Below are 54,460 nucleotides of genomic sequence, written 5' to 3' on the forward strand. Positions count from 1 at the left end.
CCGGCACCGTTAAGGAAACCCTATTCATAACAATGATTTCAACAAATCATAACGCATCAACCGGCATTCGCATACCGCTTGTCGGGCTGATCACGCGATATTGTCTCCATGCCCCGGCACCCTGACGCCACAATCGCGCAATGACGATGCCGCGCATTGGCCAATCATCCTGACATGATCCTGTCAGCAGCCCCCTGCTACCTTGCCCGCATCACAACCGTTATTCATCTGGCAAGGTCCCCTCCCCATGACACTCATGACACTCACGACACCCATGACTTACGTTGAAAACCTCTGGCTCTTTTTCGTTCTGCTGTCGGGCATCATTATCGTGCCTGGCATGGACATGTTTTTTGTCATTGCCAATGCCCTGACCGGTGGGCGGCGTGCTGGGCTTTCGGCGACCGCCGGCATCATGCTGGGCGGTGTTTATCACACCCTGCTTGGCGCGATTGGCATTAGCGCCCTTCTGGCAATTGCGCCTTGGCTTTTGAATGTCATGCTGTTTGCCGGTGCGGCCTACATGATCTGGATTGGTGTGACCCTGATCAAAAGTGCGATCACGGTCGGGGCCATCCGGGCAGCCAGACCGTCTTCACTCTGGATCGCCTTTCGCCAGGGCATGATTACCTGCATGCTCAATCCCAAGGCCTATTTGTTTATTTTCGCCGTCTACCCGCAATTCATCCGTCCGCAATATGGACCACTTTGGTCACAGGCGCTGGTGATGGGGATCATGACAGCGGCGGTCCAGCTTGCGGTCTATGGCGCACTCGCACTTGCGGCGGGAACAAGCCGCACCCTGATCACCGGCAACCCGACCGCAACCATCTTTATCGGTCGCGCCGCCGGGGCATTATTTATCGGCGTCGCCCTTCTGACCGCCTGGCAAGGGGCAATGACCCTGAACTGAACTGAACTGAACTGAACTAGGCTGGGCTGGGCTGGGCTGGGCTGGGCTGAACTCAACCGGACTGGACTGAACCAAGCCGTGCCGGTCCGGACATCCCAAGCTTGCAGGCTGAACTGAAAGGCATCGGGGCCCATCCGAGTCCGTGTCCGAGTGCGGGTCAGGCTGGGATCGGGCTGAAGAGAGCAGAAGCACGCTTAAATGGGCAGAAATGGATATAAATACCCCAAACTGGCCGTCCCCCTGACGCCGCACTCCAAATCGCCGTCCCTTCCCTGCCCTGCCCCGACCGATCCAGCCGTAATCTGTCGTAAGTCATCCCGATCAGAGATAAGACAGGATGATGTCAAATGACATACAGACCGGACGACGCGATCCGGTCCGGATCACGCGGATGGCTAGAACGTAAAACACCCGCGAACCGGATTGGCCCGCGGGTGTTTTGACTATTCAGCCAGATTTAATAATCAAGCCGATTATTCGGAAATTTTAAAGACCGGAAGCACCGAACCTTCGTATTTGGTTTCGATGAACTGACGGATCGCATCATCGTGATAGGATTCAACCAGGGTTTTGACCCACGGTGCGTCCTTGTCCTGGGTGCGGGTGACGATCACGTTGGCATACGGGCTGTCATTGCCTTCGATCGCGATCGAATCCTTGATCGGGTTCAGACCGGCTTCAAGCGCGTAGTTGGTGTTGATCGCCGAGGCATCAAGATCCGCCAGCGAACGCGGCAGCTGTGCAGCGTCGAGTTCGACAAAGCGAATGTTTTTCGGGTTTTCAATCACGTCAAGCGGGCTGACAACCAGACCGACAGACGGATCAACCTTGATCAGGCCCTGTGCCTGAAGCACCAGAAGCGCACGACCGCCATTGGTCGGGTCGTTCGGGATACCGATTTCGGCACCGTCTTCAAGCTCGTCCAGGCTTTTGATCTTGTCGGAATAAATGCCCATCGGGGTCAGGATGTTGTAACCGACAACGGCCAGGTCATAGCCACGATCCTTGATCTGGTTGTCCAGATACGGCTTGTGCTGGAAGCTGTTGGCCTGAAGGTCACCATCATCAAGCGCCTGGTTCGGAATGACATAATCCGAGAAGCTGACGATTTCGATATCAAGGCCTTTGGTCGCCGCAACCTTGACGACTTCTTCCATGACTTCTTCATGCGCACCCGGGGTAACGCCGATTTTGATTTTTTCGTTGGCAAGTGCCTGACCGGTCAGGGCCGATGCCAGAACGGCCGCAGCCGTCAGTTTAAGCAGAAACCGCATTGTAAAAACTCCTTGTTTTCGCTGTTTTTTGCGGGAATTTCAAAATATGAGGGTTGCTCATATATTCCGTTTGTCGGCTTTGCGCGCCATCCAGTCGCCGGAGCTTTGGACCGCCTGCACAACCACAATCAGGGTAATCACCACAGCCGCCATCACATCGGGGCGGAACCGCTGATAGCCGTACCGAATGCCAAGATCACCAAGACCACCGGCACCAACTGCCCCGACCATCGCCGAATAGCCGATCAGGGTGACGGCAGTCAGGGTCAGACCATGAATAATGCCGGGCAAGGCTTCGGGCAGAAGCACCTTGGTCACGACCTGAACCGGGCGGGCGCCCATGGCCTGGGCAGCTTCGATCAGGCCGCTATCGACTTCGCGAATGGCGCCTTCTATGATGCGCGCGATGAACGGGATCGCCGCCACGGTCAGCGGGACAATCGCCGCAGATGTGCCGATCGAGGTGCCGACGACAAACCGGGTGAACGGAATGATCGCAACGGCCAGAATGATGAAGGGCACGGAACGGGTCGCATTGACGATCGGGCCAAAGATGCGCTGGAACCAAAGGGCTTCAAACAGCTCCCCCCGGCCGGACGTCGCCAGAAGCACGCCAAGCGGCAACCCCATCGAGGTGCCAAGCGCCAAGGCAGCCGCCACCATATAAAGGGTTTCGCCGGTTGCCTGAAGCAAGATCGGTGCGAGTGTTGAAAACATGATTAACCCTCCTGCCCGCTGGATTGGTCCCGGGATTGCGCACTATCCTGACCGGCGCGAAATTCGACGAATTCATCGGCCAGAAGCGATTTGGTGGTGTCATGGACCGGGTTGGCAAAGATGCCGTCAACCTGTCCTTCTTCGACAATCACCCCGCCATCCATCACCGCCACACGATCACAGAGCGCCTTGACCACCGCCATTTCATGGGTGATCACCACCATGGTCAGACCAAGGCGCTTGTTGATGTCTTTAAGCAGATTAAGGATCTGACGGGTGGTTTCCGGATCCAGGGCCGAGGTGACCTCGTCACACAGCAAAACCTTCGGGCTTGATGACAGCGCACGTGCAATGCCGACGCGCTGTTTCTGGCCACCGGACAGTTCGGCTGGATAACGGTCACGCTTTTCCTCAAGCCCGACCAGCGGCAACAACGGATCGACGGCGGCGGCAATCTCGGTCTTGCTGGCACCGGCCAGTTCAAGCGGCAATGCGATATTGTCATAGACCGTGCGCGACGACAGAAGATTGAAGTGCTGAAACACCATGCCCAGCTGACGCCGAAACAGCGGCAGGTCACGGTTGGAAAGCTTGGTAACGTCGGTGCCATCCACAATCACCGAACCCGAAGTCGGCGTTTCAAGCAGGTTGATGCAACGGATCAGGGTGGATTTCCCGGCACCGGAACGGCCAATGACACCAACAATCTCGCCGGCTGCGATATCAAGATCGATACCGCGCAGCGCCGTATGTTCGTCACTGCCACGTCGTGCAGGATAAGTCTTCTGGACGTTCGAGAGCCTGATCATGGACCTCAACCTTTCCGTAGATACAAAAAAACCGCCGCGGCTTCACCGAGGCGGTCGTACATACGGAGCATATACGCCCTCTCGCTTTAGCCGCATTTTTATCGCGCCCGCAAGCTGAGGAGCAAATCGGCGCGTTCGATATAACCTGTGTACCCCACTGAACGCAGTTCATCAATGGCAATGATCATGCATTTTACGCATGGCTTTTATGATCGGCAAATATACAACACTAAAATTTTGTTTAAACTCCCCACCGCCACAGCGTCACAAATGCCCGCTCTCTCCGTCTAGTTTTGGTCAACATCAATGCGGGATTGGACAGATGGCCTATGCCGACCGGATCAGCGACCTTGCCAGAACACTTGCCCAATACCCGACCGTGGTAACGGTAACGGGCAACAAGGTTGATGTACGCACCAAGGCACAGCTTTCAACACTCTCCTCGGAAACAGCGTCGCTGCAAAAACTTGCCGCCGAAGGAGACGCTGCTCTTGCCAGTGGAAAATGCCCGGATGCCGCCAACCTGTCATCGCGCCTGCAATCCGGCGCCGGTCAAATCACCGCCACCCTGTCTGCCTTTGGCGCACAGGATGCAGAACGCCTGAAATCCATGAGCATCTTCAGCAAACAGAAATTCGATGCCAGCGCCACATCACGCTATCAGGCGGAGAAACGCTTTGCCGATGAAGTCAACAGCCTGTTGACCCAGGAAGCACAGGCGGTCGCGAAATTGGAAAGTGGCACCAAGCCAGCTCCCTCACCGCAGCCCGATCCAAAACCCCAGCCGCAACCAACCCCACAACCGACACCAAAGCCGGAACCGACGCCCACACCTTCACCAATACCGTCATTACAGGACGTCATCGCATCCCTGCCCGGTTATTTGCAGATTACCATTCCAGATTCCGTTGCTGGTTACGATGCCGTCAGCCTGGCAGATGCCTGCAAAACGGCCGGTGATGCCGCAATCAAGCTTGGCGCGAAAACGCCCGCCGGAATCATTGATTACGCAACAGCGCAATTCACAGGTGGCCCGGATGTCTTTGGTCAATCCTGGGCCACCGCGATCCTGAAAGATACCGCACTTGGCACCATTGATGACCGGATTGCGGTTTTGAACAACGCGCTTTTGGCGCGGCAACTGATTGCCGACGCGATGAATGAAAGCCCATCCCACGAACCTGTCAGCCGCTGAGGATGCCATGGCAAATTACACCGTCCAGCTTACCGCCCCTGCCGGCGTTTATCCGTTTAACACGGTACGTGTCTCGCTGACCTGCGCGGGTCAACCCCAACAAATTCAGAATATGATCCTGACGCCGAATGTTGCAGTTTCACATGTATTCGATATTGCAAACGGCACATGGGACCTCGAAATTTCAGGCGCGGGTTTCGTGCCCGTCAACGAACCGAATATTGTGGTAAATGGTAATGCCCTTAATCCCAAGAATCTTGATGTAGTCTGGTATACGCTTCACACAGACCGCAATCGCGACGGTATTCTGGATGATGCTGGCCTTCTTAATCAGGTCACACCAGCGGCGATCACCTATGGCACCGCCGGTATCGGTGCAATCATTCCGGTCAACTGCAATCGTGACGGTAACAATACTGCCCGCGGATATGCAGACAACCAAGACCAGCGGGTTAACGGGAACAATGATCTTGTCACCGGCACATCCCGCCTTGAAATCCGACGCAATGCCCTTGGCCCGAATGCTGTTGCCCCCGTCGTTCCGGTGGGCTGGAGTTTATTACTCACTGTGATCGGCACCCTTGGTGAAAACCCGGCCAGGCAACATTTGCGTATTTTCAACGGCATTCTCAATAACAGCACCGAAATCATCGGCCCCGAAACGACCGATAATGTACCAATCGCAACTGCCTCGATTGGCGCGAGCAAGCTTTACGCGCTCGAAGCCGTCCGGTTTGCCGGAAACGGATTTACATCCGGACAAATTCGCATTGCCCTGCATGTAATCCAGCCGGAAGTCACGGGTATTGGCAATCCAACCTATCTGTATGCAGATCGCGTTGTCGTTGCACGCTGGATCGGCAATCATCACTTGCAAGAAGTAACCCGAATGTATGTCGCCAATGCCAACAATGCCCAGTTTCGCCTCGACCTCGGTGCGGCAGCGGCTGCAGACAATCCGGTTATTCCGGTTACAGTTGGCGCCCCGATCACCGCAACTCCGACGGCAGTACCTTATCTGAACGGAAACGTCTGGGCCCCCTATCTTGGCGGCGTGTTACCTGCCGGTGATGACCGTTGGATGCGCGACACCATTGTGTCAGGGCATTGCGCATGGCCGGGCAACGGAGCCGGTGTTGAAAACAAAGATGTCTTCATGAAAACCCACCGCTGGCGGCATTTGCAGAACTGGGTTTACGAGACCCTGATCAGCGCCAATGTCGGGGTTTCCTATCCCGCAGCCGGAAGTGCTGATGGCATTACATCAGCCAATTCAGGCGGGAATATTGCCGTAACCCCACCTGTTCAGAAAACGGTAAATGGTGCCGTCACGCCGTATCGATACGGCCGGATTTACTATGGGCATAACCGGTATCACACAGTTGATGCCAGCAGTCGCAACTTCATGGCTGCCCAGAACATGCAAGCACCGATCATTCTGGATACGGACTGGCTTGAAGTCGGGCATGTTGATGAAATGTTGACCTTCATCCCGGACAACAACCCGGCCAGTGCATTCAAGAAATGGAAACTTCTGGTGGCAAGCCCGGCGGAAGCCTATCGCCTGATGACCAATGCCCAGAGAGCACATGGTGGCGCACGCGTTCTTAACCGTGCGGTCTGGAACATCGGCACCAACAGCTTTGACTATGCAAGTTTGCAAATCCGCGAGACACAATGGGATAATGTGAATGCACGATATCATCGTGTCGGTGTGGATGTCGGGGCAACAATTAATGACTTCCTCGGAAACGGGCAGGCCCCACTTCTAAATCCGCGAAATGTGCGTGCGCGATTGCGTTACACATATCAGCAACTGCGAAACTGGAATGTAAACGGCGTCGAAGTCATCATCAATCGCAATGTTAACCTGTTGAAACAGGCGTTTGATCTTGACGATACCGACATTATCAAGGTGCCGGTCATATTCTTCCCCGAAAGTTACAATGACGGTGATTTCACCTTTGCCGACAAAGTGTCCGGCTGGACAATCGGGCGAGACAACGGGTTTAACGTCTATCCCGGAAAGCAGGGCGGTTTTCAGTGCGGGGCACTGACCGGCGATATGCCAAACATGTTCGTTGGCAATGACCGACTGATGATCCCCAAACCGTTTGGCCCGTGGATTGAGGACAATACAAATCCACATCACGGTTATGATCTCTTTGAGCGCGACCTTGACGGAAAAGTCAGGGCAATTGTTGGCGGTCCAACATGTGAATTCATTGATGACTGGGATGATTACCATGTTGCGCTTGGTGAGATTCACTGTGGCACCAATGAACTTCGTGATCGATACGATGGCCAGACGGCGTTTGGCAATGCCCGCTATGCAAACTGGTGGACGGCTGTAGATGCCTGATATCATGCCCCATGAAACAGGAGCATTCCGATGACCGCACAAAGCGACTATCAACAGGCCCTGAAGGATATCTCAGACCTGGCAACACAGGAGGCCACCCGCGTAACCGGCCGCCCGTCACCCCAGTCTGTCGAACAGGTTTTCCGTCAATACAGCGGCACCATCGCCACCCCGATGATTGACGATCTCAAAGCCGGGGTCTGGAAGAAATGGGAAAGCTGGCAGCTTGGCGGGGCAATATCGTATCTGGGAAGTTATGGTACATCGGCCGCCGTCGCGCCGCTGCGCGAGATCGAACAAAACTATCCGGTCACGGATATTCAAATACAGGCCAAAGAACTGGCCGACCTTTTGGCAACGCTTGACGTTGCTGTCTCAGAGGCAAGACAAATCCCACAAGTGCAAGATGCAATAAAAAGCGGCGATGCCGATCAAATGGCGCGGAGCATGTTGCTTGGACTTGCGCAGATCGATCCGGACTGGCCGGTGCGCGCATCGGAAATCCAGACAAAGCTTTTTGATTTGTCTGCTGACAGTTTCCCGGCAATCAATGAAATGGCAGGCGGGAAACTCAGTCAGGATGAGGTGACAAAGGCGCTGGTAGAAATCCTGTTTGAAGATTTCACATCAGGGTCGGGGACACCATAAGCACCGGAGAATAATCAGCTTTCAGCCTTCTTCTCCCACGCACCTTGCGGGGACTGTTGCCAGTAGGAAAGCTTGTGCCCGGCGTCTTTCCAGTCTTTCCAGCGGGTGCGGGCCTCGGCCACCGCGTCGTGGTCACGGTCATCAAACAGCATGATGACGCGTTCATAATCGGCAACCTTGTCGCTCATCGCCCGGTCGGTCAGAAACAGGAACTGGGCGCCATTGGGGTTTTCATCATCCGTCGTCAGCCAGACCGGCTGCATTTCCGGATCGCCATCGGATTTGGACCCGTGCGGGAGCCAGCTTGCCGGATCATAGGTCCACAGTAGCGTGTTGATCGCGTCAATGCGCTGTTCATTGCCCGTCATCACCACAGCACGTTTTTCCCGCTCCAATGTTTTGGACAGCAGGGTCGGCAAGGCACGTTCCAGCGGCAAGCTCGTGAGATGATAGAACCAGATATCAGCCATAGCCAATTCAGTAGCGCGAAAGCAAAAACGGGGCAAGATGATCATCACCCTGCCCCGCATAAATCGCATCACGAAACGTGATCAGTTTTCGTAGTTATCGGCCACAAAGCGATCAAGCAGGCGCACGCCAAAGCCGGTACCGCCTTTGGGTACGACTTCCTTGTCAGCGGTCGACCATGCCATTGCCGCGATATCAAGATGCGCCCACGGGCGGTCCTTGGTGATAAAGCGTTTGAGGAACTGGGCCGCGGTGATCGACCCGGCCGGGCGACCGCCAACGTTTTTCATATCGGCAATGTCGGATTTAAGCTGCTTGTCATAGGCCGGTGACAGCGGCAGACGCCACACACCTTCATCAACGGCAAGACCGGCCGTTGTGATCTGGGCGGCCAGATCGTCATTATTGGAAAACAGACCGGCATTTTCATGACCAAGGGCAATGATCACTGCCCCGGTCAGGGTCGCCAGATCAACGATCAGACGCGGATCATATTTTTCCTGAACATAGGTCAGCGCATCACACAGAACCAGACGGCCTTCGGCATCGGTATTGATGACTTCAATGGTCTGACCCGACATCGAGGTCACAACATCACCCGGACGCTGCGCGGTCGAAGACGGCATATTTTCAACCAGACCCAGAACCGCAACCACGTTGCATTTCGCCTTGCGGCCAGCCAGGGCCTTCATCAGACCGGAAACGACACCGGCACCGCCCATGTCCCATTTCATGTCTTCCATGCCAGCCGCCGGTTTAAGCGAAATACCGCCGGTATCAAAGGTCACTCCCTTGCCGACAAAGGCAATCGGTGCGTCTTTTTTCTTGCCACCGTTCCAGCGCATGACCACCATCGCCGGTTTTTTGGCCGATCCCATGGCAACGCCCAGAAGCGCGCCCATGCCGAGCTTTTTCATTTCCTTTTCATCAAGGACGTCAATTTCGACACCGAGCTTTTCCAGTGCGGAGACTTCCTTGGCAAAGGTTTCCGGATAAAGAACGTTGGCCGGCTCAGACACAAGATCACGGGTGAAGAACACGCCTTCGACGACTTTTTTGGCGCTGTCGAACTGTTTCTTGGCGTCCTTGTGGTCGCGGGTGGCGATATCGAACGCCTTAAGAACCGGCTTGTCTTCCTTGGTTTCGGTGGTGCGGTATTTATCGAAGCGATAATCACGCAGCATGGCACCGGTTGCAAAATCACAAGCCAGGTTTTCCATATCGAACAGAACGGTAAGTTCCTTTTCCCCGGTCGCCAGGGCGCGCGCCGTCACCGACCCGCCAAGCTTCTGGGCGGCGATCACGTCAAATTCGGCTTCCTTGCCAATCCCGAAAATGATCACGCGCGACAGATCGACATTTGCCGGTGCAAGGATCTGGAGGCTTTGCCCCGACTTGCCCTTGAAGGTCGACGACTTGATCGCCTTGGTGATCGATCCACCGGTTGCTTCATCAAGCGCAACCGCACTTGGCATCAGATCAGCCCCCTCAGTCGCAAAGGCAATAACGGCACCGCTGGACGGAATGGCGAGATCGGAAAACGTGATCTTCATGGTGAACAGGACTCCTGTCATGTTTCGGGGCGCGCGGCCCTTTCAAAAGCAGCCGCGTTGAAATTCTGCCCCTAATCTAGCGTGAATAACGCGCTTGAAAAGCCTTATCATCGAAAAACACAGGGTTTTCACGTAAGAGCAACCTGTTGCCCCCGTGATTTGGCATGCGTCAAAATTGCGCAACGTCAAAGACAGCATTTCAAACACCGCTATGATCGCCCCATTACATCCAGGAGGCCGATCATGCCCGCCAAGCCCGCCCCGATTTCGATCACCGAACCGGCCGCCCGTTCCCACCCGTTCTGGAGCGGGGCGTTTCGCCCGCTTTTTCTGTTGGCCGGGATCCTTGCGCTTGTTGCCGTCGTCTGGTGGGTGGCGGGCTATGTCCACGGAATTACGGTGCCAAGCCTTGGCACGCCATCCTTCTGGCACGCCCATGAAATGATATTCGGATTTGGCGGGGCGGCGATTGGCGGATTTTTATTGACCGCGATTGCCAACTGGACGGGACGACCACCCGTTGCCGGGTCGATGTTAATGGCCCTTACATCAACATGGATTTTGGGGCGTTTGGTCATTGGCTTTGCCGAAAACCTGCCGCCGCTTGCCGTGATTTTCGGGGCATTGGCCTATTTTGTGTTTCTGATTGCGTTGGGCGCGCGTGAGCTGATTGCGGCGCGTGCCCTTAAAAACATGCGGGTTTTGGCGGTGATTGGCATCATCGCGCTGTTTGACGGGCTTTTTGTTGCATCCTGCCTTGATGTCATCGCCCTTGATCCGGTGATGCTTTATCAAACGGCGATCCTGACGATCATTTTGCTGATTGCGCTGATTGGCGGGCGGGTGATCCCGGCCTTTACGCGCAACTGGATGCAGCGCGAACAGATTTCGGCGCCCCTGCCCGTCCTGTTTGGCCGGTTTGACATGGTGTGTCTGGCAAGTATCGCACTTGCCATCATCACCGTGATCATCGCGCACGATGCGGCCCTGCCCGGTTATGTGTTGTTGATGGCAGGCGTGCTTCATGGCGTGCGCCTGATGCGCTGGCGTGGGGTTCACACTTGGCGCGAACCGATTGTTGCCATGCTGCATCTTGGCTATTTCTGGGTGCCGGTCGGATTGGGACTTTTGGGGGCATCGATGATCTGGCCCGATGCCATCGGATCGCGTGATGCGTTGCACAGACTTACCGGCGGGGCGATGGCCTGCATGATCATTGCGATTGCCGGGCGGGCCGCCCTTGGCCATACGGGCCGCGAATTGCGTGCAAGCCTGATGCTTAATGCCGCCTTTGGCCTGATCTGGTTTTCAACCGTGTTTCGGATAGTGGCCGGGCAAAGCAATGCGCATTATGTCACCATTCTTGCCATTGCGACCTTGATGTGGGTTGGCGGGTGGCTGGCTTTCCTGATCGGCTATGGTCCGGTTCTGCTGGGACCGTCGCAAAAGAAAACAGGCGGCATTCCGGTGCGCTAAACAATCGCACCCTAAAAATCAAACAGCGAAAGCGACGGGTTGGATTTGATATATTCCACATCGCCGTTATCGATATCCCCCGTGCTGTGCCAGCCATGCATTTCGTAAAAGCCGTGCGCACGGTTTTTCGGGTCCGCCCCGGTGGTCAGTGAAATGTCGTTGCATCCCTTTGCAAACAGCCATTCCTCGGCCGTGCGCAGCAAAGCCGCACCAACGCCGCGCCCTTCGAAATCAGGATCAACAAACAGCGCCCAAAGCGTCGCCTCCGCCGGGATGGCGATGGCAAAACCGGCTGCTGATCCATCCAGATCGGCAATCCAGATGCCATAGCCATCAGCTAGCCATTTGCCAAAAGCCGCCTTGGTGACGCCGCGTTCGGCAAGCTCGGTCGCGGAAAGATGGTTTTCGCGCACACGGCTTCGAATGGCAAAAATGGCGCCGACATCGCCCAAACGTGCTTTTCGAATTTTGATGCCAGCCATGCAGCGCTTCCAGATGCGTTAAAACCGCGCGCACTTTAGCCAAGCCGACGAATTACGCTACTAAAAACGTCATGATTGTCAGGCGCCGGTGCCAAGGTAATCTTCGTCACTGACCGGCTCCAGCCAGTCAATCGGCGATCCGTTCAGTTTTTCCTGAATGGCGATATGGGTCATGGCCGTTTCGGGTCCGGCACCATGCCAGTGCTTTTCGCCGGGCTCGAACCAGACGATATCACCGGGACGAATTTCCTCGACCGGGCCGCCTTCGCGCTGTGCCCGGCCAACCCCGGCCGTAACAATGATGGTCTGGCCGAGCGGATGGGTATGCCATGTGGTGCGTGCACCGGGCTCAAACGTCACATTGGCCGCCGCCACCCGCGCCGGATCGGCAGCACTTATGATCGGTTCGATCCGCACCCGGCCGGTGAAATATTCCGGCGATCCGGTGGTCGAGGCCTGTGACCCTGCGCGCTTGATATCCATGACGTTCCTGCCTTTTTGCCTATCACGTTTTTGAAAGAAGTTTCACCGGCAATCGCTTTGGCCCCCAGGTTCCCGGGTTGGCCTGAAATACCCCGCCGCAATGGGTGCCGCAAGTCTTGCAGGCCCCGTGAGCATCAAGGTTCCAGTCTGATAACTGATACCAGTCCCGCCCGATCAGGATATCGCCACAGCCATGGCAGAAGGTGCTGCTATGGGATTTGTCATGAACGTTGCCGACATAGGCATAGCGAATGCCGTTTTGCATGGCGATCTTGCGTGCGCGCACCAGTGTTTCGGGCGGGGTGCGGGGCGTGTCCATCATTTTCCAGTCCGGGTGAAAGGCCGAAAAATGCATCGGCACATCCGGGCCGAGTTCAGACTGAACCCAGCCGGTCATTTCATCGAACTCCGCATCCCCGTCATTCTCGCCGGGAATGACCAGATTGGTCAGTTCAAACCACACCCCGGTTTCCTGTTTGAGGTATTTAAGCGTTTCAAGAACATCATCCAGATGGGCGGAACAAAGCTGATGATAAAAGCGGTCGGTAAAGCCCTTAAGGTCGACATTGGCCGCATCCATATGGCGGAAAAATTCCTCGCGCGCCTGATCGCCGATATAGCCCGCCGTCACCGCCACCGTGCGCAATCCCATTTCCCGGCAGGCCTGGGCGACATCCACCGCATATTCAAGGAAAATCACCGGGTCGTTATAGGTAAAGGCAACCGATGAACAACCATATGCCTTGGCGGTTTGGGCAATCATTTCCGGGGTCGCCAACGATGAAAGCTTGTCCATCTGGCGGGCTTTGGAAATCTCGTAATTCTGACAGAACTTGCAGGTCAGATTACAGCCCGCCGTACCGAATGACAGGATCGGGGTGCCAGGCAAAAAGTGATTGAGCGGCTTTTTCTCGATCGGATCAATGCAAAAGCCCGACGACCGGCCCCAGGTGGTCAGAACCATCTGATCGCCTTCGCGTGCCCGGACAAAACAAAGCCCCCGCTGCCCGTCATTGAGCTTGCAAAAGCGCGGGCAGACATCGCACTGAATACGTCCATCATCCAGATGGTGCCAGTAGCGGGCGGGAACGGCATCGACCTGCGGGGTGGTCATGTTCATGGCGCGGGCTTTCTTTTGGCAAAGCTTCCTCTTTGAAAATCTAGTCCTGATCGCTATCTTTTTCAAAGGAACTCATGCGATTGGAACATGAATGAGCATTATTCGCCCCCCTGCCGTTGCCGGAACTTTTTATCCTGCGGATGCCGATATCCTGCGCAGCGAGATTGACGGGTTGATTGATGCGGCCCTGCATGCCGATGCCGCGCAGAATACGGCCATTCCCAAGGCGATCATTGTTCCGCATGCCGGTTTGATGTTTTCAGGTGCGATTGCGGCCCTTGGCTTTGCCACGGTGCGCGCCCTTAAGGGGCAGATAAAGCGCATTCTGATCATTGGCCCGGCGCATCGCATGGCGTTTCAGGGCATTGCACTGGCCAAGGCCGATGGTTTTGCCACCCCGCTTGGCACGATGCGGTGTGATCTTTTGGCCCTGCAAACCGCGCTGTCGCTGCCACAGGTTCAGATGCTTGATGATGCGCACAAGCTTGAGCACGGGCTTGAGATCGAATTGCCGTTTATCCAGCGCCTGTTTGGCGAAAATACCGATATCGGGATTGTGCCGCTTCTGGTTAGCCGGTGCAGCCCGCGCCAGGTCAATGAAGTGATTGAAAAGCTGTGGGGTGGACCGGAAACCCTGATTGTCATTTCATCGGACCTGTCACATTTCCATGATTATGACACCGCCCGGCGCATGGATGGCAATACGCGCAAAATGATCGAGAATTTCGATGCGGAAAATATCGGAAGCGATGATGCCTGTGGCGCGCTTCCGGTGGCGGGGATGTTGCTGTCGGCAAGGATGCGCAAAATGCGGATCGAAACATTGGGCATGCGCAATTCCGGTGATGTCACGGGGGATAAATCACGCGTGGTCGGCTATGGCGCCTGGGCACTTTATGAAGAAAGCAGCCAGCCGATGACCACACCAGACAACACCGAAGACAATTTCGCCAAGGCGACAGAGGATCTGATCAAGGCCCATGGCCCGGCCATGCTTGATCTGTGCCGCAAATCGATCCTGCACGGGCTTGAAACCGGCGCACCATTGCATGTGTCACCAGTCGAAATCTCCCCGGCCCTTGCCGTACCGGGGGCGTGTTTTGTGACGCTGAAGAAATCCGGGCAATTGCGTGGCTGCATCGGGTCGATCATTGCGCATACCGGCCTTGCCACCGATCTGTGTGAAAACGCGTTCAAGGCAGCGTTTCGTGATCCGCGCTTTGCCGGTGTGACACAGGACGAGATCAATGATGATCTTGAGCTTTCGATCTCGGTCCTGTCGCCGCCCCACCCGTTTCCGTTCAAAAGCCAGGAAGATCTGATTGCCAGACTGACCCCATTTGAAGACGGCATCATCCTGTCGGATGGCAATCGGCGGGGCCTGTTCCTGCCACAGGTTTGGGATCAGTTGCCCGATCCCGGGGACTTTGTCGCCCATCTTAAACGCAAGGCCGGATTGCCGATGGATTACTGGTCAGACACCATGCAAGCCCAGCGGTTTATCACGCGCGGTATCGCAGGCCGTGATGTGACGCCACGCGGTTTCTGGTGCGATGCCTGATATGTCGAGCAACCAGGCACGCGATCAAAGATATGACGACTTTCTGGAACTTGCGGCGAAATGGGAAGGCTTCTGGGGCCTTTATCATCATGGCTGGTTGCTTCATACCAGCAACGGGCAAACATTCTGCCCGGTCTTTGCCAGTCGCGAGGATGCGCAAAGCTGGGGGGCCAGCATCCAGACAAATCATGTTCCCGTGCCCATCACCCTGATTGATGCCATTGAACATATCGTACCCGATTGGCGGGAAAACGGGGTGATGGCCGGTGTTTCGCCCACACCCGCCCTTGCGCCGGTTTTGGTCGCGCCGGGTGATCTGAGCACGGATTTGCTCGGCGCGCTCAAGACAGCGATGGCCAAACAGTTTGGCCGGACATAGGTTAAATTGCCAGCCATACCAAACACGGGCTGGACCTTGGGCGTAAAATTCCCTATCCCCATCAATCATCATTTTCACGCCAACGAACGAGACAGCAATGACCATTGCCCTGCCTGCCAGCGCAGATGCGCTTGAAAACGGATTGATCGAGATCGCGCGCAAAGCCGGTGCGGCGATGATGGAAATCTATAAAACCGATTTCGAAGTCCGTTCCAAGGATGATGCATCCCCTGTCACCGAAGCCGACGAAGCCGCCGAGGCCGTGATCCTGCCGGGTCTGCGCGCCCTTACCCCGGATGTCAAAATCGTGTCCGAAGAATCTGCGGCCAAGGGCGATGTTCCCGATGTGAATGGCGAGACCGATTTTTTCTGGCTGGTTGATCCGCTTGATGGCACCAAGGAATTCATCAAACGCAATGGCGAGTTTACCGTCAATGTCGCGCTGATCGCCAAGGGCCAGCCGGTTCTGGGCGTGGTCTATGCCCCGGCGATTGAAAAGCTGTATTACGGTGGCCCGGATGGCGCCAAACTAATCCAAGGTGATGCCGCTCCGGTCACGACCGACATCACCGTGCGCGACATGCCCGAGGACGGCGTGGTTGTCGTCGGTTCGCGTTCACATGGCGATCCCGAAGCCATGAAGGCATTTTTGGGCGATCTTCCGGTCAAGGAACTGCGCCCGGCGGGCAGTTCGCTTAAACTTTGTCTGGTTGCGGCGGGCGAAGCCGATCTTTATCCGCGCCTGGGCCCGACCATGGAATGGGATATCGGTGCCGGTCATGCGGTTTTGGCGGCGGCCGGCGGGGTTGTTGAAAATATGGATGGTTCCCGATTCCTTTACGGAAAAGGTGAATTTCGCAACCCGTTCTTCATCGCCCGCAGCCCGTCAGTACCGGTAAAATACCAGGACTGATTTACTGCGCAGCACAGATATTTGCGAATTCATTCGCATGATCAGCGGCTTGTCATTTGTGCATTGCACCCGTGACAGGCCGCTTTGATTTTGAACAGCTCAAAACCACCCCTGTCCCGCAGTTTTGTTGACTTTTGCGCCATTTCGCAGTATACAGAATTTATCGCCACACAGAGTGTAGGTGACGTAAATAGCCGCCGGAATCACGGCGACGCGGTCCAGTTTCACCACCGCGGGGCGAAATTGGGCTAGAGCGTAAATTGGAGCCGCCATTTCATGGCGGCTCTGCGCTGTTTGGGGCCAAGTTTGGGGCCAAATTCATCCTTGATATGCAGTTCTTTTTTGGCTGTCATCGCACGGTAACGGGGCGTTCTTCCTTGTCATTGGCCATGATCGTAGCTAGGTATCTGAGTAGATTGTCTTTTCACGGATACTTGCATGTCACCCGCACTGACCATTCGACCCTATTCCGAAGGTGCCCTTAGCCAGGCTGCTGCGAAACTGCGCGCGGGCGAACTGGTGGCCTTTCCGACCGAGACGGTCTATGGGCTGGGTGCCGATGCCACCAATGCCGATGCGGTTGCCGGTATCTATGCCGCCAAGCAACGGCCAAGCTTCAATCCCCTGATCAGTCATTTCCCCGACCGGGATGCCGCCGCCAAACATGCCGTCTTTGATGCGCGTGCCGACAAGCTGGCCGAAACATTCTGGCCCGGCGCGCTGACACTTGTTTTGCCGCGCCAGGCCGATAGTGATGTGTGCGAGCTGGTAACGGCGGGCCTGCCCAGCATTGCGGTGCGCGTTCCCGCCCACCCGATGGCACGCCAGTTGTTGCGCGCGGTCGGCCGCCCGATTGCCGCCCCGTCTGCCAACCGGTCCGGGCGCATCAGCCCGACCACGGCCGGCCATGTGGCCCATTCGCTGGGGAACGCGATTGGTATGATCCTTGATGGCGGGCCATGCGGGGTCGGACTTGAAAGCACGGTCATTGATCTGACCACAGACCGGGTGGTGATGTTGCGTCCCGGCGGGATTACCAGGGAACAGGTTGCGGAAATTCTTGGCTGTGACGTGGTGATGGCCGAAACCGATGATACAGCGCCCAAAAGCCCCGGCATGCTGACCAGCCATTATGCGCCGGGCCTGCCGGTGCGTCTGGATGCCACCACCGCCAATCCCGCCAAATATGGCAATGAAATCCTGCTGGCATATGGTGATTGCAACACCAAGGGGTTTGATGCGGTTTTGTGGCTTTCGAAAAGCGGCGATGACCGCGAAGCTGCGGCCAATCTGTTTGCCAAACTGCATGAAGCCGATCAGCCGCGTTTTGACGGCATTGCGATTGCGCCGATCCCCGAAACCGGGCTTGGACTTGCGATCAATGACCGGATGAAACGGGCAGCGGCCCCGCGCACACCCCATCCATCCCCCTGACCGGAAAGCTGAAAGCTGCCATGTCCCATCTGCCAGACGGCGTGATTGATGAATTGCAAACCCTGCTGGGTCCCAAGGGGATCAGCACGGACGCCGACATTCTGGCATCCCACAATGCCGAGGCCCGGGGCAAATTTGAAGGCAAGGCCGAAATCATCCTGTTTCCGGCCAGCACCGAAGAAGTTGCAAAGGCCGTTGCGATCTGTGCGGCACATGATATCGCAATTGTGCCGCAGGGTGGCAATACCGGACGCTGTGGCGGGGCAGTTGCCGGCCCGCGACAGGTTTTGCTTAATCTCAAACGCATGAACCGCATCATTGAAATTGATGATCGCGATTTCACCGCAACGGTCGAGGCCGGTGCGATCCTGCAAACCATTCAGGACGCCTGTGCCAAACATGATCTTCTTTTCCCGCTGTCACTTGGGGCGGAGGGCACCTGCCAGATTGGCGGCAACCTTGCGACCAATGCCGGTGGCTTGAATGTCATCCGTTATGGCAATGCGCGCGAATTGTGTCTTGGCCTTGAGGTTGTTCTGCCCGATGGCAGCATCTGGAACGGGCTTTCCAAATTGCGCAAGGACAATACCGGGTATGACCTGCGTGATCTGTTTATCGGGGCGGAAGGCACGCTTGGCATCATTACCAAGGCAACATTAAAGCTGTTTGCACAGCCGCAACATGTTGCCACCGCCTGGCTTGCCGTGCCATCACCGGCCTGCGCGATTGATCTTTTGGCACTGGCGCGCCGCCATACCGGCGACGGCATTGCCGCGTTCGAGCTGATCAGCGGCTTTGCCCATGATATGTCGGTCACTTACCTTAAGGGGCTGACACGTCCGCTTGCCACGCAAACCGACTGGCATGTTCTGATCGAACTGACGTCATCGCGCCCCAATGATGATTTGCAGACGCTTCTGGTTGATCTTTTAAGCAATGCGGTTGAAATCGGTCTGGCAACAGACGCCACCATCGCCCAGTCGGAAAAGCAGCGGGCCAATCTGTGGGCCATCCGCGAAGGCATCCCCGAGGCACAGGGGTTTGAAGGCGGATCTATCAAGCATGATGTGTCGGTTCCGGTGTCAAAGGTGCCTGATCTTCTCGATCGCGGTATCGCAGCCGCATCGGCATTGATCCCGGGCATTCGCCCCTGCCCGTTCGGGCATGTCGGCGATGGCAATATCCATTTCAATTTCAGCCAGCCCGTCCAGATGGAGAAATCCGACTATCTGGCCCGGTGGGAAAGCCTCAACAGCGTCATTCATGACATCGTTGCCGATCTTGGCGGATCGATCAGCGCCGAACACGGCATCGGGCAGCTTAAACGTGACGAGCTTGCGCGCTATGCCAGTGCCGAGAAAATGAAACTGTTGCATGCGATCAAGGATGCGATCGATCCGGATCATCGCCTGAACCCCGGCAAGATCGTCTGAGCGGTCTTCTTCGCCCCATCCAACCGGCCTTATAACCGGCCATGCAAAAAGGGCGCCCGATCAGGCGCCCTTTCATCGTCATCAAGCTGATATGGGCTTATTCGCCCGGGCCTGCCCACGGATCCATGGCATTGAGCTTGTCCTGACGGCGTTCGCCACCGGATTTACCCCAGTCACCACCAAAGGCCGCCGATTCCCACGAACCGTAGCTCGGATTTGGCAGCATGAACCAGCGTTCACCCCAATAGGTCGCGTATTTGTCCATGACGGCAAGACGTTCATCAATGGTGCCATCGATATCGTCGGTGAAGTCACCAAAGTTGTCGCCAAACATCATGATGACACGATAATCATCGGCAACTGCCTGACGACGCGGTGCCTTGGCCGACCCCCAGGTTTCGATCTCGCCGCGCAGCATCACGTGCTTTTCATCGGCATAGGGGAAACCGTATTTCTTAAGGTTTTCGATGGTCGGGGCTTCTTCCGGTGCCTTGCGGTTTGACACATAGAAGACTTCAACACCCTTGGCAGCAGCCGCCTTGGTGAATTCCAGCGCACCCGGGGTCGGGGTTGAAACCATGTCATGAACGAATTTCGCCCAGGTCTTGGAGCTGTAATAGGTGTTTTCCGTTACAACCCATGCCTGATATTTCGAGTTGTCCAGAACCGTTTCATCAACGTCAAGGATCACGGCCGGCGGTTTGGCCATATAGTTGCCGTCCTGTTCAAGGGCGGCGGTCCAGCTGTGATCGCCAATAGCAGCGTCCAGCAGACGGGTCGCACCGGCATAGACCGACATGGCGGTCGTTTTGTATTCGACCGAGGTCTGAAGCCAAAGCGTTCCGTTCAAACCGTCATTCTGTGCCGGTTCCTGCGCCTGCGCGCCAACCGCGCAAAAGGCGGTGGTCGCAACAATGGCAGCCACACCGAATGATTTCGCGATAAAGGTCATTTGTATTCTCCCTGTTGATTTCCCGACCAAATGGATGCTGACCATACAGACAGGATGCCGCTAGAATGCCATCGCACTGCATCAAAGAAAAAGCCTTTTTCGGCGATTGCACCGAAAAAGGCTGATTAAGTTATTTTGACAATAGCGCCACATGACCGCAGGTCGATGCTGTGTCAGGCGGTTGGCCGTTTTTCAAAACCGGTGAAACCGTCTTCCAGGGCAGGTTCTTCGTGAATGCGGTCAACGCGGGCATGAAGCGGCCCTTCGTGACAGGCCCCAATCATCGATTGCACGCGGTCCACCGGCCCGCAAAAGACGGCCTCGACCGTGCCATCGGTGCGATTGCGCACCCAGCCGGTCAGGCCGCGCTTGCGGGCTTCTTCAACGGTCCAGGCCCGATACCATACCCCCTGCACCCGGCCTTCGATCCGGGCGTGAACGGATATGTTGCCTTTGCCGGTGGCTGGATCGGGGCGTGTGTCGGTCATGGTCGCACTCCTTCCCCCGGACGCAGGTTACTTTGCACCGGGGATTTTGGCATGCAGATGGGCGGTATCGACGAATTTCTGTTTCTGTTCGTCAGTTGCCGGGGCCTGATGGTTATCTTTCCATTCGTCATAGGTCATGCCATAGACGACTTCGCGCGCACCGTCATAATCCATTGCCACACCGCGTTCGCGGGCCGCGGCAAGATACCATTTCGACAGGCAGTTGCGGCAGAACCCGGCAAGGTTCATCAGATCGATATTCTGAACGTCCTTGCGGTCCTGAAGATGCTTCACAAGCCCGCGAAAGGCCGCGGCTTCGAGTTCCAGTTTGGTTTGCGGATCAAGATCGGCTGCCGGGCCATTGGCCAGAACCGCCGCCGTCGACATTTCAGAACCGGCGCAATCAGACATGTTCCATACTTCCCGCTGTTCGATGTTGTTCAAGTTGTTCAATCATGGCCGGAACATCAGCAATGCTTTCGGCGGTCACGACATTCTGGTTTTCAATCTCGGTCTGATCGACCATTTCATGAACCCAGGTGATTTCATAGGGAATGTGGATCGCAGACCCGCCACACGCAAGCACCGGCAGAATATCGGATTTCATCGAATTGCCGATCATGATCGCGTCTTCGGGCTCCACGCCATAGCGGCCAAAGATATTGCGATAGGTCAGCGGGTCCTTTTCCGAGACAATCTCGATCCCGTCAAACAGGTCTTCGAACCCGGACCGGTCGATCTTGAGCTGCTGGGCGATCAGATCCCCCTTGGTGATCAGGACCACCTTGTATTTCGGATCATGGGCATAGCGTTTAAGCACATCTTCGGCGCCATCAATGATGCGGGTCGGCGCGCGCAGCATGGATTTGCCGATTTCGGCCAGCTTGTGGATATCTTCGGCACTGATCTTGCGGTCGGAAAGTTCGATCGCGGTTTCGATCATCGACAGGGTAAAGCCGGTAACGCCATAACCATAGATTGAAAGATTGGCCAGTTCGGCCTGATAAAGCCGGTCATCAACCTGATCGGCCGGGACATAATGGCTTAGCATTTCGCGCAGCTGCACATGGGCTTCGCGGAAAAGTGGCTCGTTGTGCCACAGGGTATCGTCGCCATCAAAAGCAATCAGCTTGTACATATTCACGCCTCGTTTCTTGTTATTGGATGGCCGTATTCATCGGGAAGTACAGCCTCGATTTGCGACCATATGGCAGTGCAAACCCGGCGTAAAGCCCCGTTGTCTGTATTTAATATGCGTGATCGCCTTGCGAAAGGGGTTGAAAAAGCAAGCGGTTGAACAGGTTAAAAGAAAAGGCGCCAGCGATTTGATCGCCAGCGCCTTGTGCGGATATCACCCTTGAGGGATCGGGTGGCTTATTCGTCTTTTTCGAACTCGATGATGATCGCATCGACCGACAGGTTTGCGCCCTGTTCGGCATGGATTTTTTTGACCACACCTTTGCTTTCGGCTTTCAGCACGTTTTCCATTTTCATGGCTTCAAGGATGCAAAGTTCCTCGCCCGGCTGGACGGTCTGGCCTTCGGTCACGGAGACCTTGACCAGAAGTCCCGGCATCGGTGATTGCAGGAAGTTCGACATGTCCGGCGGGGCTTTGAACGGCATCAGTTTCTGAAGTTCTGCCACGCGGGGCAGAAGAACCTTGAAGCTGCGCTGCACCCCGTTTGATGACAGTCGGAAGCCAACACCTTCGATATCGATCTGCACACAAACCGGCGCGCCGTCGATTTCACCGACAAACATCGGATCACCGATTTTCCAGTCCGACACCACGCCATAGCTGCGATCGCCGATGGCGACGATGTAATCGCCGTTAACACCATCAAACTCGATATCAAACGGGGTGTGTTCATCGCCACTTACCGCGACCCAGCTTTCGGCGACCTTGATCGGATGGTCGCTGACCTGTCCGGTGATGCCGGAATTGCGTTCGGCATAACGCTGATTAAGGTATGCCGCGACAACAACAAGCGTTGCCGGGTCTTCATTGGGAAGATCATCGGCCGAAAAGCCGTCCGGATATTCTTCGGCAATGAAGTTGGTGGTGATATTGCCATCCTGGAAGCGTTTGTTGGCCATGACAGCAGCCAGGAACGGGATATTGTGCGAAATGCCGCGAATGTAATAGGCATCAAGGGCTGCGCGCATTTCCCCAATCGCCTGATCACGATTTTCGCCATAGGTGATCAGCTTGGCGACCATCGGGTCGTAATACATCGAAATTTCGCCGCCTTCATAGACGCCGGTATCAACACGCACCGTCGCACTTTCGGCGGGCGGCTGATATTTCACCAGACGCCCGGTCGAGGGCAGGAATTCACGGAACGGGTCTTCGGCATAGACGCGGGTTTCCATGGCCCAGCCGGTCAAGGTCACGTCATCCTGTTTAAGGGTGAGTTCCTGACCATCGGCGATCCTGATCATCCATTCGACAAGGTCTTGCCCGGTGACAAGTTCGGTCACCGGATGTTCGACCTGAAGACGGGTGTTCATTTCAAGGAAGTAGAAATTCTTGTCCTTATCGACAATGAATTCCACCGTCCCGGCCGAGCAATAATCCACTGCGCGCGCCAGGGCCACGGCCTGTTCGCCCATGGCCTTGCGGGTTGCCGGATCGATAAAGGGTGACGGGGCTTCTTCGACGACTTTCTGATGGCGGCGCTGAATGGAACATTCACGTTCGCCAAGATAGATCGCATTGCCGTGCTTGTCGGCCAGCACCTGAATTTCGATATGGCGCGGTTCTTCGACGAATTTTTCAACGAATACACGGTCATCGCCAAACGAGCTTGCGGCTTCCGACGTTGCACGTTCGAATCCTTCGCGGCATTCGGCGTCATTGCGCGCAATGCGCATGCCCTTGCCGCCACCGCCCGCCGATGCCTTGAGCATCACCGGATAGCCGATTTCATTGGCGATCTTGATCGCTTCATCAGTGTCCTTGATGACCCCCATATAGCCCGGAACGGTTGAAACCCCGGCGTCAGCAGCGATTTTCTTGGAGGTAATCTTGTCACCCATGGCGGCAATCGCGCCGTTCGGCGGGCCGATAAAGGCGATATCGGCGGCATCAAGCGCCTTGGCAAAGGCCTGGTTTTCCGAAAGGAAGCCATAGCCCGGATGAACGGCCTCTGCCCCGGTGGATTTGCAGGCCTCGATGATCTTATCAATGATCAGATAGGACTGGTTGCTCGGTGCCGGTCCGATATGCACGGCCTCGTCAGCCATCTGCACATGCAGGGCGGCCTTATCCGCATCGGAATAAACCGCAACGGTTTTGATACCCATTTTGCGGGCTGATTTGATCACGCGGCAGGCAATTTCACCGCGGTTGGCAATCAGGATTTTGCTAAACATTCTTTCTGTCTCCCAATTTGTCTTGGCGGCTTACAACGGAATGTTGCCGTGTTTCTTTTCCGGGTTCTTGATGTCCTTGTTGCGCAACATGCCAAGCGCCTTGCACACACGGCGACGGGTCCCGTGCGGCATGATGACATCGTCAATGAACCCTTTGCGACCAGCGACAAACGGGTTGGCAAATTTTTCGCGATATTCTTCGGTGCGGGCTTCGATCTTGGCCGGGTCGTTCATGTCGGACCGGAAAATGATTTCCACAGCACCCTTTGGCCCCATCACCGCGATTTCGGCGGTTGGCCAGGCATAGTTGACATCACCGCGCAGATGCTTGGACGCCATAACGTCATAAGCCCCGCCATAGGCCTTGCGCGTGATCACGGTGACCTTGGGCACCGTTGCCTCGGCATAGGCATAAAGAAGTTTGGCGCCATGCTTGATGATCCCGCCATATTCCTGTGCGGTGCCCGGCATGAAGCCCGGAACATCAACAAGGGTGACAATCGGAATGTTATAGGCATCGCAGAACCGCACAAAGCGCGCGGCCTTTTTCGAACTGTCGATATCCAGGCACCCGGCCAGAACCATCGGCTGGTTGGCGACCACGCCAACGGTGCGGCCATCCATGCGTGCCATGCCAATGATGATGTTTTTGGCGTAGTCGGGCTGAATTTCAAAGAAGTCGCCTTCATCGACGATCTTTGTAATCAGCTCCTTCATGTCATAGGGCATGTTGGGGTTTTCAGGCACGAGCGTATCAAGCGAGAAATCATCACGCGTGATCGGGTCCTCGCACAGATGGGCGGGCGGATCTTCCTTGTTACAAAGCGGCAGGAAATCCATGAAACGACGCGTCTGCAACAGCAGGTCCACATCATTGTCAAAGGCCAGATCGGCAACACCGGAAATCTGGGTATGGGTCGATGCCCCGCCCAGTTGCTCATGGGTGACTTCTTCGTGGGTCACGGTTTTGACCACATCAGGCCCGGTCACGAACATATAGGAGCTGTCCTTGACCATGAAGATAAAGTCGGTCATAGCCGGGCTGTAAACCGCCCCACCGGCGCATGGCCCCATGATCAGCGAAATCTGCGGAATGACGCCCGATGCCTCGACATTGCGCTGAAACACATCGGCATAGCCGGCAAGACTTTCGACCCCTTCCTGAATACGGGCACCGCCCGAATCATTCAGGCCGATGACCGGCGCGCCGACCTTCATTGCCTGATCCATGATCTTGCCGATCTTGCGCGCATGCGCGCCCGAAAGCGCCCCGCCAAACACGGTGAAATCCTGTGAAAACACAAAGACAAGACGACCATTGATCGTGCCATGCCCGGTCACAACACCATCGCCCGGGATGCGGTTTTCGGTCATGCCGAAATCCACACAATCATGTTCGACAAACATATCCCATTCTTCGAAGGAACCTTCGTCAAGCAGCACATCAAGGCGTTCACGCGCGGTGAGCTTGCCTTTGGCGTGCTGATTATCAATGCGGCGCTGGCCACCGCCCATGGCGGCTTCGGCGCGTTTCGCTTCGAGCTTGGCGACGATATCTTGCATTTGTGTTTTCCTTGCTGTGATCAGGCGTTTTGCACATTTCGCCCAATGTGCGCGTCCTGTGAAATGAAATAGCATTATTCGGTACTGGAATGCCAATTATTTTTCACACGATCGAACCACAACAAAAATAGCCGCAAATGCCTGATTTCCCTAACGTCATTGCGATATATCAGGATGGGCTGGACTAAAGTCTAGGCAAGTGGCCGGATATGCCCGGCATTACAGACAGTTCTTGCCCTTGGGCGTTGGCGGCGACATGCTTCTTGCAGCCAAGCCGCCCACCGGAAATTCTGCCCAAACATATGAGTTAAGCCGTATGCCCAGATTTCATTTTTCTCCGCGCGCGCCCGAACGTACCGGCGATGACCGCCCTGCCCCGTCATTGTGGCGCTATGTCTGGCGCATGAGCGGCTGGCACCAGGTGGCGGTTTGCCTGATGGCGGTCAGTGTTGCTGCGCTTGGCATCGCACCGATCGAGCTGCAACGGCGGATTGTCGATGATGCGATCACGCAGGAGAATTACCAACTTCTGACCATCCTGGCGTCAATCTATCTGGCGATCATCATCGTACATGGCCTGATCAAGCTGGCGCTGCGCATGTATGAAGGCTGGCTGAGTGAAAGCGCCATCCGTTACAACAGACAGCACCTGTCGCGGCTTCATGCCGACAATCAGACCGGTGACGAAGATGAAGGCAACGGACGCGCTGTCTCGATCATCGGCTCGGAAATCGAAAAGCTGGGAGGCTTTGTCGGTGACGGGCTGTCACAACCCGTCGTCAATAGCGGGATGCTGATATTCGGGCTGGGCTATATGATCAGTGTCGAGCCGGTGATTGGCGTGATCGGGCTGGTCGCCCTGATCCCGCAAGTCGCGCTGGTGCCGGTTATTCAGAAACGCATCAACGCCCTGATCGAAGATCGGGTCAACAAGATGCGATCCGTCAGTGACGAATTGTCCGAACTGTCACCCGGTGCGGAAAACCGTGACCGGCTGACCACCATCAATCGCGGGATTGATGACATATTTGACAACCGGATGCGGCTGTTCTTTCTGAAATTCGGTATGAAGGCGCTGATCAATTTTCTGAATGCGCTGGCACCGATTTGCGTGCTGTTTGTCGGGGGGTATCTGGTGCTTGAAGGGGCAACGTCGGTCGGCATTATCGTTGCGTTCATATCCGGGTTTGACCGGATGTCATCGCCGATGCGCGAATTGCTGTCCTATTACCGGGTGGCGGCACAGGCCGCCGTTCAGCACAAGCTGATTGCGCGCTGGATGCACTAAGACACCACACACATTCAGGCACTCAAACCACGGCACACTCACGCACCCAGACAACGACGCACCACACACGGCCCGCCAGCAGAAACCCGGACCATGTGAAACCCGACATTTACGGATCAAGGGATATCAAACCAGCCATCAGATGGCTGGCGACACTGCCCGGTGCCTAGCGACCGGCAAGAAGATCAAGATAGCGGCCGGTTGCCAGCAATTCCGCCTGATGACGGTCGCGGCGCGCGACGGCTTCAGCGTCTTCGCCCCATTGTTCGATCGCGTATTCTTCATCAAGCATGGCGCACTCAAAGGCCCGCTGGGTGTCGATCTGACGGTTCATCACGGCAAGACCGATAATCACCGACCCCGACACCGTGGTCAGGCTGTGCAATGCGGTCAGGTGATAGTCATCAAAGCTTTCGACATGATCCTGCAACCGCAGAAGCGATGCATCATCCTGGCTGATCGGCATCACGCCCTCGGTCACGGCAAGCGTGACACCAAGGCCGTCCTTTGCCCAGTCAAGCAGCGGCTGCCATGCCTTGGCCTGACGTTCGATCAGATCTTCGGGGAAGGTCGCACGATAACATAACAGGTCAGACCGCCCGTACCCGGTCAGCTCGGCAATCACAGCAGCACGATTTGGCGCCACCCGATCGATGGCGGTTGCCGCAAGCTGCATGATCGGCATGGTCGCGGGTTGAACTTTTTCCCCCTGCGCATCCCATTCCGCGGCAATTTCGCGCGCCAGAACTTCTGACGGCAGCAGGAATTCTGCCTTTGCCGGCGATTTCACTGCGCGCCCGTCAAGATGCACGCGCCAACCCGAACCGCTGTCATCTGCGACAGCTTCGGCTTTTTTGTAGAAGCGATTGATCGTTTTTGTAAGCATGATCGCCATATGCCTAAAAGCAGCGCGCTGCGCAAGGCCTTTTAATCGCGATTGGCCGTGAACAGAACGCTGATTGGGCGATTATCAAGAAATTCTGTATAATTTTTGATCAATTTGCCCCATTGACCAAATAATAAACAACTCTACTCTGTTTCGTGAAGATTACAAATCCGCGGCAAAGCGGGTGCATTCGCGACATGGCATGTGAATTGCTGTGTCATCAGGGGATTATTCGGTTGCAGGGTCGGCATTATCGGCCCGAAACAGGAGGCTTCTTAACAAATGACGACTTTTACAAACCGACTTTTGGGTGCAGCACTTGGGGCGGCGGTTGCTTTTGGCGCGCATTCGGCAATGGCGCAAATGGCGATCAAGTTTTCGCTCGACTGGAAATTCGAAGGTCCGGCAGCCCCGTACCTTCTGGCCAAGAAAAACGGCTATTTTGACGAAGAAGGCCTGGATGTCACGATTGACTCAGGCAACGGTTCGGTTGGCGCGATTACCCGCGTCGCCAGCGGTGCCTATGACGTGTCGCTTGCCGATATCAACTCGCTGGTCGAATTCAACGCATCGAACCCCGATCGCGCCATGAAATCGATCTTCATGGTCTATGACCGCCCGCCATTTTCGCTGTTCATGCTCAAGAAATCGGGCATCACCAAACCCGAAGACCTGGTCGGCAAAACCCTTGGCGCCCCGGTCTTTGATGCGTCGCGCAAGCTTTATCCGGCATTTGCATCGGCAACCGGGCTTAAACTTGATGATGTGACCTGGGAAAGCATGGATCCGCCGCTGCGTGAACCGATGCTGGTGCGGGGCGATGTTGATGCCATTTCCGGCCATTACTTCACATCCATCCTCAATCTTCAGGCACAAGGTGTGACCAAGGATGACCTGACCGTTTTCCAGTATAAGGATTTCGGCATGGACTTTTATGGCAACGGCCTTTTGGCGTCGCCTGACATGATGGAAAACCATGCAGAAGAACTGCGCGGCTTCCTGCGCGGTGTTGTCAAAGGCTGGCGTGCGGCAATTGCCGATCCGGCATCGGCAATCGAAGCCCTTAAGGAAGTCGATCCGCTGATTGACCCGGCCTTGGAATTGCAGCGTCTTCAGATGGCGATTGATGAAAATGTCGTCACCCCCGATACGCTTGAAAACGGCATGGGTCTGGTCAAAACCGACCGCATGGCAAAGGCGATTGATCAGGTCGCACTTGCTTTTGGCTTTGAAAACAAGCCGACCGTTGGCGATGTCTTTACCGATATCTTCATGCCCGGTGCCGAAGACCGCAAAATCAAATAAGTCACAATGCATTCCGGGGCGGTTTTCCGCCCCGGTTTCCTTTTGACCACATCCGATTTCACAAAAAGAACGACCAAGACCAGGCAGGGGGACTAACTGCAGTGTCGAAGAGCTTTGTCGAACTCAACAACGTCAGGCTGCGCTATAGCGAAGGCGATGATCTGGCACTTGAAACCACCAATATGAAGATCGGCAAGGGCGAGTTCATTGCTGTTGTCGGACCGTCGGGCTGCGGCAAATCTTCGTTGCTGAAACTTGTATCCGGCCTGATGCCCCCGTCCGAGGGGACCGTCATTGTCGATAACAAGGAAGTCGCCGGACCGCTTAAGATTGTCGGCATGGCATTCCAGAACCCGACCCTTCTGCCATGGCGGACGACACTTGATAACGTGTTGCTGCCCATGGAAATCGTCAAACCGCATCGCAACCGGTTGCGCAAACACCGGGCCGAATACGAAGAACGCGCGCGCAAACTTCTGGCCAGTGTCGGCCTTGAAGGCCACGAAGACAAATATCCCTGGGAATTGTCCGGCGGCATGCAGCAGCGCGCATCACTGTGCCGGTCCCTGATCCATGAACCGGATCTTCTGATGCTTGATGAACCGTTTGGCGCGCTTGATGCCTTTACCCGTGAAGAGCTTTGGGACATTTTGCAAAACCTTTGGATGGTGCGTCCCTTTACCGTCATTCTGGTGACCCATGACCTGCGCGAAGCAGCCTATTTGGCCGACACCATTTATGTGATGTCCAAGCGGCCTGGCAAAATTCTGGTAGAGCGTGAAAATCCCCTGCCCCGCCCGCGCGATCAGGAAGCCACCTTTACCCAGCCATTCACCGACCTTGTCCATGAACTGCGCAGTCACATCCGTGACGTGCGAGAATCCTAAGAAGGGCGGGCAATTATCATGAAAAAGAAACCCAATCTTTCCAAAGCAGCCCCGTGGCTCAGTGCGATCGGTCTTTTTGTTCTGTGGGAACTGATCGTGCGGATCTTCAATATTCCGCCCTATGTCCTGCCGACCCCGTCCGAAAGCATCATTGTCGGCTGGCAATTCCATGAAGCGATCTGGATGCATGCGGTTCACACGCTTTATACGACCCTTGCGGGCTTTGCCATTGCTGTGGTGTTCGGGGTCATCCTGGGCGCGCTGGTGGGGTCCAGCCGGGCGATTTATGATGCGGCCAACCCGCTTCTGGTCGGGTTCAACTCGGTCCCGAAAGTGGCCCTTGTACCGGTACTGGTCATGTGGTTTGGCATCGGCACCGTGCCGGCCATCATCACCGCGTTTCTGATTTCGTTCTTTCCGATCGTGGTCAATGTCGCCACCGGGCTTGCCACACTGGAACCGGAATTGCGCGATGTGTTGCGCTCTCTTGGTGCCACGCGCACCGACATTCTGGTCAAGGTCGGCTTCCCGCGTGCCATGCCCTATTTCTTTGCATCGCTGAAGGTTGCGATCACGCTGGCCTTTGTCGGATCGGTGATTTCCGAGACCGTGGCATCGAATGTCGGTGTCGGATATCTGATGCTGTCCGCATCGTCGAAATTCAACATGCCGCTGGTCTTTGCCGGATTGCTGGTGATCGCGGTGATGGGCATTGCGATGTACGAGATATTCAACGTCATTGAACGCCGTTCGACCAAATGGGCGAACCGCGGCAACCAGACCACCTGATCCAATCATCAGACCAATAAAAAGGCCGGGTCATCCCGGCCTTTTTTTTCATCATACAATTGCGTCCGGGGACTATCCCAGATGCTGATCAAAGAACGCCATGGTGCGTTCCCAGGCCAGCATGGCGTCTTCGCTGTCATAGCGGCCGCCACTTGGATTGGCAAAGGCGTGATCGGCATCATACCAGAAGAACTGATAGTCCGACTTGCCAGCAATGCGCAGGGATTCCTCGAAACCTTCGACCATTTCCTTGTTGATGCTTTTATCAAGGGTGCCGAAATGCCCCATCAACGGCGCATTGAGGGTTGCGACCTGTTCCGGGGTCTTTTTGACATTGCCGTAATAGACCACAGCAGCATCGATATCGGTGGCAAGGGCAGTATTAAGCGACCATCCGCCGCCAAAGCACCAGCCGACCGAGCCGACCTTGCCCGTTGAGTCCTTGTGATTTCGAAGGAACGCGACCGATGACTGCAACTTGCGGGTTGCGGCAACCGGATCAAGCCCGGCCATCAGTGCCTTGGCCCCGTCGGGCGTGGTTGCAGGTGGTTTGCCATACAGATCAACCGCAAGCGCGATATAGCCCTGTTTGGCATATTCCGCAGCAACCGCGCGGATCTGGTCATTCAGCCCCCACCATTCATGGATCAGAATGACCGTCGGTGCCGGAAGCGTTGCCGGCATGGCGATTTCGGCCATCATGGCGTCGCCTTCGGGGGTCGTAATCGTGACTTTTTCAAGCGTCGACCCAGCCGCATGGGCAAGCATCGGATCGGCAAGAATTACAGCAAGCGGCAGGGCAACAGCACCTTTGAGAAACAGTCGACGGTCTTCGTCGGTCGCCTTGGGCGGCGGACCAAGATGTTCGTGAGAACCACATCCATCAAGCGTACACATGTTCAGGCCTCCTCTGATTCTTGTTTTGCAGAACGTTTATCATTTGCAACCGCACCGGGTTTTGGCAAATGACAATCATGTCATCGACCGGCAAGACCAACCGCCTGGCGGGGCATGATGGCACACCGGTCATCTGGAATGACCCTTATTACGTTCCCGTTCCCCGGCAAGATCATAGCGCATCTGCAATCTTTCAAGAAACTGCAGCTTGCGATTGCGCGTGCCAACTGGTTTAACCAACCCGTAACACGCAATCCATTGCCCCGGGGAGACATAGGGAAACATCATGCGCGATATCGAAACTGTCCTGTTTGATCTTGGTGGGGTTCTTGTCGACTGGGATCCGCGTCACCTGTATCGCAAGATTTTCAACGACCCCGCGGAAATGGAAAAATTCCTGACCGAAGTCTGCCATCCGCACTGGAACTTTTTGCATGACAAGGGCGCGCTGAGCTTTGCCAATTCGATCCCCGATCTTCAGCATCGCTATCCGCACTATCATGACGAAATTGCTGCATGGAACGAACGCTGGCCCGAAATGATGAAAGGCCCGATCGAACGTACTGTCGGCATTCTGGAAGACCTCAAAGCACGCAAGAAAGTCCGCCTGTTTGCCCTGACCAACTGGTCGGCGGAAACATGGCCACATGCGCTGGCACGGTTTGACTTCCTAAATCACTTTGAAGGTATTCTGGTATCGGGGCAGGAAAAGCTTGCCAAACCCGACCCGCAAATTTTCGAACTGGTCTGTGCGCGTTTCAAACTTAACCCGCGCGAAACCCTGTTTATCGATGACAGCGAAAAGAACATCCAGCAGGCCCGCGAAATGGGCTTCATGACCCACTGGTTCCGCGATCCGGTCAAACTGCACCGCGAACTGATCGAAGACCGGGTCTTTTAACCCGACATCACCCCACATCAAATCGACATGACAAAGGGCACCACAGGGTGCCCTTTTGCATTTCAGTCCAAAGACCCGAGATTTATGGTCTGATTTCGGGCTTAGCGGCGCGCTGTTCGCAGGTAATTGGCGAAACATTCACCAAACACGAATTCCCAGCCCGACAGATATCCGTCCCGCAATGCCGGTGCGATATCGCCGACATTTTCCCATGCCCCGTGCTCAAGACGAATGACGCAACGCCCGAAATCATTCAGGCCAAACCGCACATCAATCCGGGTAAAATCGCCAGCATCCCATCCCGGGTGCCAGGTAAAGGCAATCCGTTCACCCGGCTGCCAGATATCGATCCGGCCCCACGGAATGTCGTCCTTGCCTTTGACATGTTCGACAATTTCACCCCCGGCCGCCGGATCAAGGACAATCGCCAGGCAATCCTTTTTGGAAATGGAATGGCTGTCGGTCGGCCACCAGTCCCCGAAGCCTTTGGTAAAGGCATCAAAGGCATCTTCGGGATCGATTGCCATCGTCAATTCAAAACGGATCGGTGCCAGATCCGGGTTTTTAAGCGGCGTCACGGTCACTTTCCCATATTCTGTCAAGAACCACAGGCAAATCATCAAAATGGCTGATCACGGCATGTGCGCCGGATTTATGAAGGGTATCGACATCATGATAGCCCCAGTCGACACCAATCGCGATCATGCCCGCGGCACGGCCCATTTCGATATCATAGCTGGTATCGCCAACAATGACCGCATTGGGCGCATCCACACCGGTTTCCTCAAGAGCAGCCATCAGCATCGCCGGATTGGGCTTTGACGGGTGATTGTCACAGGTCTGAAGCGTTACGAACCGGCCTTCAAGTTCATTCCGGGCCAGTACGGCATCGAGACCGCGACGGGCCTTGCCGGTGGCAACGCCGCTCAGCCACTGGCGACGGTCAAGCTCGGCCAGAACTTCGCGCACACCGGGAAACAGCGGCTCGTGGAAGTCAGGGGTCTGGCGCAGGGTAAAGAACGCCGTCTTGTAGGCCACGGTGATGGCATCAATCAGGGCATCGTCAATACGGTTGGGGGCGGCCAGTTTGGTGATGGCTTCGGGCAGACTCAGACCGATGATCGTGCGGGTATTTTCAAGCCCCGGGCAATCAAGCCCGTTTTGTGCAAAGGCATGGTCCATGCAATGGGAGATCGCATGCTGGCTGTCGACTAGCGTGCCGTCACAATCAAATACGACAAGTCTGAGCGGATCTGTGGTCATGTGGGGTCTTTCATCCTGTCTAACGGAAAGGCAGAACCTAATCCAAAGCCGATCAAAGATCGAGTCCCTGACATCTGCAACCAAGAACCATTTTTTGCTTTGCCCGAAGCACCGGAAACCAATGGTGAAATTTGAACTTCTTCTGATCACCCCAAAGGCGCGCTATACTGTGGTTCTGACCTTTATGACAGCGGAGGCAGGCGATGCTCACGCTACGGGACTGTATAGATTTCAGCGACCTTAAGGAGGAAGAAATTCTCGCGATTGCCGAGTGTGAGCAAATCCCGATTGTGACCGCACTCGAGGAAGGCGAGAGCATGGTTCACACGACGCAAGGCCGCAAGCGCATTGCGTTCATGATCAAAGGTCAGGCTGAAATGTGCGAACGCATGGGAAATACGGTTCATGCCCAGCATCTGAACCGGGTGTATGATGCCTTCATAAAACGTTTCGGCAAAAACTAACATACCGCTTGATAATAAGCTCGAATGTCATTCAACGCCTTTTGGTTTTGACTTCAGACAGGGACGAAAAAGCCGACGCATTGCGTCGGCTTTTCGCGTTATCGGGTCATTTGATCGGGCGTTATTTCTTACGCGCACGCGACGGTTTGGCCTTGGGTTTCGGCTTTTCTTCCTTTTCACGGTGAATTTCCGGGGTCAGGAATTTGGTCGGCGTTTTCGGATCGAAATTCAGCTTTTTCAGCGTTTCGGCAAAATGCGGCGGCACCGGTGCTTCGATCACCACACGATGACCGGTCACCGGATGCGGGAAATCAATCGCGCGCGCATGCAGGTGCATCTGATTGGACAGACCATCGATGAATGCTTTGGCCCCGCCATATTTGCCGTCACCCAGGATCGGGCATTCGATTGCCTCGCAATGAACGCGCAGCTGATGGGTACGACCGGTCAGCGGCGACAGGGCAAGCCAGGCGGCCTTGCGCCCGGCACGATGAAGCTGCCGGAACACGCTTTGCGCCGATTTGCCGAGCTTTTCGTCAATAACCATCTTTTCCCCGCCCTTGCCGGCCAGCTTGGCAAGCGGTGCGTCAATCAGGCCTTCGCGTTCCGCCGGTGCGCCGGTGACAATCGCCCAGTAAAGTTTGCGGGTGGATTTGTCCTTGAACGCCTTGGTCAGGGCATGGGCCGCAGACGCCGAACGGGCCAGCAGCAAAACACCGCTGGTGTCCTTGTCAAGACGATGCACCAGTTTCGGGCGTTCCTTGCTGTCGAGTTTCAGGGCATCGAGCATCCCGTCAACATGCAGACTGGTATTGGTCCCGCCCTGCACCGCCAGACCGGCGGGTTTATTGATCGCCAGCACCATTTCGTCATAGAAAATGACGGAATCGCGCAGGGCCTGAAGCTCTGCCTCGCTGGCATCGGATTTTGACGGACCGGCCTGTTTGCGCTGCTGGACTTCGGCAGGGTTATAGGCACCGTCCTGGGCCCATGGTTCCGAACCGCCACCAGACATTACCGGCACCGGCGGGATGCGGATTTCCTGTCCCGGCTCAACCCGCTGGTTGGCCTTGGCACGTTTGCCATCCACACGGATCTGGCCACCACGCAGAAACTTTTGAACCTGCCCGAATGTAAATTCCGGGCAGTTGCGCTTGAACCAACGATCAAGCCGGATATCGGCCTCGTCAGCTTTGACCTTGCGCAGAGTGACACCACTCATTGCAGAATACCCCTTACCAGCGCCATCGCGCCGAACAATGCCGAAATACCGACCACAACCGAAACAATGACATACAAGGCCGACAGGCCAAGATTGTTTCGTTCATATAGGGTCGCGACATCCAGCGAAAAAGTCGAAAAGGTTGTAAACGCCCCCAGAAAACCGGTCACAAGAAGCGCGCGCATTTCCGGTCCCATCGAAAGTTTCAGGGCCGAAAGTTCGATCAGCGCCCCCATCAGGAAAGATCCCACGATATTGACCGTAAGCGTCCCCCAGGGAAATCCATTGCCCAGCATCGAGCCCATCATGACAGACACACTGTGACGTGCGACCGCACCAACAGCACCCCCAAAGGCAATGGAAGCGATTAACAACGGTGAAAATTGCATGGCGCGGAACCTATTCTTTCAAACATCAAAAGTCACGTGTGAAAACGGCATGGGGCCATGGCAATATCTGAACCCTTTTTCACACCGTAACAAAGCACGCCCTGAAAGGTCATCAGACCCCAGAGCGCACGTATTTTCAATCTTTCAGAATCAGAACAATTCAGGCATCACCCGGACGGCCCCATCCTTCCGACAACATCCGCCAACCAGGCGCGGGTGCGTTTTTCGTTTTGTTGGATATCATCAAGTCCGTACACCGACTGGGCAAACAGGCAGAATGTGATATCACCGCCCTGTTCGGGCAGGATGAATTCGACTTCGACCCAATCCGGGAAATGAAAGACCGGTGTTCTGGCAAGGAAGTAAAGCCGGCCCGGTTTGCCCCCGGGAACGCCGCTCATCAATTGCATGCCATGTGCCGGTGCGGTTTCGATCATCACATCGGCCAATGTAGCCGCCGTCGCATCAAATGACGGGCTTGGCATCGCGCGGTCGGTGCGCGGGGATCGTCCGGGCGGACAGGCAATAAAGAAATTGCGGGCCTGTGGCACCGGTGTTTCCGGTGCAAAGGTGAAGTTGGGCGGGTCACCAGCCGGCAACATATGGTCAATCAGGCCGGTAAAGCGGATAACCACAAATATCCCGGCAAGGACGATCAAACCCCAAACAGCAAACATAACCAGTCGTCTCAATGGCACCACCTGTCTGTTAACGTGCTGTTGGCGGCAGACAACACACGCGGACACGGCACCACAATAATACGGATTGATCCGGAATCAAAATGCCCGACTGGGGAACAGTCGGGCATCACAGGATGCAAACACGGCAATCAGCGAACGGGGGGGGGGAAAGTTGCTTTCGCCGATCACCGGGTTGGCATGGATCGTCAGATCAGTGCGTTGACATCAGGCAACTGATGGCAAGGCCACTGCTTCGACATTGGCAATCGCACGTTCCATGGCTTCTTCGGCATTTACCGCAAAGCCCGACGCGTCGATCACTTCAACATCGGAGATACCGACAAAAGCAAGAACCTGCTTGAGATACGGGGTTGCGAAGTCAGCCGGGCTGTTGACCGGCACGCCACCGGTGGCAACCACCAGATAGGCTTTCTTGCCGCTCAGCAGGCCAACCGGGCCGTTTTCGGTGTATTGGAAGGTCACGCCAACACGTGCAATCAGGTCAACCCAGGCCTTAAGGGTCGAAGGCACGCTGAAGTTATACATCGGCGCGCCGATGACGATAACGTCGGCGGCCTGAACTTCGGCAACCATTTTGTCGGAAACGGCAATCACGTCCTTCTGTGCGTCGGAACGGGACTCTTCGGGGGTGTAGAAAGCGCCAACGGTTTCACCGGTCAGTGCAGTGATTTCCGCGTCATTGGCATCACGCTCAACGACTTTGGCGGACGGATCAGCAGCGACAATGCGCGCGATCAGTTTGGATGCGATCTGGCGGGAGTTGGAATTCTCACCATTCACAGATGCATTCACGTGCAGAATATTGGTCATTTGAGGTCTCCAAAAGCGTGTTCGTTTGTTGACCTGAACCTAACCTGTTCCCTGTTCGGTGTTTATCCCGATACTGGTCACCAGATTGTTTCCAAAATGACGCCATGCAGCATCAGTTCTTGCCGCGCTTTTGTTGCCGTTCCTGACGCAATCGATCGAAATACTCGACCCGTTTTTTCAGATCGCGTTCAAAACCGCGTTCGACCGGCTCATAGAAATTCTGCCGGCGCATGCCTTCGGGGAAATAGTTCTGCCCGGAAAAGCCGTCTTCCTGATCATGGTCATAGGCATATCCGGTCCCGTACCCGATATCCTTCATCAGTTTGGTCGGTGCATTCAGGATATGGGCCGGCGGCATCAGAGACCCTGTTTCACGCGCAATCTTGAGCGATTTCTTATAGGCCGAATATCCGGCATTCGATTTCGGCGCCAGTGCGAGATAAATCACCGCCTGCGCCAGGGCTAGCTCGCCTTCCGGGCTGCCAAGCCGTTCATAGGATTCCCAGGCACCGATGCAAAATTGCTGGGCCTGCGGATCGGCAAGGCCGATATCCTCGACCGCCATACGAGTCAGGCGACGGGCGACGAATTTGGGATCTTCGCCCCCAGCCAGCATGCGGTTGAACCAGTAAAGGGCCGCATCCGGGTCCGAACCGCGAATGGATTTATGCAATGCACTGATCAGGTTGTAATGACTGTCATCGCCCTTGTCATAGATCGGCATGCGCTTTTGCACGGTGCGGGCCAGTTCGGCCACACCCAGCGGGCCATCATCGCTGGTGTCGCTGGGCGGCATGGAAAACAGTTCTTCGGCAAGGTTCAGCAAATAGCGCCCGTCCCCGTCGGCCATGGCACGCAAGGTTTCGCGGGCCTCGGGCGTTACCGGAAGATCAAACCCCATTTCCTTTTCGGACCGCACCAGAAGTTCTTCAAGCCCCTGATCATCGAGGCGTTTGAGAACAAGCACCTGACAGCGCGACAACAGGGCGGCATTCAGCTCGAATGACGGGTTTTCGGTCGTCGCACCGATCAGGGTGATGGTGCCATCTTCGACATAGGGCAGGAAACTGTCCTGCTGGGCCTTGTTGAAACGATGGATTTCATCGATGAACAACAGGGTTGCGCCACCGGTTGACCGGCGGCCACGGGCACGTTCGAACACCTTGCGCAGGTCCGACACCCCCGAAAAGATCGCCGAAAGCGGTTCAAACGCCATGTCGGCAACATCGGCCATCAGACGCGCCAATGTCGTCTTACCGCAGCCGGGCGGCCCCCACAGAATGACCGAGGGCACCCGCCCGGTTTTGATCATGCGCGTGATCGGACCGTCATCGCCAAACAGATGCCCCTGCCCGACCACCTCGTCAAGCTTGGCGGGGCGCAGTCTGTCGGCCAAGGGCCGGGTTACCTGACTTTCAAACAGGGATGGCATGAACGGTCTTCTCGTTACGGGTGGCGGTTACAGGGTAAACTCGCCTGTCAAAACCTTGCCATCGCGTTTGACCGCGATTTTCCAGTCCCGACCGCGCTGGCCTGCTTTGACAACTTCCTTCAGGCGGGCGACCGAGTCAATCTTCTGACCATTGATTTCAACAATATAATCGCCGGCCTGAAGCCGTGCACGCCGCGCCAGACTGTCACGGGCAACGCCAAGGATCACCACCCCTTCGCTCAGCGTATCAACGCCAAGCTCATCGGCCAGTGCCGGGTTCATATTGGCAACCTTTGCGCCGCTGAACGGGTTGGTGCCTTCAATCACACTTTCATCGCGTGCCGGTTCTTCCGGGGCGACTTCGAGCGGCATCGACAGGATGGTTTCCTTGCCACGGCGCAGCACCGTCAGTTTGGCACTGCCATCAAGTTCCAGTGTCGCGATCCGGAATTTGAGTTCATTGGGATTGTCGACCGGAAGTCCATTGACCGCCACAACCACATCCCCGGCCAGCAGACCGCCACGCTGGGCCGGGCTGCCATCACGGATCGCACTGATCAAAACACCATGCGGACGATCAAGTTCAAGCGAACTTGCCAGATCGGCCGTCACTGCCTGACCGGTGGCCCCAATCCACGGACGGCGCAAATCGCCACTGATCAGGCCACGCATCACGACCTTGACCATATTGACCGGCACGGCAAACCCGATGCCGTTTGATCCGCCCGATTTGGTAAAGATCGCCGAATTGACCCCGATCAGCTTGCCATCGATATCAATCAGCGCCCCGCCCGAGTTGCCCGGGTTGATCGCGGCATCGGTCTGGATAAAGGATTGATAATCCTGTCCGGTGACACCGGCGCGTGCAAGGGCCGAGACAATCCCGCTGGTCACCGTCTGTCCAACCCCGAACGGGTTACCGATGGCAAGAACAAGATCACCGACTTCGACCGCATCGGAATCCCCGAAACTGATCGCTGGCAATGCGGTTTCAACCCCGCGCAATTTCAGAACCGCCAGATCGGTACGTTCATCCGACCCGACAAGGTCGGCATCAAATTCACGGTTGTCATGCAACACAACACGAATTTCGCTGGCACCATCAATCACATGATGGTTGGTCACAATGGTCCCGTCGCCCGAAACAATCACCCCGGACCCCAATGAACGTTCAACCCGCTGGCGCGGTGCCCCGAAAGCACCGCCAAACCGTTCGCCAAAGAATTGCTTGAAGAACGGATCATTGAAGAACGGGGTGCGCTGGCGCTGCTCGACCACCTTTTTGGTGTAGATATTGACCACTGCCGGGGCCGTCTGTTTGACCAGTGGCGAGAAAGACATCTTGATCTCGGCCTGGCTGGTGGGCAGGCGCCTGTCGTCATTCTGGATGTTGTTCTGGGCATGTGCCGGGTTCAAACCGGCAACCGAACCAAGGGCCAGAACGGCGATTGTGAAAATGGTGGGAATCCATCTTGCCTGCACGACACACTCTCTCTTTTTCGTCAAACAGTTCGGGGATGCGACCGCATTCCGCGTAGCAAATGCTCAATTAGGAAAACAAGGACTGCCGCGCAACCTTGGCAGAAATATGAACAATGTCACAGCCTTGCGAGATTGCCCGGTGACCGGGCCATCGAGGGATTGCAAAGCGCCAAAAGAAAACGGGCGACACCGTATGGCATCGCCCGTTTCTGTTTCTTAAAGGCCGAAGCGTTGCTTATTCAGCAGCTGATTCTTCGCCTTCGCCCTCTGCTTCGAGGCGAGCGCGGTCAGCCGCGCCTTTTGCTTCGACGTTGCGATCGACAAGTTCGATCACAGCCACCGGAGCCGCATCGCCGTAACGGAAGCCAGCCTTGAGAACGCGGGTGTAACCACCGGAACGCTCTTTGTAGCGGTCAGCGATTTCGCCGAACAGCTTGGCAACGACTTTATCGTCACGCAGGATCGAAATAGCCTGACGGCGTGCATGCAGGTCGCCCCGCTTGCCCAGCGTAATCAGTTTTTCGACATACGGGCGAAGATCCTTGGCCTTCGGAAGAGTGGTTTTGATCTGCTCGTGGGTGAGCAGCGAAACTGCCATGTTGGCAAACATCGCCTTACGATGGGACGAAGTACGATTAAGCTTACGGCCTTGCATACCGTGACGCATGGTAACTCTCCTAAATAGCCTGGCTTCGCTCACGAAACCGATTGTAAAACCGCGCCGCCACCCTGATCACTTTATACAAAGGCCAGGTCATGCACGTGCGGTGTGGGCAACTCGCCCGCCGGATGCCCAAACAACTGGGTTATCCGGTTTGGAACACGGATGTTCCGATAACGGCCCGAAGGCCGAAGACCCGTTCTTAGAACGGATCTTCGAACTTGCGAGCAAGTTCTTCGATGTTTTCCGGCGGCCAACCGCCGACTTCCATACCGAGATGCAGGCCCATCTGAGCCAGCACGTCTTTGATTTCGTTCAGCGACTTACGGCCGAAGTTCGGCGTACGCAGCATTTCTGCTTCGGTCTTCTGAACAAGATCACCGATATAGATGATGTTGTCGTTCTTCAGGCAGTTTGCCGAACGTACCGACAGTTCAAGCTCGTCAACCTTACGAAGAAGGTTACGGTTGAACGGCAATTCGTCTTCTTTCTTCTCTTCGACAACCGCTTCCGGCTCTTCGAAGTTGACGAACAGAGACAGCTGGTCCTGAAGGATACGGGCAGCAAGTGCAACCGAATCTTCCGGGGTCAGTGCGCCGTTGGTTTCAACGGTCAGCGACAGCTTGTCAAAATCGGTATCCTGACCAACACGGGTGTTTTCCACCTTGTAGGCCACTTTACGGATCGGGCTGAAGATCGCATCGATCGGAATAAGACCGATCGGCGCATCCGAAGAGCTGTGTGCGCTGGCTGCGACATAGCCTTTACCGTTATCAACGGTAAATTCGATGTTGAGCGTAGCACCATCGTCAAGATGGCAAAGTTCGAGATCCGGGTTAAGGATTTCGATATCAGCGCCGGTTTCGATCTGACCTGCGGTGACGGCACCCGGGCCGGTCGCCTTCAAGGTCATTTTCTTCGGACCTTCTGCATGCATACGCACGCCCATGGTCTTGATGTTCAGGATGATGTCGGTAACATCTTCACGCACACCCGGAATCGACGAAAATTCGTGCAATACACCGTCGATCTGGATCGCAGTCACCGCCGAACCCTGGAGCGACGACAGCAGAATGCGACGCAGCGCGTTACCCAGAGTCTGACCAAAACCGCGCTCCAGCGGTTCCGCCACGATCGTACCGATGCGGCTGGCATCTGTACCCGGAGTAACATCAAGCTTCGTCGGCTTAATCAGTTCCTGCCAGTTCTTTTGAATCACGAGACCCACCTTCGCAACTGGAGCCTATGGTAAGGAGGACAAAAATCTGCCCTCGCGAGAAACGCGAAGGGGCCCGGCGTATCCGGGCCCAAACGCGGGGTCGTCCGCAAAGATCGACGCGATTAGACGCGACGACGTTTACGCGGACGGCAACCGTTGTGCGGAATCGGCGTTACGTCTTTGATCGACGTAATGGTGAAACCGACAGCCTGAAGCGCACGCAGTGCAGATTCACGTCCCGAACCCGGGCCTTTAACCTGTACTTCGAGGGTTTTCATGCCGTGTTCAGCAGCTTTTTTACCTGCGTCTTCGGCAGCCATCTGTGCAGCATACGGAGTCGATTTACGCGAACCGCGGAAACCCATACCACCAGCGGTCGACCAGGAAATGGTGTTACCCTGAACGTCGGTGATGGTGATCATGGTGTTGTTGAAGGTCGCGTTTACGTGCGCGATACCATTCGTAATGTTCTTGCGCTCGCGGCGACGGACGCGAGTCTGAGGAGCTTTCGCCATTGTCGTTCCCCTACCTTACTTCTTCTTGCCAGCAATCGGCTTAGCCGGGCCCTTACGGGTGCGAGCGTTGGTGTGGGTACGCTGACCGCGTACCGGGAGACCGCGACGATGACGGAGACCGCGGTAGCAGCCCAGATCCATCAGACGTTTAATGTTCATTGCGGTTTCACGACGAAGGTCGCCTTCAACGGTGTAATCAGCGTCGATGACTTCACGAACCTTGAGAACCTGGTCATCAGAAAGCTGATGAACGCGGGTTGCTGCTTCGATTCCGACCTTTTCGCAAATTTCTTTAGCTTTCGCCGGGCCAATGCCGGTGATGTAGGTAAGCGCAATCACGACGCGCTTCGCGGTCGGGATATTTACGCCAGCAATACGAGCCACTGTGTGAGACTCCTGTTTCCTGTTAACAAACCCAAGGGCAGATCCGGTAGGGTAGAGCGTTGCAAAAGCGGGCCAGCATCACTGCCAACCCGCAAGCAAAAAGCGCCCTGCCCGGGAAATTACCCCAGGATGGCTTCAATCTCGCGCGTAACTTCGTCGATTTCGGCCATCCCGTCAACTGTTTTCAGCTTACCGACCTTTTCATAGTAAGGAATGATCGGTGCTGTTTGCTTGTGATAAGCTTCCAGTCGCGATGTGACCGTCTCGGCGTTGTCATCCGCACGGCGTTTGAATTCAGTGCCGCCACATACGTCGCAGACACCTTCTTCAGCGGGTTTCTGGAACTCGTCGTGATAGCCCTGCCCGCATTTTGCACAAGTATAGCGGCCGACAATGCGGGCCACCAGTGCTGCGTCATCGACGCGCAGTTCAATCACATAGTCAAGTGCCAGACCTTTGGCTTCCAGCATGATGTCCAGGGCTTCTGCCTGGGCAGTCGTGCGCGGGAAACCGTCCAGAATGAAACCGCCTTTGGTATCATCCTGGTCAAGTCGTTCGGAAATCAGACCGATCATCAGATCGTCGGATACGAGCTGCCCCGCATCCATGACTTCCTTTGCCTTCAATCCCAGTTCCGTTCCGGCAGAAACTGCCGCGCGGAGCATGTCACCAGTCGAAAGCTGGATCATGCCGCGTCCCGTTTCGAGACGCTTGGCCTGGGTGCCTTTCCCTGCACCGGGAGGGCCAAGAAGGATAATGTTCATTGTCGTCCCCCTGAATTCCGTGGCCGCTCTTATCGGCGGCGACCACGCAGTTTGGATTTCTTGATCAGGCCTTCATACTGATGCGCCAGCATATGAGACTGGATCTGAGCAACGGTATCCATGGTTACCGTGACTACGATCAGGAGGCTAGTCCCACCAAAGTAGAAGGGCACAGACCATTCCGCGATCAGCAGTTCCGGCAGGATACAGACGAATGCGAGATACGCTGCACCGATCACCGTCAGGCGGGTCAGGATGAAATCAAGATAGTTCGCGGTATTTTTACCCGGACGGATGCCCGGAATAAAGCCACCGTGTTTTTTCAGGTTGTCTGCCGTATCTTCCGGGTTGAACACAACCGCGGTGTAGAAGAAGGCAAAGAAGACGATCAGACCGATATAAAGCGCGATATAGAGCGGCTGGCCACGGCCAAGCAATGCGGTCGCGGTCGTCAGCCATTCCGGCGCGTTGCCACCGGCGGTGAACTGCGCAACCGACAGCGGCATCAGCAGAAGCGAGCTTGCAAAGATCGGCGGGATAACACCGGCAGTGTTGATCTTGAGCGGCAGGTGCGAGCTCTGACCTTCCATGACCTTCATGCCGACCTGGCGTTTCGGGTACTGGATCAGAACACGGCGCTGCGCACGTTCAACAAAGACGATGAAGGCAATAACAGCAACCGCCAGAATGATGATTGCAACAATCACCAGAGCGGAAATCGCGCCGGTACGGCCCAGTTCCAGGGTGCCGGCAATCGCGCTGGGCAGACCGGCAACAATACCGGTGAAGATGATCAGCGAAATGCCGTTACCGATGCCGCGCTGGGTGATCTGTTCACCAAGCCACATCAGGAACATGGTGCCACCAACCAGCGTCACAACAGCGGTAAAGCGGAAGAACATGCCCGGATCATGAACAGCAGCTCCGGTCGAACCGGTCATGCTTTCAAGACCAACAGCAATGCCCCATGCCTGAACCGTTGCGATCAGCACCGTCAGATAGCGGGTATATTGATTAATCTTTTTACGACCCTGCTCGCCTTCTTTCTTGAGCTGCTCAAGAGACGGCGAAACAGTCGTCATCAACTGAATGATAATGGAGGCCGAGATATACGGCATGATATTCAGCGCAAAGATCGTCATACGACCCAGCGCACCACCGGCGAACATGTCAAACATGCCCAGAACGCCGCCCGCATTCTGACGGAAAATGTCAGCAAGAATGGACGGGTCAACACCAGGAACCGGAATATAGGTTCCAAGACGGTAAACAATAAGCGCGCCCAAAGTGAACCAGATACGCTTTTTAAGCTCGGTCGACTTTGAAAAAGCAGACCAATTCAGGTTCGCGGCAAGCTGCTCGGCGGCGGATGCCATGCACTCATCTCCCAATACACATAAACTGGAGGGTCCGGTCCCGTAAATTAATGGAACCGGACCCTCACGAAGTCATTCTAGCTTATTCTGCGTTATCTGCAGCGACCGGCGCAAGAACCTTGACCGAGCCACCGACTTTCTCAACAGCTTCGACAGCTGCTTTGGAAGCACCGGAGATCTCGATGTTCAGTTTCGCTTTCAGTTCGCCTTTAGCAAGAAGGCGCAGACCGTCTTTCTGCGGACGGGCAAGACCTTTTTCCGCAAGAACAGCGATGGTGACATTTGAACCTTCTTCAAGAACACCGTTATCAACGGCAGTCTGAAGGGTACCAAGGTTCACAACACCGAACTGTTTCTTGAACGGGTTTTTGAAGCCGCGTTTCGGAAGACGGCGATAGACCGGCATCTGCCCGCCTTCGAAGCCATTGATGGCTACACCTGAACGGGACTTTTGACCCTTCTGACCTGCGCCAGAAGTTTTGCCTTTGCCCGAACCGATGCCGCGACCGACGCGGGTGCGCGCCTTGCGGGCACCCGGGTTATCGGCAAGTTCGTTGAGTTTCATCGTTCAACACCTTTTCGATCTGGGGTCAATCAAGCCTCGTCCACACGGACGAGGTGCTTGACCTTTGCGATCATACCGCGAACAGCTGGGGTATCTTCCAGCTCACGAGTCCGGTGCAGTTTGTTCAGGCCAAGACCAACAAGGGTCTGGCGCTGATCAGCCGGACGTCCGATCGGCGAACCCGTCTGGGTAACGCGAACGGTCGCTTTTTTCTTAGCAGCCATATCGAATTACTCCTTTTCGAGAACGGCGGCAGCAGCCGAACCGCTATCGCGACGGGCAACGACGTCACCGACTTTCAGGCCACGCTTTGCAGCGACCTGACGCGGGGATGCACCGTTGACCAGAGCGTCAAGGGTTGCGCGGATCACGTTATGCGGGTTGTTCGAACCGGTACATTTGGACACAACGTCCTGAACGCCCATGGTTTCGAAGACCGCACGCATCGCACCGCCAGCGATGATACCGGTACCAGCCGGAGCCGAGCGAAGGATAACCTTGCCTGCACCGAAATGGCCCTGCGTATCATGGTGAAGGGTACGACCTTCACGAAGCGGAACGCGGATCATGTTGCGTTTAGCAGCTTCGGTAGCCTTGCGGATCGCTTCCGGAACTTCACGGGCTTTACCCGTGCCGTATCCGACGCGACCGCGCTGGTCACCGACAACTACCATTGCGGAGAAAGCAAAGCGACGACCGCCCTTAACGACTTTCGCGACGCGGTTGATACCAACCAGCTTGTCGACGAGTTCGTTTTCTTCACGGGCTTTCGGTGCCTGCTGCTGTTGATTCTGGTTACGTGCCATGGTCGTGCTCCTTAGAAGTCCAGACCGCCCTCACGGGCGGCATCGGCCAGAGCTTTCACCCGGCCATGGAACAGATACCCGCCACGATCGAAAACGACCGTTTTCACACCAGCTTTCACTGCGCGCTCGGCAATGGCTTTGCCAACCAGAGCAGCGGCTTCGGCATTGCTGCCTTTCGCCTTCAGATCTTTTTCGGCGGTCGAAGCTGCTACCAGGGTGGTACCAGCGACGTCGTCGATGATCTGTGCATAGATGTGAGCGTTCGAACGGTGCACGCTGAGGCGCGGGCGACCGGCCGCTTTCTGGCGGATCGCAAAACGAACGCGACGCTTGCGGCGTTCGAAAAGGCTTCTCACGTTTTTCATCGTGCCAGTCCTTACTTCTTCTTGCCTTCTTTGCGCAAGATATACTCGCCTTCGTAGCGGACACCTTTGCCTTTGTAAGGCTCCGGACCGCGCCAGCCGCGTGCATTTGCAGCGAACTGACCGACAAGCTGTTTATCTGCGCCAGAGATGGCGATAAGGGTCGGCTTTTCAGCAACGACGTTCAGACCCGCAGGGATCTCCATTTCAACGTCGTGTGAGAAGCCAAGCTGCAGAACCAGGTTCTTGCCCTGTACCTGCGCACGGTAACCAACACCGGTGATTTCCAGTTTCTTGGTGAACCCTTCCGAAACCCCGGTGACGAGGTTGGCGATATTCGCACGGGTGGTACCCCAAAGGGCACGGGCGCGCTTGCTATCGTTGTTCGGTTTCACGAAGATCTGGTTATCTTCCTGGGTGACGGATACGTCCGAGGTCAGAGGCAGGTTAAGCTCACCGAGCTTGCCCTTTGCACTGATCTGCTCTTCGGTCAAGGTGATGGTAACGCCGCTAGGCACGACCACCGGATTTTTTCCTACTCGCGACATCGTTGGCTCCCCTTAGAATACTTTGCAGAGGATTTCGCCGCCGACATTCTGCTCGCGAGCTTCCTGATCCGAGAGAACCCCTTTCGGAGTGGACAGGACTGCGATGCCGAGACCGTTGTATACTTTCGGAAGATCTTTGATCTTCGAGTATACGCGACGGCCCGGGGTCGAGACGCGGTCGATCTGCTTGATCACTGCATCGCCCTCAAAATATTTGAGTTCGATGGTGATTTCGCTGACGCCCTTGCGAATTTCATTAACGTTATAACCGCGGATGTAACCTTCGCGCTGGAGAACATCCAGCACACCGGTACGCAGTTTCGAAGCCGGCGAGACAACGCTGGATTTACCAACGCGCTGACCGTTACGGATACGCGTGAGCATATCACCGACTGGATCAGTCATCGACATGTGATGTCCTCCTTACCAGCTCGACTTCACCATGCCCGGAATCTGACCACGCGAAGCAAGTTCACGAAGGGCGATACGGGACAGGCGGAATTTGCGATAGACACCGCGCGGACGACCGGATACCTGGCAGCGAATACGCTGACGGATACGAGCCGAGTTACGCGGCAGCTGGGCGAGTTTCATCACAGCCACGATACGATCCTCAGGGGACGTCTCGCGATTTGCGATAACCGCTTTGAGGGCGGCACGCTTGGCAGCATAGCGCTTTGCCAGGCGTTCACGTTTGAGTTCACGCTCTACTGAGCTTTTCTTGGCCATGGGCCAACCTCCGTTAGTTTCCGAACGGAAGATCAAAACCCTTAAGAAGGGCAAGAGCTTCGGCGTCGGACTTAGCCGTGGTACAAATGATAATGTCCATCCCGCGGACAGAGTCGACTTTGTCATACTCTACTTCAGGAAAGACGAACTGTTCCTTCAAGCCCATGGCAAAGTTGCCACGACCATCAAAGGATTTTTTGTTCAGGCCGCGGAAGTCACGAACGCGCGGAAGCGCGATGGTGACCAGGCGGTCCAGGAACTCAAACATACGGTCGCGACGCAGGGTCACTTTACAACCGATGTTCATACCTTCACGCAGCTTGAAAGCCGCAACCGACTTTTTCGCTTTGGTGAAGACAGGCTTCTGACCGGTGATTGCAGCGAGATCCGCAGCAGCACCTTCCAGCTTTTTGCGATCCTGGGTGGCGTCGCCGACACCCATGTTGATCACGATCTTTTCGAGGCGCGGAATCTCCATGGTGTTCTCGTAGGAGAACTCCTTCTGGAGTGCGTCACGCACCACTTCTTTGTAATGTTCGCGCAGGCGCGTCATTTTTCCGTCCCTCAGTTGTCGATGACTTCGCCGCTGAGCTTCGCGAAGCGAACCTTGCGACCGTCATCGAGGGTCTTGAAACCGACGCGGGTCGGCTTGTTTTCTTTCGGGTCGACAATCGCGATGTTGGAAACAGCAATTTTTGCTTCCTTCTCGACGATGCCACCGGCATCAGCACCGGTCGGGCGCTGGTGACGTTTCACCAGATTGATGCCCGATACCAGAACCTTGTTCTCGGCCGGGAAAGCGGCGAGAACCTCGCCGGTCTTCCCTTTGTCTTTACCCGTCAGAACAATGACGCGGTCGCCCTTTTTAATCTTGGCAGCCATTACAGCACCTCCGGAGCGAGCGAAATGATCTTCATGTAACCTTTGGAACGAAGTTCGCGGGTTACCGGGCCAAAAATACGCGTGCCGATCGGCTCGCCGTTCGCATTAATGAGAACGGCAGCGTTGCGGTCAAAGCGGATCGCCGAGCCATCGGCACGACGGATTTCCTTTGCGGTGCGAACGATGACAGCTTTGTGAACTGCACCCTTCTTTACGCGACCGCGCGGGATGGCTTCCTTGACGGAAACCACGATAACATCACCAACGTGAGCGGTTTTGCGCTTCGAGCCGCCCAGCACCTTGATGCACTGGACGCGGCGAGCGCCGCTGTTGTCGGCGACGTCCAGATTGGACTGCATCTGGATCATGGGTTTACCCCTTGACTATGATTGGGCTGAGGACTCACTCCTCGACCACTACTTCCCAAGACTTCAACTTCGAGATCGGCTTGCATTCGCGAATGCGAACTACGTCACCCGTTTTGAAGCGGTTCTCTTCATCGTGCGCGTGGAATTTCTTCGACTTACGCACGTACTTTTTATACAGCGGGTGCATGACCTGGCGTTCCACACGGACCACCACGGTCTTGTCGTTTTTGGTCGAAACGACTGTCCCCTGCAATACACGCCTCGGCATGTGTGTTTACTCCTCTGCGTGTCCAGTTTAGGCCGCGGTCGCACCCTTCTCGTTACCGAGAAGGGTTTTGATGCGGGCGATATCACGACGGACCTGGCGGACCCGCGCAGTGTTCTCAAACTGACCGGAAGCCTGCTGGAATCGCATGTTGAACGATTCTTTACGCAGGTCCAGCAGCAGCTGTTTCAGTTCGTCAGCGCTTTTAGCGCGGAGATCAGCAATTTTCATCACTAATTACTCCCCTTCACCAAGACGGGTGACAAACTTGGTCTTGATCGGCAGTTTTGCCGATGCCAGCTCGAAAGCGCGGCGTGCAAGATCCAACGGAACACCGTCGAGTTCAAACATGATCCGACCCGGTTTAACGCGTGCCGCCCAATATTCAGGCGAGCCTTTACCTTTACCCTGACGGACTTCGGCAGGCTTCTGCGAGACCGGGAGATCCGGGAAAACGCGAATCCACACACGACCCTGACGGCGGATGTGGCGGGTGATCGCGCGGCGAGCCGCTTCGATCTGACGCGCCGTTATACGCTCAGGCTCCAAGGCTTTCAAGCCATAAGCGCCGAAATTAAGATCCGTACCACCCTTGGCTTCACCTTTAAGGCGGCCTTTGTGGGCTTTACGGAACTTTGTACGTTTCGGAGAAAGCATATCTGGATCTCCTTACTTACGGCTGGAACCAGCCGACTCGAGAGCTTTACGCTCCGATGCCAGCGGATCATGTGCCATGATTTCGCCCTTGAAGATCCAGACCTTCAGACCGCAAACACCATAGGTGGTGTGTGCTTCTGAAGTTCCGTAATCCACGTCCGCACGCAGCGTGTGCAGCGGAACGCGACCTTCACGATACCATTCGGTACGGGCGATTTCTGCGCCACCAAGACGACCAGCAGCATTAATACGAATGCCACCGGCACCGAGACGCATTGCGTTCTGAACCGAGCGCTTCATAGCGCGACGGAACGAAACACGGCGCTCAAGCTGCTGGGCGATGTTGTCAGCGACCAGCTTGGCATCGATTTCCGGCTTGCGGATTTCGATGATGTTAACCTGCACTTCGGCATTTGCCAGCTTCTGCAGATCGTTCTTGAGCTTCTCGATGTCCTGGCCTTTTTTCCCGATCACAACGCCCGGACGAGCGGTGTGGATCGAAATGCGGGCTTTCTTCGCCGGACGTTCGATAATCACCTTCGAAACACCAGCCTGCTTGAGGCGGTCGAAGATGAATTTACGGATCGCAAGATCTTCATGAAGAAGACCAGCGAAATCGGACTTGTTGGCGTACCAGCGGGAATCCCAGGTACGGTTAATGCCAACGCGCAGACCGATCGGATTTACTTTCTGACCCATTACTCGGCCTCCTCACGTTCGCAAACGACGATGCGCATGTTGGAGAACGGCTTCAGGATCTTGCCAACACGACCGCGTGCACGGGCGCGCCAACGTTTCATCACGAAGGCCTTACCAACAGATGCCTCTTTAACATAGAGACGGTCGACATCGAGCTGATGGTTGTTTTCGGCGTTAGCAATTGCCGATTCCAGCAGCTTTTTGACGTCCTGCGAAATACGTTTGTTGGAGAAGGTCAGTTCTGCCAAAGCAGCTTCTGCCTTCAAACCACGGATCGACTCGGCGACGAGGTTGAGCTTACGCGGGGAAATGCGTACTGCCCGGAGCGAAGCCGCAGCCTCGTTATCCGCCAGCCGACGGATGTCAGCTTTCTTACCCATCGTTACTTCCTCTTCGCCTTTTTGTCGGCCGCGTGACCATAGTAGGTACGGGTCGGCGAGAATTCACCGAACTTGTGACCAATCATGTCTTCGGTCACCAGCACCGGCAAGAATTTCTGGCCATTGTAAACCCCAAAGGTGAGGCCTACGAATTGCGGCAGAATCGTCGAACGCCGCGACCAGGTCTTAATTACCTCATTCCGGCCTGAGGCACGGACAGTATCGGCTTTCTTAAGAAGGTATCCGTCAACAAACGGACCCTTCCAAACGGAACGCGCCATAGTCTAGCCTCCTCCGTTAGCTCTTGTGACGACGGCGCATGATGAGCGCGTCGGTCTTCTTGTTCGAGCGGGTACGTTTGCCCTTGGTAGGCTTGCCCCACGGCGTAACCGGGTGACGACCACCCGAAGTACGACCTTCACCACCACCATGCGGGTGATCGATCGGGTTCATGGCAACACCACGAACCGAAGGACGCTTGCCGAGCCAGCGATTACGGCCGGCTTTACCAAGGTTAGTGTTCTGATGGTCCGGGTTGGACACGGCACCGATGGTTGCCATGCATTCACCACGTACCAAACGTACCTCACCGGAGGACAGCTTAAGCTGGGCGTAACCCTGGTCCTTACCAACGAGCTGCACGTATGCACCTGCTGAACGTGCGATCTGACCACCTTTACCGGCTTTCAGTTCGACGTTATGGACAATGGTACCGACCGGAATGTTCTTCAGCGGTGCGGCGTTACCCGGCTTAATGTCTACGCGTTCAGCGGCAACAACGTTGTCGCCGACAGCGAGACGCTGCGGTGCGAGGATGTAGGCCAGCTCGTCGTCGGAATAACGAACCAGTGCGATGAACGCAGTACGGTTCGGATCATATTCCAAACGCTCGACGGTACCGACGACGTCAAACTTGGTACGTTTGAAGTCGATGAGACGGTAACGACGTTTGTGACCACCACCAATACGGCGGGCGGTGATACGACCAGTGTTGTTACGGCCACCTTTCTTGCGAAGACCTTCGGTCAACGCTTTGATCGGCTTGCCCTTGTGGAGATCGGAACGATCCACGAGAACCAGCTGACGGCGACCAGGAGAGGTTGGTTTAAACTTCTTCAAAGCCATTGTCTTAGATTCCCGTAGTCACGTCGATGGACTGACCCTCTTCGAGGGTTACCATCGCTTTCTTGAAATCACTCCGACGACCGGAAACACCGCGAAAACGCTTGGTCTTTCCTTTTACCACAGAGGTATTGACCGCCTTGACCTTCACCCCGAACAGACCTTCCACAGCAGCCTTGATCTCCGGCTTGGTGGCGTCGATCGCAACTTTGAACGCAACTGCGTTGTGTTCAGAAATCAGCGTCGACTTTTCAGTGATATGCGGGGCGCGGATGACTTCGTACATCCGCTCTTTGCTGATGATCGTCATTTGAGACGTGCCTCCAACGCTTCGACCGCACCCTTGGTCAGCACCAGGGTGTCACGGCGCAGGATGTCATAGACGTTAGCACCGATCTCCGGGAGCACGTCAATCTGCGGGATGTTGCGCGCTGCGCGTGCAAAACCTTCGTTGACCTGCGCACCATCGATGATCAGTGCAGATTTCCAGCCGAGCTTACCAAAAGCTGCGACCAGATTCTTGGTTTTGGCGTCCGAGAATTCCGCGTTATCAAGAACGATAAGCTTGCCGTCCTTTGCTTTAGCCGACAGAGCGGTTTTAAGCGCGAGTTTACGGAACTTCTTGGTCAGATCGTGTGCGTGGTCGCGAACGCGCGGACCGTGCACGGTACCACCACCACGGAACTGTGCAGCCTTACGGGAACCGTGACGTGCACCGCCACTACCCTTCTGACGCACGAATTTTTTCGTGGTTGCGGAAACTTCCGACTTTTCCTTCACCTTGTGGGTACCGGCGCGGCGTTTTGCCAGCTGCCAGTTCACCATGCGGTGCAGGACGTCACGACGTACTTCCAGACCAAAGATCTCTTCTGCGAGATCAATGTTGCCTGCCTTGGAAGCGTCAAGTTTGAGAATGTCGAGCTTCATGATGCTTATTCCTTATCCTCGGCGACAGCTTCTTCAGCAGCCGGGGCAGCACCCTTGAGCGCGGCCGGGAACGGAAGACCTTCCGGTGCAGCACGCTTCACGGCATCCTTGACAAGGACGTAGGCGCCCTTGTGACCCGGAACTGCACCGTGGATCAGGATCAGGCCTTTGTCGGCGTCAGAAGCGACAACCTTAAGGGACTGAACAGTCACACGTGCGGCACCGAGGTGACCAGCCATCTTCTTACCTTTGAAGACGCGGCCCGGATCCTGGCACTGACCGGTGGAACCATGCGAACGGTGGGAAATCGACACACCGTGCGACGCACGCAGACCACCGAAGTTATGACGCTTCATCGCACCGGCAAAACCTTTACCGATGGAAGTGCCGATTACGTCAACGTACTGGCCTTCAACGAAGTGAGCGGCAGAAAGTTCTGCACCAACTTCAATCAGGCCTTCTTCGCTAACGCGGAATTCAGCAAGTTTGGCTTTCGGCTCAACCTTGGCTTTGGCGAAATGGCCACGCATCGGCTTGGATACGTTTTTCACTTTCGCTTTGCCATAACCAAGCTGAACAGCGACGTAGCCGTCGGTGTCGTTGGTACGGTTGGCGACAACCTGAAGATCTTCGACCTTCAGAACGGTTACAGGAAGGTGGGAACCATCGTCTTTGAAGACGCGGGTCATGCCAACCTTCTGGGTAATAAGTCCACTACGCATTGCGGCTTACTCCCGATTAAAGTTTGATCTCGACGTCGACGCCGGCAGCCAGATCGAGCTTCATCAAAGCATCGACGGTCTGCGGGGTCGGGTCGACAATGTCGAGAAGACGCTTGTGCGTACGGATTTCGAACTGTTCACGCGATTTCTTATCGATGTGCGGAGACCGCAGAACAGTGTATTTTTCAATGCGGG

The 54,460-nt window shown here is 55.7% G+C and carries 67 protein-coding genes (1 of these 67 only partly in view); 16 read left to right on the forward strand and 51 right to left on the reverse strand.

What is annotated here, in order from left to right; translation table 11 throughout:
• Positions 1-274: 274 nt before the first annotated feature.
• A complete protein-coding gene (locus AUQ42_RS06235) occupies positions 275-913 on the forward strand; it encodes a LysE family translocator (protein WP_068518219.1) in 639 nt (212 codons plus the stop codon).
• Positions 914-1,386: 473 nt separating this feature from the next.
• Here AUQ42_RS06235 and AUQ42_RS06240 read toward each other — a convergent pair whose 3' ends face one another.
• From AUQ42_RS06240 to AUQ42_RS06250, 3 genes are read right to left on the reverse strand one after another with little or no spacing between them, the layout of a single operon-like run.
• The gene (locus AUQ42_RS06240) at positions 1,387-2,187 is read right to left on the reverse strand and encodes a MetQ/NlpA family ABC transporter substrate-binding protein (protein WP_101247979.1); all 801 of its coding nucleotides are present in this window, start codon (positions 2,185-2,187) and stop codon (positions 1,387-1,389) included.
• 57 nt (positions 2,188-2,244) lie between these two features.
• Entirely contained in the window at positions 2,245-2,904 is a 660-nt protein-coding gene (locus AUQ42_RS06245; protein WP_068518220.1) for a methionine ABC transporter permease, read from the reverse strand.
• Between the two features lie 2 nt (positions 2,905-2,906).
• Positions 2,907-3,713, reverse strand: a complete 807-nt coding sequence (locus AUQ42_RS06250; RefSeq protein ID WP_068518221.1) for a methionine ABC transporter ATP-binding protein — start codon at positions 3,711-3,713, stop codon at positions 2,907-2,909.
• A 322-nt stretch (positions 3,714-4,035) separates the two neighbouring features.
• Between AUQ42_RS06250 and AUQ42_RS06255 the strand changes: the two genes are divergently transcribed.
• From AUQ42_RS06255 to AUQ42_RS06265, 3 genes are read left to right on the forward strand one after another with little or no spacing between them, the layout of a single operon-like run.
• On the forward strand, positions 4,036-4,908 hold the full coding sequence (locus AUQ42_RS06255) for a hypothetical protein (protein ID WP_068518222.1): 873 nt from the start codon (positions 4,036-4,038) through the stop codon (positions 4,906-4,908).
• Positions 4,909-4,915: 7 nt separating this feature from the next.
• A complete protein-coding gene (locus tag AUQ42_RS06260; RefSeq protein ID WP_197460793.1) occupies positions 4,916-7,270 on the forward strand; it encodes a protein-arginine deiminase family protein in 2,355 nt (784 codons plus the stop codon).
• A gap of 30 nt (positions 7,271-7,300) precedes the next feature.
• Positions 7,301-7,918, forward strand: coding sequence for a hypothetical protein (locus tag AUQ42_RS06265; protein WP_068518224.1), 618 nt, complete (start codon positions 7,301-7,303; stop codon positions 7,916-7,918).
• Positions 7,919-7,932: 14 nt separating this feature from the next.
• Here the strand turns inward: AUQ42_RS06265 and AUQ42_RS06270 are convergent, their stop codons facing one another.
• Both AUQ42_RS06270 and AUQ42_RS06275 read right to left on the reverse strand, forming a co-directional pair.
• Complete coding sequence (locus AUQ42_RS06270; protein WP_068518225.1) at positions 7,933-8,388, reverse strand: DNA polymerase III subunit chi; 456 nt, start codon at positions 8,386-8,388, stop codon at positions 7,933-7,935.
• An 81-nt stretch (positions 8,389-8,469) separates the two neighbouring features.
• Positions 8,470-9,939: a leucyl aminopeptidase gene (locus AUQ42_RS06275; RefSeq protein WP_068518304.1), complete on the reverse strand. Its 1,470-nt coding sequence runs from the start codon at positions 9,937-9,939 to the stop codon at positions 8,470-8,472.
• Between the two features lie 243 nt (positions 9,940-10,182).
• Between AUQ42_RS06275 and AUQ42_RS06280 the strand changes: the two genes are divergently transcribed.
• Complete coding sequence (locus tag AUQ42_RS06280) at positions 10,183-11,415, forward strand: NnrS family protein (RefSeq protein ID WP_068518226.1); 1,233 nt, start codon at positions 10,183-10,185, stop codon at positions 11,413-11,415.
• Between the two features lie 11 nt (positions 11,416-11,426).
• Here the strand turns inward: AUQ42_RS06280 and AUQ42_RS06285 are convergent, their stop codons facing one another.
• The 3 genes from AUQ42_RS06285 to amrS all read right to left on the reverse strand — a co-directional run bounded on the left by AUQ42_RS06285 (position 11,427) and on the right by amrS (position 13,500).
• Positions 11,427-11,897 (reverse strand): GNAT family N-acetyltransferase, encoded by a 471-nt coding sequence (locus AUQ42_RS06285; protein WP_068518227.1) that lies wholly within the window; start codon positions 11,895-11,897, stop codon positions 11,427-11,429.
• Positions 11,898-11,975: 78 nt separating this feature from the next.
• The gene (locus AUQ42_RS06290; protein WP_068518228.1) at positions 11,976-12,380 is read right to left on the reverse strand and encodes a cupin domain-containing protein; all 405 of its coding nucleotides are present in this window, start codon (positions 12,378-12,380) and stop codon (positions 11,976-11,978) included.
• A 22-nt stretch (positions 12,381-12,402) separates the two neighbouring features.
• Positions 12,403-13,500: an AmmeMemoRadiSam system radical SAM enzyme gene (gene amrS / locus AUQ42_RS06295; RefSeq protein ID WP_082817762.1), complete on the reverse strand. Its 1,098-nt coding sequence runs from the start codon at positions 13,498-13,500 to the stop codon at positions 12,403-12,405.
• Positions 13,501-13,591: 91 nt separating this feature from the next.
• On the opposite strand from amrS, the gene amrB reads away from it, so the two are divergent.
• From amrB to AUQ42_RS06320, 5 genes are all read left to right on the forward strand, one after another.
• A complete protein-coding gene (gene amrB / locus AUQ42_RS06300) occupies positions 13,592-15,061 on the forward strand; it encodes an AmmeMemoRadiSam system protein B (RefSeq protein WP_068518229.1) in 1,470 nt (489 codons plus the stop codon).
• 1 nt (position 15,062) lies between these two features.
• The gene (locus AUQ42_RS06305; RefSeq protein ID WP_197460794.1) at positions 15,063-15,440 is read left to right on the forward strand and encodes a DUF2750 domain-containing protein; all 378 of its coding nucleotides are present in this window, start codon (positions 15,063-15,065) and stop codon (positions 15,438-15,440) included.
• A 97-nt stretch (positions 15,441-15,537) separates the two neighbouring features.
• Positions 15,538-16,353, forward strand: coding sequence for a 3'(2'),5'-bisphosphate nucleotidase CysQ (cysQ, locus tag AUQ42_RS06310; protein ID WP_068518231.1), 816 nt, complete (start codon positions 15,538-15,540; stop codon positions 16,351-16,353).
• Between the two features lie 438 nt (positions 16,354-16,791).
• The gene (locus tag AUQ42_RS06315; RefSeq protein WP_068518232.1) at positions 16,792-17,787 is read left to right on the forward strand and encodes an L-threonylcarbamoyladenylate synthase; all 996 of its coding nucleotides are present in this window, start codon (positions 16,792-16,794) and stop codon (positions 17,785-17,787) included.
• A 20-nt stretch (positions 17,788-17,807) separates the two neighbouring features.
• Positions 17,808-19,220, forward strand: coding sequence for an FAD-binding oxidoreductase (locus AUQ42_RS06320; RefSeq protein WP_068518233.1), 1,413 nt, complete (start codon positions 17,808-17,810; stop codon positions 19,218-19,220).
• A gap of 97 nt (positions 19,221-19,317) precedes the next feature.
• Here the strand turns inward: AUQ42_RS06320 and AUQ42_RS06325 are convergent, their stop codons facing one another.
• The 6 genes from AUQ42_RS06325 to AUQ42_RS06350 form a co-directional block, all read right to left on the reverse strand.
• A complete protein-coding gene (locus tag AUQ42_RS06325; protein ID WP_068518234.1) occupies positions 19,318-20,172 on the reverse strand; it encodes a 5'-nucleotidase, lipoprotein e(P4) family in 855 nt (284 codons plus the stop codon).
• A gap of 173 nt (positions 20,173-20,345) precedes the next feature.
• A complete protein-coding gene (locus AUQ42_RS06330) occupies positions 20,346-20,660 on the reverse strand; it encodes an acylphosphatase (RefSeq protein ID WP_068518235.1) in 315 nt (104 codons plus the stop codon).
• A 27-nt stretch (positions 20,661-20,687) separates the two neighbouring features.
• Positions 20,688-21,071 carry a DUF1244 domain-containing protein gene (locus AUQ42_RS06335; protein WP_197460795.1) on the reverse strand — a complete coding sequence of 128 codons (384 nt, stop codon included), beginning with the start codon at positions 21,069-21,071 and terminating at the stop codon, positions 20,688-20,690.
• Positions 21,064-21,798, reverse strand: a complete 735-nt coding sequence (locus AUQ42_RS06340; RefSeq protein WP_068518236.1) for an HAD family hydrolase — start codon at positions 21,796-21,798, stop codon at positions 21,064-21,066. The genes AUQ42_RS06335 and AUQ42_RS06340 overlap by 8 nt, the downstream gene beginning before the upstream one ends.
• 236 nt (positions 21,799-22,034) lie before the next feature.
• Positions 22,035-24,035: an acetyl-CoA carboxylase biotin carboxylase subunit gene (accC, locus tag AUQ42_RS06345; protein ID WP_068518237.1), complete on the reverse strand. Its 2,001-nt coding sequence runs from the start codon at positions 24,033-24,035 to the stop codon at positions 22,035-22,037.
• Positions 24,036-24,065: 30 nt separating this feature from the next.
• Entirely contained in the window at positions 24,066-25,598 is a 1,533-nt protein-coding gene (locus tag AUQ42_RS06350) for an acyl-CoA carboxylase subunit beta (protein WP_068518238.1), read from the reverse strand.
• 316 nt (positions 25,599-25,914) lie between these two features.
• On the opposite strand from AUQ42_RS06350, the gene AUQ42_RS06355 reads away from it, so the two are divergent.
• Entirely contained in the window at positions 25,915-26,886 is a 972-nt protein-coding gene (locus tag AUQ42_RS06355; RefSeq protein WP_068518307.1) for an ABC transporter ATP-binding protein, read from the forward strand.
• Between the two features lie 166 nt (positions 26,887-27,052).
• On the opposite strand, the gene AUQ42_RS06360 is transcribed toward AUQ42_RS06355, so the two are convergent.
• On the reverse strand, positions 27,053-27,772 hold the full coding sequence (locus AUQ42_RS06360) for an ATP12 family chaperone protein (RefSeq protein WP_231856697.1): 720 nt from the start codon (positions 27,770-27,772) through the stop codon (positions 27,053-27,055).
• 282 nt (positions 27,773-28,054) lie between these two features.
• On the opposite strand from AUQ42_RS06360, the gene AUQ42_RS06365 reads away from it, so the two are divergent.
• From AUQ42_RS06365 to AUQ42_RS06375, 3 genes are all read left to right on the forward strand, one after another.
• Positions 28,055-29,077, forward strand: coding sequence for an ABC transporter substrate-binding protein (locus tag AUQ42_RS06365; protein ID WP_068518240.1), 1,023 nt, complete (start codon positions 28,055-28,057; stop codon positions 29,075-29,077).
• Between the two features lie 101 nt (positions 29,078-29,178).
• Positions 29,179-29,964, forward strand: coding sequence for an ABC transporter ATP-binding protein (locus tag AUQ42_RS06370; protein WP_068518241.1), 786 nt, complete (start codon positions 29,179-29,181; stop codon positions 29,962-29,964).
• Between the two features lie 18 nt (positions 29,965-29,982).
• Entirely contained in the window at positions 29,983-30,753 is a 771-nt protein-coding gene (locus tag AUQ42_RS06375; protein ID WP_068518242.1) for an ABC transporter permease, read from the forward strand.
• 72 nt (positions 30,754-30,825) lie between these two features.
• Here AUQ42_RS06375 and AUQ42_RS06380 read toward each other — a convergent pair whose 3' ends face one another.
• Complete coding sequence (locus AUQ42_RS06380) at positions 30,826-31,650, reverse strand: dienelactone hydrolase family protein (RefSeq protein WP_068518243.1); 825 nt, start codon at positions 31,648-31,650, stop codon at positions 30,826-30,828.
• A 286-nt stretch (positions 31,651-31,936) separates the two neighbouring features.
• Here AUQ42_RS06380 and AUQ42_RS06385 point away from each other — a divergent pair, with 286 nt between their 5' ends.
• On the forward strand, positions 31,937-32,551 hold the full coding sequence (locus AUQ42_RS06385) for an HAD family phosphatase (RefSeq protein ID WP_068518244.1): 615 nt from the start codon (positions 31,937-31,939) through the stop codon (positions 32,549-32,551).
• 101 nt (positions 32,552-32,652) lie between these two features.
• Here AUQ42_RS06385 and AUQ42_RS06390 read toward each other — a convergent pair whose 3' ends face one another.
• Complete coding sequence (locus tag AUQ42_RS06390; RefSeq protein ID WP_068518245.1) at positions 32,653-33,129, reverse strand: hypothetical protein; 477 nt, start codon at positions 33,127-33,129, stop codon at positions 32,653-32,655.
• Positions 33,116-33,814, reverse strand: a complete 699-nt coding sequence (locus tag AUQ42_RS06395) for an HAD-IA family hydrolase (RefSeq protein WP_068518246.1) — start codon at positions 33,812-33,814, stop codon at positions 33,116-33,118. The genes AUQ42_RS06390 and AUQ42_RS06395 overlap by 14 nt, the downstream gene beginning before the upstream one ends.
• 203 nt (positions 33,815-34,017) lie before the next feature.
• Between AUQ42_RS06395 and AUQ42_RS06400 the strand changes: the two genes are divergently transcribed.
• Positions 34,018-34,278 carry a hypothetical protein gene (locus AUQ42_RS06400; RefSeq protein WP_068518247.1) on the forward strand — a complete coding sequence of 87 codons (261 nt, stop codon included), beginning with the start codon at positions 34,018-34,020 and terminating at the stop codon, positions 34,276-34,278.
• Positions 34,279-34,399: 121 nt separating this feature from the next.
• On the opposite strand, the gene AUQ42_RS06405 is transcribed toward AUQ42_RS06400, so the two are convergent.
• The 33 genes from AUQ42_RS06405 to rpsJ all read right to left on the reverse strand — a co-directional run.
• On the reverse strand, positions 34,400-35,500 hold the full coding sequence (locus AUQ42_RS06405) for an RluA family pseudouridine synthase (RefSeq protein ID WP_068518248.1): 1,101 nt from the start codon (positions 35,498-35,500) through the stop codon (positions 34,400-34,402).
• Entirely contained in the window at positions 35,497-35,889 is a 393-nt protein-coding gene (crcB, locus tag AUQ42_RS06410) for a fluoride efflux transporter CrcB (protein ID WP_068518249.1), read from the reverse strand. The genes AUQ42_RS06405 and crcB overlap by 4 nt, the downstream gene beginning before the upstream one ends.
• A gap of 167 nt (positions 35,890-36,056) precedes the next feature.
• The gene (locus AUQ42_RS06415) at positions 36,057-36,566 is read right to left on the reverse strand and encodes a DUF1499 domain-containing protein (protein WP_068518250.1); all 510 of its coding nucleotides are present in this window, start codon (positions 36,564-36,566) and stop codon (positions 36,057-36,059) included.
• A 228-nt stretch (positions 36,567-36,794) separates the two neighbouring features.
• On the reverse strand, positions 36,795-37,400 hold the full coding sequence (locus AUQ42_RS06420; protein ID WP_068518251.1) for an FMN-dependent NADH-azoreductase: 606 nt from the start codon (positions 37,398-37,400) through the stop codon (positions 36,795-36,797).
• 112 nt (positions 37,401-37,512) lie between these two features.
• Complete coding sequence (locus AUQ42_RS06425) at positions 37,513-38,832, reverse strand: replication-associated recombination protein A (RefSeq protein ID WP_068518252.1); 1,320 nt, start codon at positions 38,830-38,832, stop codon at positions 37,513-37,515.
• A 27-nt stretch (positions 38,833-38,859) separates the two neighbouring features.
• Complete coding sequence (locus tag AUQ42_RS06430) at positions 38,860-40,314, reverse strand: DegQ family serine endoprotease (protein WP_068518253.1); 1,455 nt, start codon at positions 40,312-40,314, stop codon at positions 38,860-38,862.
• A gap of 235 nt (positions 40,315-40,549) precedes the next feature.
• Positions 40,550-40,981 carry a 50S ribosomal protein L17 gene (gene rplQ / locus AUQ42_RS06435; RefSeq protein WP_068518254.1) on the reverse strand — a complete coding sequence of 144 codons (432 nt, stop codon included), beginning with the start codon at positions 40,979-40,981 and terminating at the stop codon, positions 40,550-40,552.
• A gap of 196 nt (positions 40,982-41,177) precedes the next feature.
• Positions 41,178-42,194 carry a DNA-directed RNA polymerase subunit alpha gene (locus AUQ42_RS06440; RefSeq protein ID WP_068518255.1) on the reverse strand — a complete coding sequence of 339 codons (1,017 nt, stop codon included), beginning with the start codon at positions 42,192-42,194 and terminating at the stop codon, positions 41,178-41,180.
• Positions 42,195-42,316: 122 nt separating this feature from the next.
• On the reverse strand, positions 42,317-42,709 hold the full coding sequence (gene rpsK / locus AUQ42_RS06445; RefSeq protein WP_044828432.1) for a 30S ribosomal protein S11: 393 nt from the start codon (positions 42,707-42,709) through the stop codon (positions 42,317-42,319).
• 15 nt (positions 42,710-42,724) lie between these two features.
• On the reverse strand, positions 42,725-43,093 hold the full coding sequence (gene rpsM / locus AUQ42_RS06450; RefSeq protein ID WP_068518256.1) for a 30S ribosomal protein S13: 369 nt from the start codon (positions 43,091-43,093) through the stop codon (positions 42,725-42,727).
• 119 nt (positions 43,094-43,212) lie between these two features.
• Entirely contained in the window at positions 43,213-43,857 is a 645-nt protein-coding gene (locus AUQ42_RS06455) for an adenylate kinase (protein WP_068518257.1), read from the reverse strand.
• 29 nt (positions 43,858-43,886) lie between these two features.
• Positions 43,887-45,233: a preprotein translocase subunit SecY gene (secY, locus tag AUQ42_RS06460; RefSeq protein WP_068518258.1), complete on the reverse strand. Its 1,347-nt coding sequence runs from the start codon at positions 45,231-45,233 to the stop codon at positions 43,887-43,889.
• Between the two features lie 82 nt (positions 45,234-45,315).
• Positions 45,316-45,798, reverse strand: a complete 483-nt coding sequence (rplO, locus tag AUQ42_RS06465) for a 50S ribosomal protein L15 (RefSeq protein ID WP_068518259.1) — start codon at positions 45,796-45,798, stop codon at positions 45,316-45,318.
• A 29-nt stretch (positions 45,799-45,827) separates the two neighbouring features.
• Positions 45,828-46,022: a 50S ribosomal protein L30 gene (rpmD, locus tag AUQ42_RS06470; protein ID WP_007091489.1), complete on the reverse strand. Its 195-nt coding sequence runs from the start codon at positions 46,020-46,022 to the stop codon at positions 45,828-45,830.
• Between the two features lie 6 nt (positions 46,023-46,028).
• Entirely contained in the window at positions 46,029-46,604 is a 576-nt protein-coding gene (gene rpsE, locus AUQ42_RS06475; RefSeq protein ID WP_008892191.1) for a 30S ribosomal protein S5, read from the reverse strand.
• Between the two features lie 11 nt (positions 46,605-46,615).
• Complete coding sequence (gene rplR / locus AUQ42_RS06480) at positions 46,616-46,969, reverse strand: 50S ribosomal protein L18 (protein ID WP_068518260.1); 354 nt, start codon at positions 46,967-46,969, stop codon at positions 46,616-46,618.
• Between the two features lie 11 nt (positions 46,970-46,980).
• The gene (gene rplF / locus AUQ42_RS06485) at positions 46,981-47,514 is read right to left on the reverse strand and encodes a 50S ribosomal protein L6 (protein ID WP_068518261.1); all 534 of its coding nucleotides are present in this window, start codon (positions 47,512-47,514) and stop codon (positions 46,981-46,983) included.
• A gap of 12 nt (positions 47,515-47,526) precedes the next feature.
• Positions 47,527-47,925, reverse strand: coding sequence for a 30S ribosomal protein S8 (gene rpsH, locus AUQ42_RS06490; protein ID WP_068518262.1), 399 nt, complete (start codon positions 47,923-47,925; stop codon positions 47,527-47,529).
• A 12-nt stretch (positions 47,926-47,937) separates the two neighbouring features.
• On the reverse strand, positions 47,938-48,243 hold the full coding sequence (gene rpsN, locus AUQ42_RS06495; RefSeq protein WP_068518263.1) for a 30S ribosomal protein S14: 306 nt from the start codon (positions 48,241-48,243) through the stop codon (positions 47,938-47,940).
• A 13-nt stretch (positions 48,244-48,256) separates the two neighbouring features.
• Entirely contained in the window at positions 48,257-48,796 is a 540-nt protein-coding gene (rplE, locus tag AUQ42_RS06500) for a 50S ribosomal protein L5 (RefSeq protein ID WP_068518264.1), read from the reverse strand.
• 11 nt (positions 48,797-48,807) lie between these two features.
• Positions 48,808-49,125 (reverse strand): 50S ribosomal protein L24, encoded by a 318-nt coding sequence (gene rplX / locus AUQ42_RS06505; RefSeq protein WP_068518265.1) that lies wholly within the window; start codon positions 49,123-49,125, stop codon positions 48,808-48,810.
• Positions 49,125-49,493, reverse strand: a complete 369-nt coding sequence (rplN, locus tag AUQ42_RS06510) for a 50S ribosomal protein L14 (RefSeq protein ID WP_033067181.1) — start codon at positions 49,491-49,493, stop codon at positions 49,125-49,127. Before rplN ends, rplX begins: the two co-directional genes overlap by 1 nt.
• Before the next feature lie 34 nt (positions 49,494-49,527).
• Positions 49,528-49,761: a 30S ribosomal protein S17 gene (rpsQ, locus tag AUQ42_RS06515; RefSeq protein ID WP_008892183.1), complete on the reverse strand. Its 234-nt coding sequence runs from the start codon at positions 49,759-49,761 to the stop codon at positions 49,528-49,530.
• A 27-nt stretch (positions 49,762-49,788) separates the two neighbouring features.
• Positions 49,789-49,989 carry a 50S ribosomal protein L29 gene (gene rpmC / locus AUQ42_RS06520; RefSeq protein ID WP_008892182.1) on the reverse strand — a complete coding sequence of 67 codons (201 nt, stop codon included), beginning with the start codon at positions 49,987-49,989 and terminating at the stop codon, positions 49,789-49,791.
• A gap of 6 nt (positions 49,990-49,995) precedes the next feature.
• Positions 49,996-50,415 (reverse strand): 50S ribosomal protein L16, encoded by a 420-nt coding sequence (gene rplP / locus AUQ42_RS06525; protein ID WP_068518266.1) that lies wholly within the window; start codon positions 50,413-50,415, stop codon positions 49,996-49,998.
• Between the two features lie 12 nt (positions 50,416-50,427).
• Positions 50,428-51,114, reverse strand: coding sequence for a 30S ribosomal protein S3 (rpsC, locus tag AUQ42_RS06530; protein WP_068518267.1), 687 nt, complete (start codon positions 51,112-51,114; stop codon positions 50,428-50,430).
• Positions 51,114-51,494 carry a 50S ribosomal protein L22 gene (rplV, locus tag AUQ42_RS06535; protein WP_068518268.1) on the reverse strand — a complete coding sequence of 127 codons (381 nt, stop codon included), beginning with the start codon at positions 51,492-51,494 and terminating at the stop codon, positions 51,114-51,116. Before rplV ends, rpsC begins: the two co-directional genes overlap by 1 nt.
• A 2-nt stretch (positions 51,495-51,496) precedes the next feature.
• Positions 51,497-51,775, reverse strand: a complete 279-nt coding sequence (gene rpsS, locus AUQ42_RS06540) for a 30S ribosomal protein S19 (RefSeq protein ID WP_008892178.1) — start codon at positions 51,773-51,775, stop codon at positions 51,497-51,499.
• A 16-nt stretch (positions 51,776-51,791) separates the two neighbouring features.
• Complete coding sequence (rplB, locus tag AUQ42_RS06545; protein ID WP_068518269.1) at positions 51,792-52,619, reverse strand: 50S ribosomal protein L2; 828 nt, start codon at positions 52,617-52,619, stop codon at positions 51,792-51,794.
• A 4-nt stretch (positions 52,620-52,623) separates the two neighbouring features.
• On the reverse strand, positions 52,624-52,926 hold the full coding sequence (locus AUQ42_RS06550; protein WP_068518270.1) for a 50S ribosomal protein L23: 303 nt from the start codon (positions 52,924-52,926) through the stop codon (positions 52,624-52,626).
• The gene (gene rplD, locus AUQ42_RS06555) at positions 52,923-53,543 is read right to left on the reverse strand and encodes a 50S ribosomal protein L4 (protein ID WP_068518271.1); all 621 of its coding nucleotides are present in this window, start codon (positions 53,541-53,543) and stop codon (positions 52,923-52,925) included. The genes AUQ42_RS06550 and rplD overlap by 4 nt, the downstream gene beginning before the upstream one ends.
• 5 nt (positions 53,544-53,548) lie before the next feature.
• Positions 53,549-54,265 carry a 50S ribosomal protein L3 gene (gene rplC / locus AUQ42_RS06560; RefSeq protein WP_068518272.1) on the reverse strand — a complete coding sequence of 239 codons (717 nt, stop codon included), beginning with the start codon at positions 54,263-54,265 and terminating at the stop codon, positions 53,549-53,551.
• Between the two features lie 16 nt (positions 54,266-54,281).
• On the reverse strand, positions 54,282-54,460 hold the 3' portion of the coding sequence (gene rpsJ / locus AUQ42_RS06565) for a 30S ribosomal protein S10 (RefSeq protein ID WP_007091508.1). The gene runs 130 nt beyond the window's last position; 179 of the gene's 309 nt are visible here — the last part of the coding sequence; its start codon lies off the right edge, out of view; the stop codon is at positions 54,282-54,284.

This window comes from Thalassospira sp. MCCC 1A02491 (assembly GCF_001613785.1).
Lineage (GTDB): Bacteria > Pseudomonadota > Alphaproteobacteria > Rhodospirillales > Thalassospiraceae > Thalassospira > Thalassospira povalilytica.

Bases quoted from the DNA above. Each gene is read 5' to 3' on its own strand.
- AUQ42_RS06420 (WP_068518251.1), bottom strand. From the start codon at position 37,400: ATGACCAATATTCTGCACGTGAATGCATCTGTGAATGGTGAGAATTCC.
- AUQ42_RS06385 (WP_068518244.1), top strand. From the start codon at position 31,937: ATGCGCGATATCGAAACTGTCCTGTTTGATCTTGGTGGGGTTCTTGTC.
- AUQ42_RS06375 (WP_068518242.1), top strand. From the start codon at position 29,983: ATGAAAAAGAAACCCAATCTTTCCAAAGCAGCCCCGTGGCTCAGTGCG.
- AUQ42_RS06305 (WP_197460794.1), top strand. From the start codon at position 15,063: ATGTCGAGCAACCAGGCACGCGATCAAAGATATGACGACTTTCTGGAA.
- AUQ42_RS06255 (WP_068518222.1), top strand. From the start codon at position 4,036: ATGGCCTATGCCGACCGGATCAGCGACCTTGCCAGAACACTTGCCCAA.
- AUQ42_RS06335 (WP_197460795.1), bottom strand. From the start codon at position 21,071: ATGTCTGATTGCGCCGGTTCTGAAATGTCGACGGCGGCGGTTCTGGCC.
- AUQ42_RS06285 (WP_068518227.1), bottom strand. From the start codon at position 11,897: ATGGCTGGCATCAAAATTCGAAAAGCACGTTTGGGCGATGTCGGCGCC.
- rpsE (WP_008892191.1), bottom strand. From the start codon at position 46,604: ATGGCACGTAACCAGAATCAACAGCAGCAGGCACCGAAAGCCCGTGAA.
- AUQ42_RS06405 (WP_068518248.1), bottom strand. From the start codon at position 35,500: ATGAGTGGTGTCACTCTGCGCAAGGTCAAAGCTGACGAGGCCGATATC.
- rpmC (WP_008892182.1), bottom strand. From the start codon at position 49,989: ATGAAAATTGCTGATCTCCGCGCTAAAAGCGCTGACGAACTGAAACAG.
- rplF (WP_068518261.1), bottom strand. From the start codon at position 47,514: ATGTCGCGAGTAGGAAAAAATCCGGTGGTCGTGCCTAGCGGCGTTACC.
- rplB (WP_068518269.1), bottom strand. From the start codon at position 52,619: ATGGCTTTGAAGAAGTTTAAACCAACCTCTCCTGGTCGCCGTCAGCTG.
- AUQ42_RS06355 (WP_068518307.1), top strand. From the start codon at position 25,915: ATGCCCAGATTTCATTTTTCTCCGCGCGCGCCCGAACGTACCGGCGAT.
- rplV (WP_068518268.1), bottom strand. From the start codon at position 51,494: ATGGGTAAGAAAGCTGACATCCGTCGGCTGGCGGATAACGAGGCTGCG.
- AUQ42_RS06320 (WP_068518233.1), top strand. From the start codon at position 17,808: ATGTCCCATCTGCCAGACGGCGTGATTGATGAATTGCAAACCCTGCTG.
- AUQ42_RS06290 (WP_068518228.1), bottom strand. From the start codon at position 12,380: ATGGATATCAAGCGCGCAGGGTCACAGGCCTCGACCACCGGATCGCCG.
- AUQ42_RS06260 (WP_197460793.1), top strand. From the start codon at position 4,916: ATGGCAAATTACACCGTCCAGCTTACCGCCCCTGCCGGCGTTTATCCG.
- AUQ42_RS06245 (WP_068518220.1), bottom strand. From the start codon at position 2,904: ATGTTTTCAACACTCGCACCGATCTTGCTTCAGGCAACCGGCGAAACC.
- AUQ42_RS06330 (WP_068518235.1), bottom strand. From the start codon at position 20,660: ATGACCGACACACGCCCCGATCCAGCCACCGGCAAAGGCAACATATCC.
- crcB (WP_068518249.1), bottom strand. From the start codon at position 35,889: ATGCAATTTTCACCGTTGTTAATCGCTTCCATTGCCTTTGGGGGTGCT.
- AUQ42_RS06380 (WP_068518243.1), bottom strand. From the start codon at position 31,650: ATGTGTACGCTTGATGGATGTGGTTCTCACGAACATCTTGGTCCGCCG.
- rplC (WP_068518272.1), bottom strand. From the start codon at position 54,265: ATGCGTAGTGGACTTATTACCCAGAAGGTTGGCATGACCCGCGTCTTC.
- AUQ42_RS06360 (WP_231856697.1), bottom strand. From the start codon at position 27,772: ATGCTTACAAAAACGATCAATCGCTTCTACAAAAAAGCCGAAGCTGTC.
- AUQ42_RS06235 (WP_068518219.1), top strand. From the start codon at position 275: ATGACTTACGTTGAAAACCTCTGGCTCTTTTTCGTTCTGCTGTCGGGC.
- AUQ42_RS06270 (WP_068518225.1), bottom strand. From the start codon at position 8,388: ATGGCTGATATCTGGTTCTATCATCTCACGAGCTTGCCGCTGGAACGT.
- AUQ42_RS06365 (WP_068518240.1), top strand. From the start codon at position 28,055: ATGACGACTTTTACAAACCGACTTTTGGGTGCAGCACTTGGGGCGGCG.
- rplN (WP_033067181.1), bottom strand. From the start codon at position 49,493: ATGATCCAGATGCAGTCCAATCTGGACGTCGCCGACAACAGCGGCGCT.
- AUQ42_RS06455 (WP_068518257.1), bottom strand. From the start codon at position 43,857: ATGAACATTATCCTTCTTGGCCCTCCCGGTGCAGGGAAAGGCACCCAG.
- AUQ42_RS06240 (WP_101247979.1), bottom strand. From the start codon at position 2,187: ATGCGGTTTCTGCTTAAACTGACGGCTGCGGCCGTTCTGGCATCGGCC.
- rpsS (WP_008892178.1), bottom strand. From the start codon at position 51,775: ATGGCGCGTTCCGTTTGGAAGGGTCCGTTTGTTGACGGATACCTTCTT.
- rplX (WP_068518265.1), bottom strand. From the start codon at position 49,125: ATGGCTGCCAAGATTAAAAAGGGCGACCGCGTCATTGTTCTGACGGGT.
- AUQ42_RS06395 (WP_068518246.1), bottom strand. From the start codon at position 33,814: ATGACCACAGATCCGCTCAGACTTGTCGTATTTGATTGTGACGGCACG.
- rpsC (WP_068518267.1), bottom strand. From the start codon at position 51,114: ATGGGTCAGAAAGTAAATCCGATCGGTCTGCGCGTTGGCATTAACCGT.
- cysQ (WP_068518231.1), top strand. From the start codon at position 15,538: ATGACCATTGCCCTGCCTGCCAGCGCAGATGCGCTTGAAAACGGATTG.
- rpsK (WP_044828432.1), bottom strand. From the start codon at position 42,709: ATGGCGAAAGCTCCTCAGACTCGCGTCCGTCGCCGCGAGCGCAAGAAC.
- rplD (WP_068518271.1), bottom strand. From the start codon at position 53,543: ATGAAGCTCGACATTCTCAAACTTGACGCTTCCAAGGCAGGCAACATT.
- amrB (WP_068518229.1), top strand. From the start codon at position 13,592: ATGAGCATTATTCGCCCCCCTGCCGTTGCCGGAACTTTTTATCCTGCG.
- AUQ42_RS06340 (WP_068518236.1), bottom strand. From the start codon at position 21,798: ATGTACAAGCTGATTGCTTTTGATGGCGACGATACCCTGTGGCACAAC.
- rplO (WP_068518259.1), bottom strand. From the start codon at position 45,798: ATGAAACTCAACGAACTTGCCGATAACCCGGGTGCCCGCAAGGCGCGC.
- rpmD (WP_007091489.1), bottom strand. From the start codon at position 46,022: ATGGCTGCTAAGAAAAAAGCGACCGTTCGCGTTACCCAGACGGGTTCG.
- AUQ42_RS06275 (WP_068518304.1), bottom strand. From the start codon at position 9,939: ATGAAGATCACGTTTTCCGATCTCGCCATTCCGTCCAGCGGTGCCGTT.
- rplE (WP_068518264.1), bottom strand. From the start codon at position 48,796: ATGACGCGCCTGCGCGAACATTACAAAGAAGTGGTGCGTGACGCACTC.
- rplR (WP_068518260.1), bottom strand. From the start codon at position 46,969: ATGAAAAACGTGAGAAGCCTTTTCGAACGCCGCAAGCGTCGCGTTCGT.
- AUQ42_RS06415 (WP_068518250.1), bottom strand. From the start codon at position 36,566: ATGTTTGCTGTTTGGGGTTTGATCGTCCTTGCCGGGATATTTGTGGTT.
- rpsN (WP_068518263.1), bottom strand. From the start codon at position 48,243: ATGGCCAAGAAAAGCTCAGTAGAGCGTGAACTCAAACGTGAACGCCTG.
- AUQ42_RS06315 (WP_068518232.1), top strand. From the start codon at position 16,792: ATGTCACCCGCACTGACCATTCGACCCTATTCCGAAGGTGCCCTTAGC.
- AUQ42_RS06280 (WP_068518226.1), top strand. From the start codon at position 10,183: ATGCCCGCCAAGCCCGCCCCGATTTCGATCACCGAACCGGCCGCCCGT.
- AUQ42_RS06400 (WP_068518247.1), top strand. From the start codon at position 34,018: ATGCTCACGCTACGGGACTGTATAGATTTCAGCGACCTTAAGGAGGAA.
- rpsH (WP_068518262.1), bottom strand. From the start codon at position 47,925: ATGTCGATGACTGATCCAGTCGGTGATATGCTCACGCGTATCCGTAAC.
- AUQ42_RS06425 (WP_068518252.1), bottom strand. From the start codon at position 38,832: ATGCCATCCCTGTTTGAAAGTCAGGTAACCCGGCCCTTGGCCGACAGA.
- rplP (WP_068518266.1), bottom strand. From the start codon at position 50,415: ATGCTTTCTCCGAAACGTACAAAGTTCCGTAAAGCCCACAAAGGCCGC.
- secY (WP_068518258.1), bottom strand. From the start codon at position 45,233: ATGGCATCCGCCGCCGAGCAGCTTGCCGCGAACCTGAATTGGTCTGCT.
- rpsQ (WP_008892183.1), bottom strand. From the start codon at position 49,761: ATGCCGAGGCGTGTATTGCAGGGGACAGTCGTTTCGACCAAAAACGAC.
- rplQ (WP_068518254.1), bottom strand. From the start codon at position 40,981: ATGCGTCACGGTATGCAAGGCCGTAAGCTTAATCGTACTTCGTCCCAT.
- AUQ42_RS06265 (WP_068518224.1), top strand. From the start codon at position 7,301: ATGACCGCACAAAGCGACTATCAACAGGCCCTGAAGGATATCTCAGAC.
- AUQ42_RS06550 (WP_068518270.1), bottom strand. From the start codon at position 52,926: ATGACGATCATCAGCAAAGAGCGGATGTACGAAGTCATCCGCGCCCCG.
- AUQ42_RS06325 (WP_068518234.1), bottom strand. From the start codon at position 20,172: ATGACCTTTATCGCGAAATCATTCGGTGTGGCTGCCATTGTTGCGACC.
- amrS (WP_082817762.1), bottom strand. From the start codon at position 13,500: ATGAACATGACCACCCCGCAGGTCGATGCCGTTCCCGCCCGCTACTGG.
- AUQ42_RS06350 (WP_068518238.1), bottom strand. From the start codon at position 25,598: ATGCAAGATATCGTCGCCAAGCTCGAAGCGAAACGCGCCGAAGCCGCC.
- AUQ42_RS06250 (WP_068518221.1), bottom strand. From the start codon at position 3,713: ATGATCAGGCTCTCGAACGTCCAGAAGACTTATCCTGCACGACGTGGC.
- accC (WP_068518237.1), bottom strand. From the start codon at position 24,035: ATGTTTAGCAAAATCCTGATTGCCAACCGCGGTGAAATTGCCTGCCGC.